This window comes from Streptomyces sp. TBY4, from assembly GCF_024213195.1.
Taxonomy (GTDB): Bacteria; Actinomycetota; Actinomycetes; order Streptomycetales; family Streptomycetaceae; genus Streptomyces.
Map to the genome: position 1 here is coordinate 228,671 of NZ_JANAVF010000008.1, position 56,539 is coordinate 285,209.

A 56,539-nucleotide genomic window follows, 5' to 3' on the forward strand; every position below is an offset into this window, starting at 1 on the left:
TGAAATCGCCGCTGCGCGGCATCACCTACACCCCCGCCGCCCGCACCGCGGTCACCGCCTTGCGGGCTGCTACCAGGACCGGGTCCCAGACCGGGGAGAACGGTGGGGCGTAGCCCAGGTCCAGGGTGACGAGCTGGTCCACCGTCATGCCGGCCGTCAGGGCCACCGCGGCGGCGTCCACCCGCTTCGCGGAGCCCGCGCCGCCGACGATCTGGACGCCCAGGAGGCGGCCCGTGCGGCGTTCCGCCAGCATCTTCACCGTCATCTCCGCCGCGTCCGGGTAGTAGCCCGCCGTGTTCGTCGAGCTGATGGTGGCGGTGACGAAGCGGAGGCCGACGGCGAGGGCGTCGCGCTCGCGCAGGCCCGTCCGGGCGATCTCCAGGTCGCAGACCTTGCTCACGGCCGTGCCGACCACGCCCGGGAAGGTCGCGTAGCCGCCGCCGACGCCCGAACCGATGACCTGGCCGTGCTTGTTCGCGTGCGTGCCCAGCGCAATGTGCCGCATCCGGCCCGACACCAGGTCCAGGACCTCCACGCAGTCGCCGCCCGACCAGATGTTCTCGTGGCCGCGCACCCGCATGGAGAGGTCGGTCAGCAGACCGCCCGACTCGCCCAGCGGCAGGCCCGCCGCGCGGGCCAGGGCCGTGCGCGGCTCGACGCCGATGCCGAGGACGACCACGTCCGCCGGGTACTCCTCCCCGGCCGCCGTGGTCACCGCGCGGGCCCGGCCCTCCCCGTCGGTGAGGATCTGCGTGACCTCGGCGCGGGCGACCGTACGGATCCCCATGCGGTTCATCGCGCTGTGCACCAGGCCGCCCATGTCCGGGTCCAGCGTGGACATCGGCTGCTCGCCCCGGTGCAGCACGGTGACCTCGAAGCCCCGCCCGAGCAGCGCTTCCGCCATCTCCACGCCGATGTACCCGGCGCCCACGACCACCGCCCGGCGGCCCGCCGTCCGTTCCAGATCGGCCATCAGCCGCTGCCCGTCGTCCAGCGTCTGCACCCCGTGCACCCCGTGCGCGCCGATGCCGGGCAGCCGGGGGCGGACCGGACGGGCGCCCGTGGCGAGGACGAGCTTGTCGTACTCCGTCCAGTACTCGGAACCGGAGTCCAGATCGCGGGCGCGCACCCGCTGTCCCGCGAGGTCCAGCTCCACGACCTCCGTCCGCGTCCGCAGGTCGATGTCCCGTGCGCGGTGCTCCTCGGGCGTGCGGGCGATCAGCTGCTCCGGGCCGTCGACCAGGCCGCCGATCCAGTACGGGATCCCGCACGCGGAGTACGAGGTGAAGTGCCCGCGCTCGAAGGCGGTGATCTCCAGCTCCGCCGGGCCCCTGAGCCGCCGGGCCTGTGACGCGGCGGACATGCCCGCCGCGTCACCACCCACCACCACCAGCCGTTCCGTGCCGTTCGCCATGCGCCCGTACCGTCCTTCCCCGCCGCGTCCGTGCCTGCGGGCTCCACGCTACGGGCGCACGAGTGGTCAGTCCTGGACCGGTGGCGGCGTCGCGGCCGGACGGTCCGCGTCCGCCGGAGCGGCCGCCGTGTGCGCCGGCCACTTCGGCCCGCCCTGTGCGGGAAGCCGCCCGGACGCGCCGGGCTTCTCCTTCGCCGGCCGCCACTTGCGGTACTGGCGGAAGGCGAGCAGCAGGAAGCCGACGGTGAGCAGGAACGGCGAGGCCGCGGCGAGCGCCATCAGGACGTAGAGGAGCACGGCGGCGAAGGCCTTCCAGCCCCCCGCCAGGGCGTCGAGGAAGCCCGGATCCGGCTTCTTCGCCTCCTTGGCCGGCGGCTTCCCCGGCTCCGAGAACGTCAGCGTGATCGTGCCGAGCGAGGTCTGGTCCTTGAGCGCCGTCTGCTGGGCGAGCAGCGACTCCAGATCGGCCTGGCGCTTGCTGAGCTCGGACTCCAGCGTGACCACCTCGGACAGCCCCGAGGCCTTCTCCATCATCTCGCGCACCCGCGCCACGCTCGCCTGCTGGGACTTGACCCGGCTGTCGACGTCCGCGACCTTCTGGGTCACGTCCTGCGCCTCCACCTTGCGGTTGAGGAGCTTTCCGCTGCCCTCCATCGCGGCCAGCACCGCGTCGAAGCGCTCGCCGGGCACCCGCAGGGTCACCGTCGAGGTCATCGCCCCGTCGTCTCCGCGCGCCGTGGACTCGTTGCCCACGTACCCGCCCGCGTTCTCCGCCGCCGTCCGGGCCCCGGCCGTCGCCTTCTGGACGTCCGCCGTCTCCACGCCCAGCGAGGCCGTCCGGATGATCTGCGTCCGCGCGGCGGGAGCCGGCGGCTGGTTCTTCTCGGAGCCCGGGGCCGGCGCCCCCGACGCGGCCGCCTCCGGGGCCGCCGCCCCGCCCTGCCCGGGGGCCGCCTCCGGCGCCTTCGCGTCCGCCGCGACCCCCGCCTTGTCGGCCATGGTGTCGGCGCCGGAGCCGCAGCCGGTGAGGACGAGGGCTCCGGTCAGGGAGAGCGCGGCCAGGGCCGTCGCCGAACGCCGCCCGTACCGTCCGTAACGTCTGTGCTGGGTCTGCATCGTGAGGTACCCCCGGAAATCTCGGCATCGTCGGATGGGCTCGTGCCTGTGCTTCGACGTTCTGACGTCCGGGGTCCGGTCCCGGGTTTCGTACGCACGGTCCCGAGCTGATGCCGAAGCGGTCACGGTCAGGCCTCGGCGAACGGCCGGTGAGCGGTCTGAGACGATGTGTCCATGCACGAAGCGGACACGCGTACGGACCGGCCGGGCCCCGCCGGCCACGTCGTCGTCATCGGCGGCGGGATCGCGGGCCTCGCGGCGGCCCACCGGCTGCTCGCCGAGGGCCTGCGCGTCACCCTCCTGGAGGCCGGCCCGCGCCTCGGCGGCAAGCTGCGCTCCGGCGAACTGGCCGGCCTGCGCGTGGACCTCGGCGCCGAATCCGTCCTCGCACGCCGCCCCGAAGCACTCGAACTGGCCCGCGCCGTCGGCCTCGGCGAGGCCCTGCAGCCGCCCGCCACCGCCACCGCCCGCCTGTGGACCCGCGGCGCGCTGCGCCCCCTGCCGGGCGGTCACGTCATGGGCGTGCCCGGCGACCTGGCCCCGCTCGCCGCCTCCGGAGTGCTTTCCGCCGAGGGCCTGGCCCGCGCCGGGGCCGAGGACGGGCTGGAGCGCGAGGAGATCGGCGAGGACGTGGCGCTCGGCGAGTACGTCGCCGCCCGCCTGGGCCACGAGGTCGTCGACCGGCTCGTGGAACCGCTGCTCGGCGGGGTCTACGCCGGCAACGCCTACCGCATCTCCATGCGGGCGGCCGTCCCCCAGCTCTTCGAGGCCGCCCGCACCCACGCCTCCCTCGGCGAGGGCGTACGGGACCTGCAGGCCCGGGCGGCCCGCGCCGGGCAGACCGGGCCCGTCTTCTCCGGCATCGACGGCGGCATCGGCCGGCTCCCGCTCGCCGTCGCCGAAGCCTGCCGCGCGGCCGGGGCCCTGATCCTCCTCGACGCGCCCGCGCGCGAGCTGACCCGTACCGCCACCGGCTGGCGCGTGGTAGCCGCCGTCCCCGGCGGGGCCGAGACCATCGAGGCCGACGCCGTGGTCCTCGCCGTCCAGGCCGGACCTGCCGCCCGCCTGCTCGACCGGATCGCGCCCGCGGCCGCCACCGAGCTGCGCGGGGTCGAGTACGCCTCCATGGCCCTGGTCACGATGGCCCTGCGCCGCTCCGACCTGCCCGCCGGGATCGCCGACGGCGGCGCGAGCGGGTTCCTCGTACCGCCCGTGGACGGCCGGACGATCAAGGCCTCGACCTTCTCCAGCAACAAGTGGGCCTGGGCCGGGACCGATCCCGACCTCTTCCTGCTGCGCACCTCCGTCGGCCGGCACGGCGACGAGGGCGACCTCAAGCGTTCGGACGAGGAACTGGTCGAGGTCTCCCTCACCGACCTCGGCGCGGCCGTGGGCCTCGGCCCCGCCGCCCGCCCGGTGGCCTCCACCGTCACCCGCTGGGACGGCGGCCTGCCCCAGTACCCCGTCGGCCACCTCGGCCGGGTGGCCCGGATCCGCTCCGCCGTCGCGGCGCTGCCGGGCCTCGCGGTGTGCGGAGCCGTGTACGACGGGGTCGGCATTCCGGCCTGCATCGCGAGCGCGGGCAAGGCCGCCGACGTGGTGATCGCCACGTTGGGGACCGCTGGGGCACCCCTGGCACCGACCACTGATCAGCACACGGGACAATAGACACATGACTGCACCAGAGAAGATTCCCAACGCGGGGAAGAAGGCGAAGGACCTCAACGAGGTCATCCGCTACACCCTGTGGTCCGTCTTCAAGCTGAAGGACGTGCTCCCCGAGAACCGCGCCGGCTTCGCCGACGAGGTCCAGGAGCTGTTCGACCAGCTGGCCGCCAAGGACATCACCGTCCGCGGCACCTATGACGTCTCCGGCCTGCGCGCCGACGCGGACATCATGATCTGGTGGCACGCGGAGACCTCCGACGAGCTGCAGACCGCGTACAACCTGTTCCGCCGCACCAAGCTGGGCCGCGCGCTGGAGCCGGTCTGGTCGAACATGGCCCTGCACCGCCCGGCCGAGTTCAACAAGTCCCACATCCCGGCCTTCCTGGCCGACGAGACGCCGCGCGACTACGTCAGCGTCTACCCCTTCGTGCGCAGCTACGACTGGTACCTGCTGCCCGACGAGGACCGTCGCCGCATGCTCAAGGACCACGGCCTGATGGCCCGCGGCTACCCCGACGTGCGCGCCAACACCGTCGCCTCCTTCTCGCTCGGCGACTACGAGTGGCTGCTGGCCTTCGAGGCCGACGAGCTGTACCGCATCGTCGACCTCATGCGTCACCTGCGCGCCTCCGAGGCCCGCATGCACGTCCGCGAAGAGGTGCCCTTCTACACCGGGCGCCGCAAGTCCGTCGCCGATCTGGTGGCCGGACTCGCCTGAGACCTCCCCTGGGGGGAAGGACCGGAGGCACGCTGACCGCGTCCTCCGGGGATCGGGAGGCCCTGCCCCCGAATCGACGCAGCCGGAGATCCCGCCCGGAAGTTCAGACGACTGGCGGCAGCAGTGCCCTGGGGTGCCCCTGGGCCACCGCTGCCCGGTCGTCCAGCGACACCGGTGCGGGCTCCGGATGCGGCGCACACGTGACACGCCGCCCCGGGGTGTCACCCGTCAGCAAGTACCGCTCCATGTGGGCATCCACGCAGCCATTGCGTCCGCCGACCACCCCGTGGGTGCCGGCCCCCGCCTCCGTCACCAGCCCGGCCCGCGGCCCGAGCCGCCGCTGGAGCTCCAGCGCACCCCCGTACGGGGTGGCGCCGTCGAGCTCGGCCGCGACGATCAGCGTGCGGGGGAGCGGGGCGCCCGGCCGTGCCCCCACGTCCACCGGCCGCTGCCGCTCGCGCACCGGCCAGAAGGCGCAGGGCAGGTTCAGGAAGGCGTTGGCCCAGGTCTCGAAGGGGGCCGTGCGGGCCAGCTCGGTGTTGTCGCGGTCCCAGGTCTCCCAGTCGGCGGGCCACGGGGCGTCGTTGCACAGGGTCGCCGTGTAGACGGCCGTGGCGTTCTCGCCCTCCACGGCCGCCGCCGGGTCCGGGGCGGCGAGCTCCACGAGCGGGCGCGGATCACCGCGCAGGAACGCCGCCAGGGCCGCCGCGCGGTCCGGCCAGACCTCGTCGTAGTACGCGGCCCGCAGGTACGCGGAGTGCAGCTGCCCGGTGCCGACCCTCCCGCCCGCCGGTTCGCGGGCGAGCGCCGCCCGCACCCGCTCGTAACTGGCCCGCACCGCTTCGGCGGTGGAGCCGAGCCCGTACGCGGCGTGGTGGCGGGCCGTCCAGGCGAGGAAGTCCGCCCAGCGGCGCTCGAAGCCGGGGGCCTGGGCGAGGTTGTTGCGGTACCAGACCTTGCGGGGGTCGGGGTCGACGGCCGAGTCGAAGACCATCCGGCGGACGTGCCCCGGGTAGAGGGTGGCGTACACCGCGCCGAGATAGGTGCCGTACGAGGCCCCCATGAAGGTCAGCCCGCTCTCGCCGAGGGCTGCGCGCAGTACGTGCAGGTCGCGGACGTTGTTCAGGGTGGTGTACGAGCCGAGGGTCGCCCCGGCCCGCTCCGCGCACCCGCGGGCGTAGGCCCGGGCGGCGGCGATCCGCCCCTCCTTGGCGGCGGCGTCCGGCCGTGCGCCGGCGGCCTCGGTCGGGGCCTCGGCGTACCGCGCGGGGTCCTGGCAGGACAGCGGGTGCCCCGAGCGGCCCACCCCGCGCGGGGCGTAGCCGACCAGGTCGTAGGCGGCCCCGATGCGGCGCCACTCGGGCAGGCCGGCGACGACCGGGAAGAACAGGCCGTTCCCGCCCGGCCCGCCGGGGTTGTAGACGAGCGCGCCCTGCCGCCGGACCCCGCCCGCGCCGGAGGCGGCGACGCGGCTGACGAGGATCTCCGTCCGCGCCCCGAAGGGCCGGGCATAGTCGACCGGGACCCGGAGCGTGCCGCAGCGCACCTCCGGTCCGAGCCCCTCGGCGACGGGACACGGCCCGAACTCCAGCCCGTCCCGGGCCCCCTGACGGGCCGCGAGTTCGGCCCCGGCGGCTTCGGCGGCTCCGGCGGCTCCGGCGGCCGCCCGGGCGACCGCCACCCGGGGCGGCTCCGGGGGAGCGGCCGCGGCGCCGGAGGTCATCGGCAGGGAGGCGGCCAGCGCGAGGGCGGCCAGCGTGGCCGTGGCGGGTACCCGGGTCATGCGCATGGCGGGCCTCTCATCTCATCGGACCGTCCGATGAGATCCGGCGGGCGGCCCCCTGTACAGGACCACCGGCCGGTGTCGCGCTCAATGCCCCCGTTGCCGCGGGATCCGCCCCCGCCTGCCGTAGGCGAGCGCCGCCCGCAGCTCGGGATCCGCGACCGCGCGCAGCCCCCGCAGGGCCACCGCGGTGAGCGAACCCCGCACGCCCCGCTCCCGGCCCAGCTGCACGAGGAGCCGCCGGCCGTCGGGGGAGGCCCACCCGGACTGTGCGTGCCCCTCGACGCGGGCGATCGCCAGGCAGCCCAGCGCGAGGATCAGCGGCAGCGCGAACCAGCACAGGATCATCCCGGTCGTGGTCCCCGGATCGGGCACGCACAGGGCGGCCACCGCCATGCCGAGGACCAGCAGGGTCGCCTGACGGACCGCCCGGATCCCCGCGGATATCTCCTGCTGGGCCCCGTCGCGCAGCGCGAGCCCGGCTTCTCCGAGCCGCTCCGCGAGGGCCCGTACGGCCGGGTCCCGGGCCGCGACCGCCCGTACGGAGGTCACCGGCTCCTGCCCGTCCGGCCCGAAGGCGCCGAGCACGGAGCACTCGTGTGGATCGCGCCCCACCGGATCGACCACCGTGGCCCAGCCGGTGTGGGCGAGCAGCAGCCGGCGCTGGCGCTGCATCGACAGCAGCGTCAGCTCGGCCACCCGCTCCGGGCCGCCGGCGAGGTAGGCGGCCTCGTACAGGTTCAGCTCGTCGTGCCGGCGGCGCGCGGCGGTGCCCGCAGGCGGGTCCGCCAGTTCGCCGGCGGCCTTCAGGAGGCGGGTGCACGCGAACAGCAGCCCTGCCCAGGCAAGGAGGAGGAACAGGACCCAGAACATGACCGATTTCTACAAGATGTGGAACCGGTCGGTACAGGCTTCTGTACAGGTGTGAGCAGCTCGTGACGGGGTCGTGATGGATGGTCAGGAACTGCTGCCGCAACTGGAACTGGACGAACTGCTACAACTCGACCCGCTGGAGGAGCTGGAGCAGCTCGACCCGCCGGAGCTGCCGGAACAGCTCGACCCGCCGCCCCCTCCACCACCGCAGCCGCCCCCGCCGCCCGCACCGCAGCTGCTTCCGGAGGACCCGCAGCCGGTCCCGCCGCCCCCGCCGCCGTCGGAACCCGCGCACCAGAGGACCGGAATGACCTCGGCCGCGGATCCGGAGCCGCCGGAGCGCGTACGGGACTGGGCCGCGGCCAGCCGGGTCCCGCGGGCCGCCGGCACCAACTGCTCGCGCAGGTAGGGGTCCCGCAGGCCGCGCAGCCCGAACAGCGAGGTCTGGACGTACGGGCTCTGGTCGGCCCCGTAGTGGGCACGGACGGCGCGCAGCGCCTCGGCCCCCGCCGGGGTGATCCGCCGCCGGGCGCGGGAGGCGGCGACGGTGCCCACGGCGATCCCGGCCAGCAGCACGGGCAGCACCTCGGCGACGAATGGCACGCCGTTCCCCTCGTGGAGCACGAAGTCGGCCACGGTCAGCGGCAGCGAGAGGACCAGCAGCACCCCGCACACCACGGCCTGGGCCGTTCCGTGGACGCGCAGGCGGCGCTGCCGGGCGCCGGGGGTGGTGATCAGCCCGCGGGCGGCCAGCGCGTCGCCGGTCTCCTGCACGGCCGGGTCCCGCATGGCGGCGTAGCGGATCTGGTAGAGCCACCCGGAGGGGGCGCCCTGGCAGGCCTGGAGCACGGCCCGCTGGGCGGGGTCGCCGCCCCGCACCCCGGGCCGGACCTGGACGATGCCGGGCCCGCCGACCAGCATCCGGCCGTCGCAGAGCAGCGAGACGAGCGCGGCGTCCACCACCGCGCCGGGCCCGCCGGCCATGAAGGCGGCCTCGGACAGGTCGTGCAGCCGCGGGGCGGGCCCGAGGCCGGCCGGCCGGGACTGCCGCAGGCCGCGCAGGAGCAGGACGCCGGAGGCGATGACGCCGATCCACACGGCCACGGCGAGGAGGTCGAAGAAGTTCACGCCGCCCTCCCCACCAGGGCGCGGGCCCAGCGCACGGCCCGGCCCGGCGGCCGCGCCCCGGCCCGGTCCCGCCACCAGAGCGTGAGCCGGCGCCGGGCGGCGGGGTCGGCGGGCAGGTCCCGGACCAGCAGGTGCTCGGCGAAGTCCAGGGCGTCGCGCCGGTATCCGGCGGTCATCGGCCGGTGCCGGGCGTAGCGCAGGAAGGCCTCCCGGTACGGGTCCTCCCCGCCCAGGATCCCGGGCAGCTCGGGCGCCAGCCTGGCCACCACCCCGGCCCGCTTGGCCGCGAGCGCCCGCGCCTGTACGCGGACCCGCTGCCGGTCGAACCCCTCGGGCACGGGAGTCCCGGCAACGAGCGCCGACAACAAGGCAGCCTGCCCGATCCCCACCCGAGTCCGCACACCACCGAGCCCGCCCACCTCAGCCCGGCCGGCGTTCGAGGCGTGGGTCGGGGCGGCCCCCACTCCAGCCCCGCCGGCGTTTGAGGCGCGGGTCCGGGCAGCGCCCGGGGAACGGTGGAAGGGCGGGTAGGGGACAGCCCCCGCAGGGCCGCCCAGCACCCCGCGGATCGCGGCGAGCTCACCCGCCAGCTCGGCCTCCGCCGGAAAGTCGTCGTCCCGCTCCAGGAGCACCCCGGGCGGGTCCACCCTGGAGCGGAGCTCCGCGAGGATGTCCAGCACCGCATCCGGCACCGGATGCGCATGCGTGTCGTGCCACACCCCACCCCGCTCCACGCCCCCGGCGACGTGCACGTACGCCAGCGCCTCCAGCGGGATGCCCTCCAGCACGGCGACGGGGTCCTCCCCCCGGTTGACCCGGTTGGTGTGCAGGTTGGCCACGTCGATCAGCAGCCGCACCCCGGTCCGCTCCACGAGCTCGGTCAGGAACTGCGCCTCGGTGAGCTCCTCCCCGGGCCACGACACCAGCGCCGCGATGTTCTCCAGCGCGAGCGGCACCGGCAGCGCGTCCTGCGCGATCCGTACGTTCTCGCAGAGCACGTCCAGCGCGTCCCGGGTCCGCGCCACGGGCAGCAGGTGCCCGGCTTCCAGCACCGGTCCCGGCGCCACCGAGGAGGTCCGTACGAAGGCGATGTGCTCGGTGACCAGCGGAGCCCCCAGGGCCACCGCCCGCTCCCCGAGCGCGGCCAGCTTCGCCGGGTCCGGCCGGTCGGCGCCGCCGATGCCCAGCGAGACTCCGTGCGGCACCACGCGGACCCCGCGGTCGAGCAGCCGCACGAGGGACTCCGGCAGGTGGCCGGGGCAGATGTTCTCCGCCACCACCTCGACCCAGTCCAGGCCCGGCAGGCCTTCGACCGCCCCCGCGATCTCCGGCCGCCAGCCGATGCCCACCCCCAGGTGTGCCATGGGCTTCATGTCCCCCTCGCCCCCTCTCATCGGTCGTCCTGCCGATGTCATGGCCCCGACGGAGCCGGGCCAACCCGCCCAGGGGGACGTTCAGAGCAACATTTGAGGTTCCGGGCCGCGCGACCCCGTTACAGCCGGGCCCGCAGCGCCGGATGGTCCGCGACCACCGTGCACGAACCGGGTGCGATCTCCGTGAACCCCGCGTCCCGCACCACCGGCAGCCCGCTCCCGGACAGCTCCGCCCACCGCTCGCGCGGGGCCGTCCGTACGGCCAGCCGGAAGCCGGACTCCCGCCACGCGGCCCGCTCCGGGCCGGTCAGCTCCCACCACGCGAGCTGCGCCGCGTGCCCGGCCTGGGCCATCGCCTTGCCCGCCGACATGTCCAGGCCGGGGTTGAGCCAGAGGACCGGCAGGCCGGCCTCCGCCGGTGCGACCGGCTCCGGGTCGTCCAGGTCGGTGCCCGACACCTGGAGCTTGGCGAGCTCCTTGGGCCAGCCGTCGAGGGGGACCGGCGGGAAGACCCGTACCTCCGAGTCCGCGCCGTGCACCGTGAGGCCCGGCAGGGTCCCGGCCTTGCGCCACTCCGCCCCGCGCGCCCGGCGCACCACCTTGCGGATCCGCGCGTCCTGCCAGTCCCGCACCGCGGCCGCCCACTCGCCCTCGCCGGCCGACCGCTCGTCGGTGAGCAGGACGAGCACCGCGCGGGCGGCCGTCTCGAGGGCGTCGGTCCGGGCCGGAGGCTCCGCCTTCTCGATCCGCACGACCAGCGGGAGGACGTACTGCGGTGCGTCGTCGCGGGCGATCCGCTCCTGCCGGAAGGGACTGTCGGACCCGACGGCGGGGGCAGCGGGTACAAGGGTGTCGTGGTGCGTGTCCTCGGTGCTCATCCGGCCAAGGATGCCAGCCCCCGCCCCCGGGCCGGTGCCCGAGGGGCCGCGGGCCCGGGTGAGTAGGCTCGTACCCATGGACCAGACGGAGCAGCACGCGACCGAATCCTCGTACTGCCCCGCCCCCGCGGCCCCGGCCGGGCGGGTGGCCGGGCCGCCCTTCGCGGACTGCGTGGAGTGCGGGAAGCCCACCGAGTACGGGGTCGCCACGCCCGGTGTGGTGCTGTGCCCGGTGTGCGAGTGGCAGGACGCGCAGCGTACGGCCTGCTCGGGCTGAGCCTGCCGGGCCCGCAGGGTCCGCGGGGCCCGGGCTACTTTCCGATGAGGTCGGAGACCTTGACGAAGCGGTAGCCGCGCTTGCGCAGCTCCGGGACGATCTTCCGGATGGCCTCCTCGGTGACCGGGGCGGCGCTGCGCGTGCAGTGCATGACCACGACCGAGCCGGGCTTCACCCCGGCCAGGACCTGCGCGGCCACCGCGTCGGGATCCTTCGCGAAGGCGTCCCCGCTGACCACGTCCCACTGGACGGCCGTGACCTTGGACGTGGAGATGGCCCGCAGGGCCTGGTCGTCGTAGCAGCCGCCCGGGAAGCGGAAGTACGGGACGGTGTTGACCGCGCCCGCCTTGCGGAAGGCGTCGAAGGCCCGGTCCACATCGGCCCGGGCGGCGGCCTCGTCGAGGGTGGGGAGCCCGTAGCAGGGGGACTTGAAGGCGTGGTGGCTGTACGAGTGGTTCGCGATCTCGAAGTTCGGGTCGGTGCCGATGGACTTCGCCTGGTCCGGGTACTCCTCGGCCCAGCGGCCCGTCATGAAGACCGTCGAGGGCACCTTGAGGGTGCGCAGGGTGGAGATCAGCTGCGGGTTGTCGAAGCGCTCGCCGCCCGCCGCGCGCGGTCCCTGATCGGAGGTCATGTCGGCGTCGAAGGTCAGCGCCACCGTCTTGTCGGTCTGCTGCTTCGCGCGCTCGAAGACGGGGGTCAGGCCGTTCGGGCCGGGCGCCATCGTCGGCGCCCTGCCGGGGGCCCCGGGCTGCGGTTCGGCCGCCGGCGGACTGCTCTGGGAGCCGGCCGGCGGGGCCGCGGAGCCCGCGGTGGAAGGGGAGGCGGAGGGGGCCGCGGAGGCTCCCATCCGGGCCTGGCCGCCGGCGTCCGACGTACCGGTGCCGCCCCCGCACGCGGCGAGGGCGGCACTGAGAGCTGCTACGGCCGCGACGGCGGCCGTCCTGCGCACTGAGATGATCACATACGCAAAATATATGATTATGTGGCGAGCAGGCGGGTGCGGCACTCCTCCACGTCGAAGTCACCCTTCGGGTACTGCGGCGCGATGCCCTCCAGATGCTCCAGCAGCAGTTTGCTGATCGCCCAGTTGCGGTACCACTTGCGGTCCGAGGGGACCACGTACCAGGGCGCGACGTCCGTGGAGCAGCGCTCGAGCGCCAGCTCGTACGCCTGCTGGTACGCGGGCCACACTGAGCGCTCCTCGATGTCGCCGACGTTGAACTTCCAGTGCTTGTCCGGGTTGTCGAGCCGCTCCAGGAGCCGCTTGCGCTGCTCCTCGTAGCCGATGTGGAGGAAGACCTTCACCACGGTGACGCCGTCGTCGGCGAGGGACTTCTCGAACCGGTTGATCTGCGCGTAGCGGCGGCCCAGCTGACTGCGCGGCACCAGGTCGCGGACGCGGGCGATGAGGACGTCCTCGTAGTGCGAACGGTCGAAGATGCCGATCTCGCCCGGCTGGGGGAGCGCCTTCATGACCCGCCAGAGGAAGGGGTGGTTCTGCTCCTCCGGGGTGGGCGCCTTGAAGGCCTTGATCCGGCAGCCGGAGGGGTTGAACAGGCCGATCACGTGCTTGACCGTGCCGCCCTTGCCGCTGGTGTCCATGCCCTGGAGCACCAGCAGGACCCGGCGGCGGTCGCCCGCGGTGCTGGCGGCGTAGAGCCGTTCCTGGAGGGAGCCGAGCCGTTCGGCCATGTGGGCCGTGGCCGCCACGCCGGCCGCCTTGTCGGCCGGACCGCCCGGGGTGGCCGCGGGATGGAAGGCTCCGAGATCGACGCGCTCGCCGGAGGGGACGCGGAGCAGGGGGCCCAGGGGGGTGTCGTACCCGTGGACGTGACCGTGGCTCCCGGACTTGCGGGCGCCGCCCCGGGAGCCCTTGGAGTTCTCGGCGGAGATGCGGAGCAGCTCGCGCAGGGAGAGGGGCTTGGACTTCACCTTCCCGCCTGCGGCGGGGGCCTCGGCCTTCTTCTCGCCCTTGGCGGGCGGGGCCGACTGCGCGGCCGCGTCGGGGCCGCCGCCCGGCTCCCCGGCCTGCGCCGCCTTGCCCGCCTTCGGCGTCGCCTCCCGGGCGCCCGGCTTCGAGGCCTTGGCCGGCTTCCCGGAGTCCGCCGCCTTGGAGGCCTTGGAGGCCTTGGCGGTGGTCCCCGCCTTGCCCGCCTTCGGCGACCCGGCGGCCTTCTCGGCCGTGGAAGCCTCGTCCGCCTTCGCACCCTTGGAGGCCTTGCCGGGCTTCTCCGTCTTCCCGACCTTGGGGGACTTCCCCGCCTTGGCGGCGTCGGCGGACTTGGCCGACTTCGCCGCCTCCGCGCCCTTGGGAGACTTCGAGGCCTTCGCGGCCCCCGCACCCTTGGCCGGGTTCCCGTCCTCCGTGCCCTTGGCGGCCTTGGTCGCCGCCGCGGGCTTGGTGCCCTTCCCGGACTTCGCCGTCTCCGTCGGCTCGGCCGAGCCCGTCGGCTTCCCGCTGTCCTTCTTGGCCACCGCTACCTACCTCGATCCGTCGACTCCCTACGATCCTCCACCACAACGCCGTGGGCCGCGACGTGACGAAAGACCAGGCGGGGCGGGCCGGAAGGCGGTGAGGGCGGGCCGTAAGACGGTACGGGTCACTGCCAAGGACCCGTCACCGCGAAGGTGGTGCCGGGGGCGTACGCGTTCACGTACATGGTCCGGGCGTCCGGGGAGAAGGTGACCCCGGCGAACTCGCTCCACTCCGGCGCCCCCGGCTTCCCGGTGTCGGCGGCGTTGCGGGCCATCGGGTAGACCTCGCCGCCGGGGGTCACGCCGAAGACGTACTGCGCGCCGCCGCCGTCCTCGCACACCATCAGTCCGCCGTCGGGGGCCAGGCAGATGTTGTCGGGGGAGTCGCCGGGCAGCTCGACGTCGGCGGAGGGGCCGAAGACCACGTCCAGCCGGAGCCGCGCGCGCAGCGGGTCGTAGAACCACACCTGGCCGTGGTGGTCGGCGGGGGAGCCCTCGCGGGTGCGGGAGTAGCTGGAGACGAAGTGGACGCCGCCGTCGCCCCAGTAGCAGCCCTCCAGCTTCTGGGCGTGGGTGATCCCGCCGGGGCCGAAGTCCTGGAGCCGGATCGGGGTCCCGGACGCGGACGGGTCCGGTACGGGGACCCACTCCACCGGGAACTCGGCCCCGGGCTCGTCCACGACCGCCAGGTTCGCCAGTCCGGGGACCCGCAGGGCCTCCAGCTCGCCGCCCGCGCGCAGGGAGCCGAGGCCGCCGAGGGGGCGGGCCGGCAGGAACCGGTAGAAGAGCCCGAAGGGTTCGGTGAAGGCGTCCTCCGTCTCGTAGACCACACCGCGGTACGGGTCCACGGCGACGGCCTCGTGCGCGAAGCGGCCCATCGCGGTGAGCGGGACGGCGCCGGAGCGGAGGGGGTCGGCGGGGTCCACCTCGAAGACGTAGCCGTGGTCGCGGGCGTAGCCGGCGGTGCCCGCCCGGTCCTCGGTCTCCTCGCAGGACAGCCAGGTGTTCCAGGGAGTACGGCCGCCCGCGCAGTTGACGGCGGTGCCGGCGAGGGCGACGCGCTCGGCGGTGACCCGGCCGTCCGGGTCCAGTTCGAGGAGGGTGCAGCCGCCGAGGGCCTCCGGGTCGTAGGTGAGTCCCTCCACGGGAGGGACCCGCCGGGAGGCGGTGGTGCGGTTCTCGTGGTTGCGCACCAGGCGGACGCGGCCCAGCCCGGCGTCGAAGGCGGCCATGCCGTCGAAGTTGCCCGGGACGGTGCCCTCGCCCGAGCGCAGGGGATCGCCGGCGCGCGAGAGGACGCGGTACGTGAACCCGGCGGGCAGGTCGAGCAGTCCGGCGGGGTCGGGCACGAGGGGGCCGTGGCCGCGGGCGGGCGCGGAGGCGGTGGCGGCGCCGGTGAACAGCGCGCCCAGGGCTCCGCCGAAGGAGACGGCCGCGGCCGCGATCAGACTGCGTCGGCTGAGGTTCATCGGCAACTCCGGGGCGGGGGCGGATATCGACGGGGCCGTGGTATCACGCCACCCCGTCGCCCTTGCCGCGCCGCGCGCAGGCGGGCTCCGCCGGGGGGAGTCCGCCTGCGCGGAGCCGTGCCCCTCCCCGCCCTTCCCCCGTTCCCCGGGGCTCCGCCCCGGACCCCGCGCCTCAAACGCCGGCGGGGCTGGATCGGGGCGGAGCGCAGGCGCTAGGCCAGCTTCGCGCTGAGGGTGATGGTCGTACCCGTCAGGGCCTGGCTGACCGGGCAGTTCTGCTTGGCGTCCTCGGCCGCGGCGACGAACGCGTCGTTGTCCAGGCCCGGCACCTCGCCCTCGACGGTCAGGTGGATCCCGGTGATGCCCTTGCCCGGCACGAAGGTGACGGCGGCCGAGGTGGTCAGCTTGACCGGCGGGTTGCCGGCCTTCGCGAGACCGTTCGAGAAGGCCATGTTGAAGCAGCTCGAATGCGCGGCGGCGATGAGCTCCTCCGGGCTGGTCCGCCCGTTCGCCTCCTCGTCGGTCCGCGCGGGCCAGGAGACGGGGTAGCTGCCGAGGCCGGACGAGTCGAGCGTGACGACGCCCTTGCCTTCGAACAGGTCGCCTTCCCAGACGGCGTGTGCATTGCGGGTGGCAGCCATGGTGGATCCCTTCGCAGAAGTGGAAACGGCCGGTCCGCGGAACGGACCGGCGTCCCCAAACCTACTGGGATACCAGGGGCTTCGCGTCGCGTGCCAGTGCGGTGAGCCGTGAGATGGCCCGGAAGTACTTCTTGCGGTAGCCGCCGTTCAGCATCTCGTCACTGAACAGCCGGTCGAAGGGGGCGCCCGCCGCCACGACCGGGACCTCCCGGTCGTACAGCCGGTCGGCCAGGACCACCAGCCGCAGCGCCGTCGACTGGTCCGGGACCGGGCCGACATCGGTGAGGCAGACGGCGGATATCCCGTCGGTCAGGGCCCCGTACCGGCTGGGGTGGACCCGCGCCAGGTGCTCCAGCAGCCCGGGGAAGTCGTCGAGGCTCGCGCCCTCGGTGGCGTACGCGGCCTTCGCGACCTGCTCGTCGGAGAACGGCGCGGGAGCCTCGGGCAGGCCGCGGTGGCGGTAGTCCTGGCCGTCGATGCGCAGCGGACGGAAGTGCGCGGAGAGCCCCTGGATCTCCCGCAGGAAGTCGGCGGCGGCGAAGCGGCCCTCACCGAGCTTGCCGGGCAGGGTGTTGGAGGTCGCGGCCAGTGCAACGCCCTGCTCGACCAGGCGGCTGAGCAGGGAGGAGACGAGGACGGTGTCGCCCGGGTCGTCGAGCTCGAACTCGTCGATGCACAGCAGGCGGTGCCCGCCGAGGGTCTGCACGGTCTGCTGGAAGCCGAGCGCGCCGACGAGGTTGGTCAGCTCCACGAAGGTGCCGAAGGCCTTCAGCGCCGGCTCGGCCGGGGTGGCGTGCCAGAGGGAGGCGAGCAGGTGGGTCTTGCCGACGCCGTAGCCGCCGTCGAGGTAGACCCCGCGCGGGCCGGCCGGGGCCGCCTTCGGGGCCCGCGAGAACCACCGCTTCTTGCCCGAGCCGCTCGCGTGCGCCCCGCCGAGGCCCGCGGCGAAACCGCTCAGCACGGTGACGGCCTCGGACTGGCTGGGCTCGCCCGGGTCCGGGTCGTAGGTGTCGAAGCGCACCGCGTCGAACCGGGGCGGCGGCACCATCTCGGCCACGAGCCGTTCGGCGGGCACCCGCGGCTCGCGGGCGCACAGGGACTGCGGTCCCGCGTCGGCTATCGGGGGCCGCCCGGAGGCTGACGCTGAGGGCGAGAGTGATGTTGACACAGCTCTTAACTCTACGGGGCGTGGCACACTGCACCGATGCGACGCCTGTTCCCTGTGACCGATCAGACATCAGCGGACCTGACCGACCGAGCATGGTCGCTGGACGAACTTGCCGAGGCGTACGAGTACCCCGATTGCGGCCCGGACGGCCACTGGCTGCGGGCCAACATGGTCTCCTCCCTGGACGGCGCGGCCCAGCACGACGGGCGCTCCCAGCCCATCTCCAACGAGACCGACATGCGGATCTTCGGCACCCTGCGGGCCCTGGCCGATGTGGTGGTCGTCGGCGCGGAAACGGTTCGCCAGGAGGGCTACCGCCCGGCGCGGGCCCGGGAGGCCTTCGCCGCCCGCCGCGCGGCGGCGGGCCAGGGGCCCGCGGCCGTCATCGCCGTGGTCTCCGCGAGCCTGGACCTGGACTTCTCGCTGCCGCTGTTCACCTCCCCGCTGGTGCCCACCCTGCTGCTCACCGGCGCCGCCGCCCCCGCCGACCGGGTCGCCGAGGCCACCAAGGCCGGGACTCAGGTGGTGGTGGCCGGCGACGGGGCGGGCGTGGACCCGCTCCGCGCCGTACGGGAACTCGCGGACCGGGGGCTGCGCCGCCAGCTCACCGAGGGCGGGCCCCGGCTGCTGGGCCAGTTCGTGGCGGCGGACGCGCTGGACGAGCTGTGCCTGACGATCTCGCCCATGCTCACGGCGGGTGACGCCCAGCGGATCTCCGGCGGCCCCTCCGTCACGGTTCCGCACCGGCTCGCACCGGCCTGCCTGCTGGAAGAGGCCGGGTTCCTCTTCACGCGTTACCGTCGGATCTGAAGAGAGGCGGAATTTGTCGTTCCGCTTAGCTTCCGCTGGGCACATAACTGGGCAGGTATAACCGCACAGGCCCCGTGCGACAGCGGGGCAGGATGGTTTCCGCAGGGGCCGGCCGGCCGGCCTCGGCCCACGAAGGAGAGGGCGTCCGTGTTCACGAGCGTATTGATGATCGAGCAGCCGCTGACCCCCGTCGACGTGGACTTCGTCACGACCCTCCACGGAGACGAGCAGGTCTCCTTCATCGTCCTCATGCAGCCCCGCGGCGACCGGGACCGGCTGCTGCGCGCCATCGACGACGTAGCGCTCGGTGAGCTTCCCGAGGCCATTCGCGAGGGCGACGAACCCGAGGGCGAGGCCGCCCGCGGCCCGGCCGAACAGGCGATCGAGCACTCCCTCGCGTCGCTGCGGGCCAAGGGAGCCAAGGCCGTCGGGCAGATCGTCGAGGAGCATCCCCTCGACAAGCTGAAGGCGGTGGTGGACGAGACCAACGCCGACGAGGTGATCGTGCTGACCGCCCCGCACTACGTCGAGGAGTTCTTCCACCGGGACTGGGCCTCGCGGGCGCGCCACAAGGTCGGCGTTCCGGTGCTCAAGCTCTTCGCCCACAAGGAATAGGGTGGAGGCGGTCGGCTCGCGCATCCGCATCGCGCATCCGGCTGCCGTACGTACGCACTCGATCCTGGAGCTACCTGCATGAAGCCCGGCCTGCCGACCGCCATGGAACGGCCCCACTTCATCGGCATCGGCGGCGCCGGCATGTCCGGCATCGCGAAGATCCTGGCCCAGCGCGGCGCCCAGGTGGCCGGCAGCGACGCCCGTGACTCCGAGACCGCCCAGGCGCTGCGCGCCCACGGCGCCACGGTCCACATCGGGCACGCCGCCGGTCACCTCGCCGACGACGCCACCTGCGTGGTCGTCTCCAGCGCGATCCGCGCCGACAACCCGGAGCTGGCCCGTGCCGCCGAGCTCGGCATCCCCGTCGTGCACCGCTCCGACGCCCTGGCCGGGCTGATGGACGGCCTGCGGCCGATCGCCGTCGCCGGCACCCACGGCAAGACCACCACCACCTCGATGCTGGCCGTCTCCCTCTCGGCGCTGGGTCTGGACCCCTCGTACGCCATCGGCGGCGACCTGGACGCCCCCGGCTCCAACGCCCACCACGGCGAGGGCGACATCTTCGTGGCCGAGGCGGACGAGAGCGACCGCAGCTTCCACAAGTACACGCCCGAGGTCGCCATCGTCCTCAATGCGGAGCTCGACCACCACGCGAACTACGCGTCGATGGACGAGATCTACGAGTCCTTCGAGACCTTCGTCGGCAAGGTCGTCCCGAGCGGCACCATCGTCGTCTGCGCCGACCAGCCGGGTGCCGCGGAGCTCATCCGCCGCATCGGCGCCACGCCGGGTCCCCGGCTCGTCACCTACGGGGAGTCCGCAGGCGGAGACATCCGCATCACCAAGATCACCCCGCGCGGCATGACCAGCGAGGTCACCGTCGTCCTGGACGGCCGCCCGCTGACCTTCACCGTCTCCGTGCCCGGCCGCCACTACGCCCTCAACGCCGTCGCAGCCCTCGCGGCCGGCGTGGCCATGGGCATCCCCGCGCACAACCTGGCCTCCGCCCTCGGCAAGTACACCGGGGTCAAGCGCCGCCTCCAGCTCAAGGGCGAGGCCGCCGGGGTCCAGGTCATCGACTCCTACGCGCACCACCCGACCGAGATGACCGCCGACCTGGAAGCCATCCGGGGTGCCGCAGGGGACTCCCGCATCCTGGTCGTCTTCCAGCCGCACCTCTTCTCCCGCACCCAGGAACTCGGCAAGGAGATGGGCCAGGCCCTCGCCCTCGCCGACGCCTCCGTCGTCCTCGACATCTACCCCGCCCGCGAGGACCCGGTCCCCGGGATCACCAGCGAGATCATCATCGACGCGGCGCGCGCCGCCGGGGCCGACGTCACGCCCGAGCACTCCAAGGAAGCCGTCGCCGACGTCATCGCGGGAATGGCCAAGCCCGGCGATCTCGTTCTCACCATGGGTGCGGGCGATGTCACGGACCTGGGGCCGGCCATCCTGGCCCGTCTGTCGAACTGACGGCTCTGGGAAGAGCGGAAAAGCGGGAGAGTGGTCATGTCGTACGAGGTCGAGAAGACGGACGAGCAGTGGCAGGCGGAGCTGACCCCGGCCGAGTACCAGGTCCTGCGCCTGGCCGGAACCGAGCCCGCCTTCCGCGGTGAGTACACGGACACCAAGACCGAGGGCGTCTACAGCTGCCGCGGCTGCGGCTCCGAACTCTTCCGCTCCACGGAGAAGTTCGAGTCGCACTGCGGCTGGCCGTCCTTCTACGACCCGAAGGACTCCGACGCGGTCGAGCTGAAGGCGGACGTCAGCCACGGCATGGTCCGCACCGAGGTCCTGTGCGCGAAGTGCGGCTCCCACCTGGGCCACGTCTTCGAGGGCGAGGGCTACCCGACCCCCACGGACCAGCGGTACTGCATCAACAGCATCTCCCTGCGGCTCACCCCCGCCGGGGGCTGACGACCAGATGGTCTCCCGGCGCCCGAGGGGCGCCGGGAGGACCACCCACAGGGGTGCGCCCCGGTCAGGCCGAGAACTCGAAGCGGCGGGGCTCCTCGAGCACCTGCAGCGCTTCGGGCCGGCGATCCTTGACCCCCACGTAGATCGGTTCGCGTCCCGAAGTGACCTTCTGGACCCACCCCTGCGACTGCAGGGCGCTGACCACCGTGGGCACACGGCCGCGCAGCGCGGGGTCGAGGCCCCGGGACAGCCCGCTCTCCTTGCGGCCCGCTCCGCGCTGGGAGTAGATCTTCTTGAGGATCGTGAGCGCGATCTTCGTGTCCATCGACAGGTTCAACTGCATGATCCCGGCGGTGGTCTGCGACTGCGCCGAGAACCCCTCGAACTCGCAGTCGACGAACTTGTCGGCGATCCCCTTGGGCAGGCTGGCCGCCCCGTCCATCAGGCCGATCAGGCAGGATCGGAACTCGGGGCAGGCCTCGTCCGATTCGAGCGAGGACATGTCCAGACGCTGGATGACCGAGGCGCTGAAGCTGATCCCGGACAGCACGCTGTTCGCACTGGAGGGTGTGAGCGATTCGACCATCACGCCGTCCACGATGAAGTGCTGGCGGCCCTTGTCCGGAGCGAGACTGTCGGCGACGCGCAGCGTGTCCAGGGTGATGGCGTCGTAGTGGTGATCGTTCTGCCGCCGCTTCGCCGTCGCGATGACGGCTCGGGCGGAGATGCCGCGCGCTTCGAGCGACTGTGCGGCGACGCTGACTCCCAGGTCGCTCACAGCCACCACCCAGGATGCGTTCTGGGAGAGCGTGTGTCCCTCATGAGGGCGATCCAGGTAGCCGGCCAAGTCCTCGCCGTAGGCCGTGTCCGCGAGGTCCCGGTCGACGAAGACGCGCTGCTCCTCGTCCGTGCCCGCCCCGTGCGAGGCGGAGTGGGCGAGGCCCGGCAACCGGAGCAGGAGCGTGGTGCCCTCTTCGTCGGGCTCCTGCCGGTTCACCTCCCGGAACGCCCGTTTGAGCATTTCCATGTCGATGGGCCCGGTCTCGTGCCCGGTGGAACGGGCGAGCGTCGCCACTCTGGAGAGGGTCTGCCGGATCGTCTCGGGGCGGACGGCGGTGAACATCTTGGCCTCGCGCTTGCAGATCAGGTCGAACAGCCTGCGCCAGGCGGTGGCCTGGTCTATGGCGGAGTCCGCCTCGATGTCCGTCAGTGCCCCGTCGGCCAGCAGATAGCTGATGAGCAGGGGGCGCGCCGGGAGCCACTCGGGAACGTTGCCGGAGGCCCCGGCCTTGGCCAGGTAGCTGCTGACCTGCTCGGCCGTGAAGTCGTGGATCGTCTGGACCGAGCAGTCGTCGCCGATGCCCAGGACATCGATCAGTTCGTCCAGGGAAGCGAAGAAGTTGGCCCTCCCGCACACGGCGATCCCGGTCTCCGTGGGGGTCTGCTCGATGAGCGCCCGCACTCCGGAGAGCGCCTGGTACCGAACGGCCTTGACGTCCGCCGCGTTCCCCATCCAACGTGTCGGAACGATCTCGTCGAATCCGTCCAGGAGCAGGACGCAGGCCCCGGCCCGCCACGCGGAAGTCAGGGCGCGCTCGCTGTTGAAGCCGATCTCCTCGGAGTGCCGGCGCAGGATCTCGGCGGGGGTCTTCAACCCCGCGCAGTCGCGGAGGTTGATGTGCACCGGGAAGGGAGCCAGCTTGCTCGACTTGAAGTGCGACTTCCGCACCTCGCTGTAGAGCTGCTTGAGGGCATGGCTCTTGCCGATCCCGAATTCTCCGATGATGAGCTGGCGCGCCCCGCCCGACAGCGACTTGGCGAGTTCCTTGACGCCCGACCGCTGCTCCTCCTGGTCGGCGAAGATCGTGCCGACGTTGACCGAGGAGGTCGAGCTCTTAGGCACGTAGGCGAGGCTTCCGAACGGCGCCAGGTCCCGGCACTTGATGTAGCTCTCGGAGTCGCACAGCCGTCGGGAGAGCGTGGCGAAGCTGATGGCGTGGATCGGGAACCTGGCGATCTCCGCCTGCCGCTTCACGGCACCCTTCTGCTCGGCCGTTGGCTCGTCGCGCGTGACGAACCAACCGGTGACGCTCTTGTAGGCGTGCTCCGGCATGGCGTGCAGATCGATCAGGACCTCGCGCACCTTCTCGGCGTCGTACTCGGCTTTGGCCTTGTCGCGCCGCACGGTGAACTCATAGACGTGGAGCGCTTCGTCGCTGGCGAACGCGCTGTCGACCTCCCGGCCCTTGTGCATGATGGGCCCCTGGATCCCCATCGGGTCGTGGATCGCCTGGGCGGCACTCAGCGCCCTCTTCTCGAACTCGGGCCCTGTTTCGTCCTCGTACACGCACACTCTCCTCGCGCAACCACCTGACGTTGAGTGAGTATGGACCCCGCGTGTACCCCATTTCCACCCAAACAGCGAGGGTGAGAAGCAAAATTGATGGTCGGTCAGCAATCCCGTGCCTCACCCCCGCAGGTCGCCGAGGTGGTCCGGGAGGGTTCGGGGTGGGGTCCAGCCCTGGGTGCGGGAGCGGGTCAGGTCCAGGACCACCGGGTGGGCGAGCTGGTCCACCGCGTAGCGGCTCAGGAGGGGTTCGTCCGTGGACAGGGCTTCCGCGAGGCGGGCCGCCGCTCCCGCCAGGGCCGTCGGGAGGTGGCGCACGCGGGCGCGGACGCCGTGGGCGTGCAGGACCTCGGCGACGGCGGTGTCGCGGCGGTAGGGGCGGGCGTCGGCGATGTTGTACGCGCCCGGGGGCCAGGCGGGAGCCGCCAGACAGGCGTCGGCCAGGTTCTCCACCGCCGTCAGGCTGAGCGGGACGTCCGGGCCCGGCAGGAACAGGGTCCCGGCGCGGACCCGGGAGAGCAGCCTGGGCAGGAGCTGGGTGTCGCCGGGGCCGTACACGGCGCGCGGGCGCAGCACCACGGCGCCCGCGGCCAGCGCCAGGGCCTCGCCTGCGGCCTTCGTACGGCCGTAGGCGTTCAGGTGCCCGGTGCGCGGGTGGTCCTCGCGGACGAGCGTGCGGTCGAGGCGGGGATCGTAGACGCTGGCACTGCTCACCCAGACCACCGGGCGGGCCCCCGCCGCGTGCAGCAGCCGTTCGGTGCCCGTCACGTTGACCGCGTGCATGACCGCCTCGGCGGGGGAGCCCGGCGCCGGATCGCCGACCGCCGCCGCGCAGTGCACCACGAGGTCCGTGCCCGAGAGGTCCGGCTCCCCGAGGGACGCGTCCCAGAAGCGGTGTTCCCCGAGCGGGCCGGGCCTGCGGCCCACGCACACCACCCGCGCCCCGGCCGCCGCAGCGGCGCGGGCCACGTGCCCGCCGCAGAAGCCGCTCGCGCCCGTGACGGCGATCCGGATCCCGGCCGCGTCGGACGGCCTACGGGATGTCATGCCGCCGCCCGTACGACCAGCGAACGCCACCCGGGCAGGGCGGCCCGGCGGTCCACCCGGGCCCGGGTCACGACCGGCCGGTGCGGAGCCAGCGCAGCCAGTACGCCCTCCAGCTGCTCCCGCGCCAGGCGGGCTCCGGGGCAGGCGTGCGCCCCGGCGCCGAAGACCAGGCGGGCGACGCCCGGTTCGGCGGGGCTGCGCCCGTCGGGGTCCCGCAGGTGGGCTCCGGCCGCGTGCCGGGCCACCAGGAGCAGCCGGTCCCCGGCCCGGACCGGGCAGCCCCCGACCGCGCCGTCGGCCGCGGCCACCCGGGGCAGGAGCGGCGAGGCCGCCGTCACGCGCAGGAGTTCACCGGCCAGCGCGGGACGCAGCGCCGGGTCCGCCGCCTGGTCCCACAGGCCGGCGTCGGCGCACCAGGCAACGGCCCGGGGCAGCGCCGCGACGGTGGTGTTGACGGCCGCGACCGCCAGCATCGCGGCCCGGGCGTCCGCCCCCGGACCCAGGAGCCCGCGCAGCCGCTCGGCGGCGCGGACCGCAGCCGCCCCGGCGCCGGGGCGGGGCGGGCCGGGGAGGTGGCTGCGCACGGAGGTGGCCGCGGCCTCGGCGGCGGCCTCCGCGAGGGCGAGGGGGGAAGCGCAGGCGCCGGCCCCGGGGCGCAGCAGCGCGCACACCACCGCGCCGGCCAGCTCCCGGGCCAGCGGGACCAGGTCCACCGTGCCCCCGAGCGCCAGCGGCGCGAGCCGCCGCAGGAGCAACGGGCGCCACACCGAGCGCAGTTCCCGGGTCCCGGCCGCGCCGAGCAGCCCGGCCACCTCCCGGCGGCCGTCCCGGTGGCCGGAGCCCTCCTGGTCGAAGAGCACCCCCTCCACCCGGGCGGCCCGGGCCGCGCCGCCCGTGGTGCCGGGGGCCGTGCGGTCCAGCGGCAGCCTGGTCAGCGCCTCCCGGTAGGCCGCCGTGCCGTGGACGAGCAGCGTGCCGTGCCCGAGCCGGCGCACGGGCCGCCCCCGGGTGGTGGCGAGCAGCGCGAACAGGAGCGGGTGGGCGCGCAGGTAGACCCGCCGGTCCCGGCGGCGGGCCTTCGCACCTGCCTTCGTACGGGCCTTCGCGCCGTCCTTCGTGCGGATCGTCGGGTCGGTGGTCATCGGACGTGTGCCTCCGCGGTGTCGGCGGGCCGGTAGCGCCGGTCCCAGTACCAGAGCAGGGTCCGGCGCGCTCCCCAACTCCGCAGCCTGCGCAAGCTGTTCTCCACCACGAGGCGCTCCGTGCGCACGATCCGGTCGCTGTGCTCGCGGGCCCGGTTCAGCAGTTCCACGTCCTCGGACCGCTCGTGCAGCGGCACCCGCAGGGCCCCGCCGCAGCGCAGGTAGAGGCCGGCGGTGATGCCGAGGTTGTGGCCGTGGCACAGGACGTACGGGGTGCGGTAGCGGGGGTGCCGGTGGGCGGGCCGGTAGCGGCCGTAGAGCGAGGTGAGCCGGATCACCGCCGGCAGCAGACGGGCTTCGAGGAGGCCGGGCCCCTCGTCGCGCCGCGGCACGCTGCGGCCGCACAGCATCTCGGCGCCCCGGCCGAACTCCGCCTTCGCGACGGCCGTCCAGTCCGGGGCGGGCAGGCAGTCGGCGTCGGTGCGCAGCAGGTGCGTGGCGCCGGCGGCGATGGCGTACCGGAACCCCGTGTCGGCGGCGGTCCCGGCACCGGGCCGCTCCTCCGTGAGCAGCTCGACGGGGAAGGGCGCCGCGCGCGCGAAGTCCCGTACGGCTCGGGCCGTTCCGTCGGTGGAGGCGTTGTCCACGACCGCGAGCGTGAATCCGGTGTCGTGCTGGGCGGCGAGCGCGGCCAGGGTGGCCCCGATGGCCGCCGCCTCGTTGTACGCGGGCACGATCACCCATAGATTCGTCAACTCCGCTCTCCTTTCGTCTGGTGGGTGGTGGCGCCGGCCCAGGACGCGGCGCGGAGCAGCACGCGGGCGCACAGGCTGCCCCAGACGACGAGCCCGATCAGCGGCCCGGCCCGATGGTAGAGGTCGCCGTGCAGTTCGGCGGTGGCGGCGAGGTACGGGCCGGCGGCGAGGGCGAGCAGCCGGCAGGCCAGCGCGGCGGCCAGCGCCGGCCCGGCGAAGGCGGCTGCCCGGGGCCGGCCGGGGGCCCGGCGCGGGGCGAGCCACAGGATGGCGGAGAACAGCGCCCACAGCGCGGGGACCGTCAGGGCGGGACCGCAGGCCGTCACCACGACGGCGACGAGCGCACCCGCGAGGCAGAGCGCGGCGGCCCCCGCGACGTCCTGGGCCGCGTCGCGCACCGGGTTGCCGCTGCCCGCGTTCTGCCCGCACATGGCGCGGATGCCCGTACGCAGCGCCCGGGTCATCCGGACGACCGCCCAGCCGAGGGCGACCACGAGCAGCGGCCGCCAGTGCGGGGCGACGACGGGCAGCCGACCGGTCACCGGAGCCGCGGCGGCGGGCAGCAGCCCCGCGGCCAGACCGTCGACGGCCCGGCGCACCCCGCTCCCGTCCGACCCGGCCCGACCGGCCAGCGAGCCGACCAGCAGCACCGCCGGGGCCGTCCCGACGAGCAGGGCGTACGTGAGCGAGCCCGCGAGCGCGTCGCCGTTGGCCCGGGTGTAGCGGCGGTGGGAGGCCATGACCCGCCCCCACACCCCCGGCCCACCGGACTTCCCCTCCCGGCGCCGCGGGCGTGCGCCCAGGCCCCACCCCCGCCCGATCCCGGCCGTCACGTGCTGCCCCGCCCTGACCGGAGGCCCGGCCCGGAACGCCCGCCCCGCCCCGCACGGAGGCCCGGGCCTGCGCGGAGGTGCCGCCTCGCGGGGAGGCGCAGGCGGAGGCGGTGCGGGAGCGTTGCCGTGTGCGGCACTGTTGCCGGGGGCCGGCCCCCGGACCCCTGCGCCTCAAACGCCGCCGAGGCTGCCCACGGCAGCGGCCGGAATCCAGCCCCTCCGGCGTCTGAGGAGCAGGCTCCGGGGCGGAGCCCCAGGGGCAGTTCGGCCCGTCGGGCGTTTGAGGTGCGGGGTCCGGGGCGGAGCCCGGGGGGCAGTTCAGCCCGTCCGGCGTTTGATGACCGGGTCCGGGCGGAGCCCGGGGAACGGGCGAAGGGCGGGGCGGGGAGCAGGCCCCGCGCAGCGGAGCCCGTCATCGCGGAGCGCCCTTCCGGAGGGGGCCGGGCCCGGGGGCGGGTCGTGATCCGGAGGCCAGGCGGGCGGCCGCCAGGGCTGCCGTCGCCGCGCGGTCCGGCTTGCGGGACCGCCCCGCCAGCGGGATCCGCGCGAACAGCACCGCGTCGGGCACCGCCGCGCCCATCCGCCGCAGCGGACCATCCAGCGCGGCCCGTAGCGTCCCCTCGCTCGCGCCCCGGCAGGGTTGGACGACCGCCACGAGCCGCTCGTCGCCGTCGTCTGCGGGGACCGCAACGAGCAGCGCCAGCTCCACCCCCGGTACGTGCAGGGACGGTTCGTACAGGCCCGGGTAGATGTTCTCGGCGCGGCGCAGCACCATGTCCTTGGCCCTGCCCTCCAGCACGATCCGCCCCGAGCCGTCCAGGTGCCCCCGGTCGCCCGTGCGCACCCAGGGATCGGGCTCCTCGCCGAGGTAGCGGTGCCGGGCCCCGGGGCCGGTCAGCAGCAGCTGCCCGTCCGCGTCGGCGGCGGCGCGCACCCCGGGCAGCGGGGCGCCGGCCAGGTCGCCGGGACCCTCGTGGGCGGCCTTCTCGCGGGACTCCACCGCGGCGGCCGGGAACAGCTCGGTGAGCGCGTACACCCCCCAGGCCTCATCGGCCCCCGACTCCCGTACGCGCCCCAGCAGTTCCGCGCTCGCCGGAGCCGATCCGGTCCACACCCGGCCCCGGAAGCGGCCGCCCGCGCGCAGCGCGTCCCGGAGCTGCGGCGGGGTGAGGTAGGTGTCCCGCGGCGCCAGCCGGGCCAGCTGGCGGGCCAGCACCCGGGGGGAACGGGCCGGGAGGGCCACGGGGGCGCCGCGCACGAGGGCGGGGACGAGCACGAAGAAGGTGCCGCCGAGCACGGGACCGGCTGTGGCGGCCGCAGCATCGCCCGGACCGCCGGAGAACAGCGCCGCCACCGTCTCCATCCCGGCGGCCAGGCTCGCCCGGGTGTGCACCACCGCCCGGGGCCGCGCGGTGGTCCCGGAGGTGAACACGATGACCGCGTCGGCATCCCCGCCACCCGTGAACCGCGCGGGAACCCCGCCCCGCCCCGCATGCCGGTCCAGGCCGGGCGCGCACCCCGGCAGCCGCCGCCCGACCGTGGCCACCGGCGCGCCCCACCCGGCCAGTTCGGGCAGTTCCAGCCCGGCCGCCCGCCGGGCCAGCGGCCGTGCCCAGCCGGCCACCGCCTGCGCGGCGGCGTCGGCCAGCACCAGGGCGGGCCGCGCCGAAGCCAGCCGGGCGCGCAGCACGTCGGGTCCGGCCCCCGGGTCGAGGACGGCCCCGCGCAGGCCGAGGCGCCACAGGGCGAGCAGGACGGCGAGCGCGCGCGGCCCGGGGCGGACGGCCACCCCGACGGTGTCCCCGGGGCGCAGCCCGCGCGCGTGCAGTGCTGCGGTGAACGCGTCGGCCAGTTCGGCGAGTTCCCCGCGCGTGGCGGCGGTCCGGGTGGCTCCCGTACGGGTGGCGGTCAGGACGGCGGGCCGCTCGGGGCGGGTGCGCAGTGCGTGGTCGAGGCGGTCCAGCATCAGCGGGGGTCGTCCGTTCCGTGCGGGCCGCTGCCGCGGCCGAGGTACCAGCGGGCCGTCCCGGCGATCCCGTAGGCCCGCAGTCGGCGGGTGGAGTTCTCCACGACCATCGCCCGGCAGCGCGTGATCCGGTCGGTGTGGCGGCGCACCGCGTTGAGGAAGAGCCGGTCGGTGGGGGAGGGGCGCCGGGGCATCCCGCCGACGGCCAGGTACAGCTCGGCGGTGATGGCCATGTTGTTCCCGGCGTGCATCCGGTACGGAGCGCGGTAGCCGCGGCGCCGCGCGTGGGCGGGCCGCAGCCGGCCGAAGACCCCGGCGAGCCGTACGAGGACCCCGAACCCGGCCCGGCCCAGCGGTCCGTGCTCGTCGCGGCGGGCGACGATCCGCCCGCACACCAGCCCGGGGCTGCGGACCAGCGCCGCCCGGGCCGCGCCCGTCCACCCCGGGTGGGGCAGGCAGTCGGCGTCGGTGCGGGCGAGCAGGGTTGCACCGCGCCCGATGGCGTACCGGAAGCCGGTGTCCACGGCGGAGCCGACTCCCTTCTCCGGTTCCTCGATGACCTCCACGGCGAAGGGGGCGTCCGTCGCGAACTCCCGTGCCACGGCGGCGGTCCGGTCGGCCGAGGCGTTGTCGACGACCAACAGGGTGAAGTTCCGGTCCCGTTGGCGGGCCAGCGCGGCGAGGGTCCCGGCGATCCGGGCCTCCTCCTCGTGCGCGGGGACCACCACCCACAGCGGGCCGGGCGTGCTCACGACTTCTCCCAGACCATCGTCATGATGCTGATCCCGCCGCCGAGTCCGACGAACAACACCCGCTCACCGGGCGCCAGTTCGCCGAAGATCCGGTCCAGCTGCACCCCGATCGTCGCGCTCGCGATGTTGCCCAGCTCGGGGACGGTCACCACCAGCTTCCCGGCCGGCACCCCGGTCAGCTCGGCGAACCGCTCCAGGTAGGGCACCGTCACCTGGTGCACCAGCACCTTCGAGAAGTCCTCCCAGCCCATGCCCGTGCGGTGCAGGGTCCGGTCGATGACGGCGGTGCCCACCTTCTCGAAGACCCCGCGCAGTTCGTGACCGTCGCCGCAGAAGTAGGTGTACGCGTCCCCGCGCGGGTGGCGCGAACCACCGCCCGGGATGCCCCCGACCTCCCAGTGCTCGGAGTGGGTCTCGGTGTCCACGTCGAGGATCCCGCCGCGCTCCACCGGTTCCACGATCACGGCGGCCCCGGCGTCGCCGAAGGTGTAACCGGCGAAGCCGGCGCGGAACTCGGCGAAGTCGGCGGGCGCCGTCCGCACCGCCCGGCTCGGGGTCTCCCCGGTGACCACCAGGGCCCGCCGGGCCCGGCCGGCGAGGATCATGGCGCGGGCGAGGTCGATGCCGTTGACGAAGCTGTTGCACGCGTTGGTGACGTCCAGGGCGTGGGCCTTCGTGCCGAGTTCGGCCTGCACGATGTGTGCGGTGGCGGGTTCGGCGACGTCGCGGGAGGCGGAGGCGAAGAGCAGCAGGTCGATGTCGGCGGGGCCGAGCCCGGCGGCGTCCAGCACCCGGCGGGCCGCTCCCACCGCGAGCGTGGAGGCGTACACCCCGTCGCCCGCGATCCGGCGGGTGCGGATGCCGGTGGCCTGGGTCAGCAGCCGGGGAGGCAGGGTGAGTCCGGACCGGCCGGCGATCTCGCGCTGGAGCCGGTCGGAGCTGAGGACGTCCGCGGGCAGCATGCCGGCGACGGCGGTGATCCCGGCGCGGAGCCGCGGCCGCGGCTGCGGACCGGGCGGCTGCGGACCGGGCGGGCGCGGTACGGATGGCTGATTCGGCATGTCTCCACGATGACGCGCGCTCCGGGCCCGGTCCTGAGTACGGATGCTCATCCCGCCCGCCGGCCCGGTGAGTACCCCGAGCCTCCCTGCGCCGACCGGATCAGCCGGTTCCCGACAGAAGTGGCGCGTGGGGCACGAACCGTCTGACGAGGTATTCCGTTCTCCAGGTGTACGGCCCACTGTCATTCAAGCAACGCCGGCCGGTACCCCGGGGCCGCTGTTCTTGGGGCGCCCGTCCACGTCCCCCCGCACCCGTCTCACCCGCAGAGGTCGTTCTCCATGACTGAATTCAATCGGCGCAGGTTCCTGCAGATCGCCGGTGGTGCCGCAGCCGTCACGATGCTGAACGAGAGCATCGCGAGAGCCGCCGCCATCTCGGCCCAGGGCAGTACCGGAACGATCCAGGACATCGAGCACATCGTCGTCCTCATGCAGGAGAACCGTTCCTTCGACCACTACTTCGGCGCGATGAAGGGGGTCCGGGGGTTCGGCGACCCGAGGCCGGTCATCCAGGACAACGGCAAGTCGGTCTTCCACCAGTCCAACGGCACGAAGGACATCCTGCCCTTCCACCCGGAGGTCGAGGACCTGGGGATGCAGTTCCTCACGGGCCTGAACCACGACTGGGCCGGCGGCCAGAAGGCCTACAACAACGGCAAGTACGACAAGTGGGTGCCGGCCAAGACGGCCACCACCATGTCGTACATGAACCGGAACGACATCCCGTTCCACTACGCCCTCGCCGACGCCTTCACGGTCTGCGACGCCTACCACTGCTCCTTCATCGGCGCCACCGACCCCAACCGCTACTACATGTGGACGGGTTACACGGGCAACGACGGGGTGGGCGGCGGCCCGGTCATGGGCAACCAGGAAGCCGGCTACGGCTGGAAGACCTACCCCGAGCGCCTGGAGGCGGCCGGCGTCTCCTGGAAGGTCTACCAGGACATCGGCGACGGCCTGAACGCCGCCGGATCCTGGGGCTGGATCAACGACGCCTTCCGCGGCAACTACGGCGACAACTCGCTGCTCTACTTCAACACCTACCGCAACGCCCAGCCCGGCAGCCCCCTGTACGAGAAGGCCCGCACCGGCACCAACGTCAAGGCGGGCGGCGGCTACTTCGACCAGCTGCGTGCGGACGTGGTGAACGGCACCCTCCCCGCGGTCTCCTGGATCGCCGCCCCCGAGGCCTTCAGCGAGCACTCCAACTGGCCGACGAACTTCGGCGCCTGGTACATCTCGCAGGTCCTGGACTCGCTGACGGCGAACCCGGCGGTCTGGGCGAAGACGGCGCTGTTCATCACCTACGACGAGAACGACGGCTTCTTCGACCACGTCGTCCCGCCGTACCCGCCGGCCTCCTCGGCGTGGGGCCTGTCCACGGCGAGCGTCACCGGCGACCTCTACACCGGCGGCGTCTCCGGCTACGCGGCCGGCCCGTACGGCCTCGGCCCGCGCGTCCCGATGATCGTGGTCTCCCCGTGGAGCAAGGGCGGTTACGTCTGCTCCGAGACCTTCGACCACACCTCGGTGATCCGCTTCATGGAGAAGCGCTTCGGCGTCCAGGAGCCCAACATCTCCCCGTGGCGCCGGGCGGTCTGCGGAGACCTGACCTCCGCCTTCGACTTCACCCGGGCGGACGCCGCGCCCGCCGCGCTGCCGTCCACGGCGGCCTACGTCCCGGCGGACAAGGACCGGCACCCCTCGTACTACCCGACGGTGCCGGCGACCGGCACCCTGCCCAAGCAGGAGGCCGGGAGCAAGCCGACCCGCGCCCTGGGCTACGCCCCGTACGTGGACGGCAAGGCCACGGTCTCCACGGGCAAGTTCACCCTGACCTTCTCCTCCGGCCCCTCCCTCGGCGCCCACTTCCACAGCACCTCGGGCAACCGTACGGACGGCCCCTGGCCCTACACGGTCGAGGCGGGCAAGACCCTGTCGGACACCTGGAGCACCAGCGCCTCCACCGGCAACCAGATCAACCTCACGGTCTGGGGCCCGAACGGCTTCCTGCGCACCTGGAAGGGCCCGGCGAAGAAGGCCGGCCCCGAGGTCACGGCCCGCCACTCCGCGTCCACCGGCAACCTGGTCCTGTCCCTGACCAACGGGGGCACGGCGGCCGTCAACCTGACCGTCACCAACGCCTACGGCGGCACGGCCCAGGTCCTGCGCGTCGCGGCGGGCGGCACCGTCGCGCACACCGTCTCCCTGTCCGGCACGGCCCGCTGGTACGACGTCACGGTCGTCTCCGACGCGGACGCCACCTTCCTGCGCCGCTTCGCCGGCCACGTGGAAACGGGCGCGGCGGGCGTCTCCGACCCGGCGATCAAGACCGTCTGACCGTTCCCGTACGGGTGAACCCGCCGCTCTGACCGCCCGCGAAGTTAACGCTTGCGTTAACTTCGCGGGCGTGGCTCAATGGGAAGTAATCCTCGTGGGCGAGGTGGCGGAGTGGTTCGAGGCGCTGGCCGAGACCGACTGGAGCAGCGCCGAACAGGTGGAGGACGCGGTCGACGCGCTCGCGATGTTCGGGCCCACGCTCGGGCGACCCCTCGTCGATCGCATCAAGGGTGCGGAACAGCACCACATGAAGGAACTGCGTCCGGGGTCCTCGGGCGGCAGTGAGATCCGGATCCTGTTCGCGTTCGACCCGGTGCGCCGCGCGGTGCTGCTCGTCGCCGGGGACAAGGCCGGAAACTGGCAGCGGTGGTACGACGTCAACGTGCCCCTCGCGGAGAAGCGGTACCAGGCCCACATCGCGGAACTGGACACCAGGGAGTACGAATGAACGCTGTCGGTTGGGAGGAGACCAAGCGGCAGGTGCGCGAGCGCCGGGCCGCTGCCGGGCTGCCGGTGCGGTCCCCGGCGGAGAAGCAGGCGGCCATGGACCGGCTCATGGCGGAGGTGCGGGCCTATCGGCTGGCAGAGATCCGTCAGGAGCAGGCGCTGACCCAGAAGGACGTGGCCGACACCATGGGCGTCTCGGCCCCGCGGGTCTCCGCGATCGAGAACGGTGAGACGGACCGTACGGAGGTTGCGACCCTGAGGTCGTACGTCGAGGCGCTCGGCGGACGGCTGCGGGTGGTGGCCGACTTCGGGGACACCGAGTACACCGTCGCCTGACCACGGAGTGCTGACTGCACGGTGTGATGGTAGGCGCGGTGGGCAGAACGTACGGCGGCAATTCTTTCCGCCCCGTCACCGAGGGAGAACGCATGGCCATCGCCCACCGCAGGACCGGCACCGGCCCCGTCCGCGTCATCGTGCTGCACGACTGGTTCGGCACCTCCGCCAACTGGGGCTCCGTACTGGACTACCTGGACCCGCGGGAGTTCTCGTACGCCTTCCTCGACTACCGCGGCTACGGCGACCGCCGGGACGTCCCCGGTCGCTACACGCTCCCCGAGATCGCCGACGACGTCCTCGCGCTCGCCGACGAGCTCGGCTGGGACACCTTCTCCCTCCTCGGCCACTCCATGGGCGGCAAGGCCATGCAGCAGGTCCTCGTGCGCGCCCCCGAGCGGGTCGAGAAGCTGATCGGCATCAACCCGGTCCCCGCCGCCCCCTACGAGATGGACGAAGCCACCCACGACCTCTTCTACGGGGCCGCCGGCAGCGAGGAGAACCGCCGCGCCATCCTCGACATCGTCACCGGCCGCCGCGCGAGCCCGTACTGGCTGGACCGGATGGTCGCGCACTCGCTCGCCGTGTCCCGGCCGGAGGCCTTCGCCGCGTACCTCGCCGGCTGGCAGCCGCTCGACCTGTCCGCCGCCGTGAAGGGCAGCACCGTCCCGGTGCTGGTCCTCGTCGGCGAGTACGACCTCGCGCTCACCGCCGAGGTCATGCGGGCCACCTGGCAGGTCTCCTACCCGAACTGCCGCGTCCAGCCGCTGCCCGGCACCGGCCACTACCCGCCGCACGAGGCCCCGGTGGCCCTCGCCACCGAGGTGGAGGCCTTCCTGCGCGCCTAGGCCGTGGTTCAGTGCGGGCTCAGCCGTCCCACCAGCCACTCCAGGGCCGGCGGCACCTCGCGCGTCCAGGTCTCGTAGTTGTGGCCGCCGCTCGCCAGGATGATCGACGAAGCCCGCGCGGGCGCCCGTACCGCGTCGATGAACTCCAGCGTCTGCGGGTACTGGTGCTCGCCCGTGCGGCTGCTCGCCACCAGCAGGGACACCGGCGGCTGGGGCAGGTTCCGCAGCCGCCACGGCAGGTCGTTCTGCCGTCGGCGGTCCGCGTCCCCGCCGAACAGGTCGCCGGTGTCCGCGTCCCGCGACGCCTCGTACGGGGCCGACAGCGCGGCCGCGGCCCGGTAGGCGTCCGGTACGCGCAGGGCCAGCTTCAGCGCGCAGTAGCCGCCCACCGAATTGCCCATCACGCCCCACCCCCGGGCGTCCCGGGCGAGGCCGTAGTGCACGGAGACCGCCGCCCGCAGGTCCCGCGCGAAGAAGGTCTCCGCCTGCGGCCCGCCCGGCACGTCCACGCACTGCGTGTCCCGGGGCGGCGCCACCGTCGGGGTCATCAGGACCAGCACCGACGGCCGCATCCGCCCCGCCCGCACCGCCTCCAGCGCGTGCTGCGGGTACCGCAGCCGGTCGACCAGCACCCCCGGGGTGCTCGGGAACCCGCTCAGCGCCAGCACCACCGGGAACTCCGCCCGCCGCCCGGCCGAGGCGTGCACGTACTGCGGCGGCAGGTACACGTACCCCTGGCCAGACAGCCCGCTGCGGGCCCCGCGCACGGTCACCGACTCGATCCGGCCGATCACCGCGGGGTCGTCGGAGCCGGCGTGCCGCCACGAGTGGGTGCCCCGCACCAGCACCGCCCCCTGCTCCGAGGCGCCCGCGCCCGCCGCCACCGGGTCCTCGCGGCGCAGGGACAGCAGGTCCCGCCAGGACCCGTAGAAGCCGTACGAGGAGTTCACCGCGAGCAGCAGGGCCGACCCGGCCGTCAAGGTGATCGCGAGCTGGACCCCGGCCCGCCCCAGCACCGGCAGCACCCCGCGCCCCGCGAGCCGGGGCCACAGCCACACCGCGGCCCCGAACACCGCGGCCGCCACGAGGACGGCCAGGAACAGCGCCGGGGCACCCCCGATGTCCCATTTCATACGGTTGATCCTGCCAGGACTCGGGCGGGCGGACCCGGCCGGCCGTGACGCACCGCTCCCGCGGGGGAACGAAAAAACCCGTGGGGGCTACGAGGAAAACTCGTAACCCCCACGGGATCAACAGGGTGAGTGACGGGACTTGAACCCGCGGCCACCTGGACCACAACCAGGTGCTCTACCAACTGAGCTACACCCACCACGAAGGGCGGCGGACCGCCCGTTCGATGTGCAAGCACAGCATAGCTGATCAGCGGGGGTGTCCCGCGACGCCTTTTCCGGAGGCCCGGCGGCAGCCCGGGCCACGGTCCGCCCGCCGCGCAGGCAACCCCGCGCCCCGGATCATCATCCCTACCCGTATGGGATCGAACCGACTGACCGGGCTGGACGCCGCCCGCGGCATCGCCGTCCTCGGCATGTTCGCCGTGCACGTCGGGCCGCCGCCCGCCCCCGAAGGCCCCGGCTGGCTGCTCGTCGCCGCCGACGGCCGGGCCCCCGCCGTCTTCACCCTGATAGCCGGGTTCTCCCTCGCGCTCGCCCGCTCCCGCGCCGCCGGCCCGCCGCCCCTGCGCGCCACCCTGACCCGGTGCGCGATCCTCGGCGCCCTCGGCCTCGGCCTCGCCGCGCTCTCGCCCGGCATCCTCGTGATCCTGGCCTTCTACGCCGTCTACTTCCTGGCCGCCGAACCCTTCACCCGGCTGCGCACCCGCACCCTGGCCGCCGTCGCCAGCGCCTCGGTGGCGCTGGGCCCGGTCCTCTCCTACCTCCTGGGCCCGCCCCTCGGGCTGCGCACCGCGGGGCGGGGCGCCACCCCGGTCCCCGCCGACCTCACCAGCTGGCAGGGGGCCGGGGGCGTGCTGCGGGACCTGCTGCTCTCCGGGGCCTACCCGCTGCTCACCTACTTCCCGTACATCCTGGCCGGCATGGCCCTCGGCCGCCTCGCCGACCTGCACAGCGGGCGGTCCCTGCGGATGCTGACCGGCTTCGGGGCGGCGGCCGCCGTCGCCGGCTACGGGGCCTCCTGGCTCGCGCTGGGACCCGGCGGGCGGCGCGGGCCGCTGCTGGAAGCCGTCGTGCGGGAGCACCCCTGGGCGCTGGCCGAGCCCGACCCGGTCGCCGCCGTGCTGGGGCAGCAGTTCGGCGCCGTCCCCAGCACCTCCTGGGACTGGCTGCTGCTGGCCGGCCCCTACAGCCAGACCCCGCTGGAGACCCTCGGCAACACCGGGGTCGGGGCCGCGCTCATAGGCCTGCTCGCCCTGGCCGCCCGCGTCCGCCCGGCGGCGGGGGTGCTGCGGCCGCTGGCCGCGGTCGGGGCGATGGCCCTCACGGTGTACGTGGTGCACGCGCTCGCGCTGGCGGTGTTCCTCCGGGGGTGGACCGGGTGGGAGGTCCTCGCCGGCTTCTCGGCGGTGGCGATGGCCGGCTGCCTGGCCTGGGCCCACTTCCTGCGCGGCACGGAGCTGCGGCGCGGCCCCCTGGAGTGGGCGCTGCGCGCGGTCACCCCGGCGTGACGCGGGGCCCCGGGTGATCGGCGCGGCCCCTGCCGTCGGGGGGTGGGGCGCGGGAGGATCGGAGGCATGGACCATGACTCCGATCCCTTCACCGCCGCCGACTACGCCGCAAGGATGGCCGCCGCCACGCAGGCCGCCGCCGACGCCGGGCTGGCCGGCCTGCTGGTCGCCCCCGGGCCCGACCTGGCCCACCTCACCGGGTACCGGCCCGTCGACACCGAGCGGCTGACCCTGCTCGTCCTCGCCGCCGGGCAGGACCCCGTCCTCGTCGTGCCCTCCCTGGAGGCCCCCGACGCCGAGAAGGCTCCCGGCGCGGGCGCGCTGACCCTGCGGGACTGGGCCGACGGGAAGAACCCGTACGCCGTGGCCGCCCCGCTGCTGGACGTGACCGGCCGCTTCGGGGTCAGCGACAACGCCTGGGCGCTGCACCTGCTGGGACTGCAACGGGAGTTGCCGACCACCACGTACGCCTCGCTGAGCGATGCGCTGCCGATGCTGCGCGCGGTCAAGGACGAGCGCGAGCTGGCCCGGCTCGCGGCGGCCGGCGAGGCGGCGGACGCCGCGTACGCCCAGATCCTGCACGTCCCCTTCGCCGGCCGCCGGGAGAGCGAGGTCGCCGCCGATCTGGACGCGCTGCTGCGCGTGCACGGCCACTCCCAGGTGGACTTCACCGTCGTCGGCTCCGGCCCCAACGGCGCCAACCCGCACCACGAAGCCGGCGACCGGGTCATCCGGCACGGGGACATGGTGGTCCTCGACTTCGGCGGCCTCAAGGGCGGCTACGGATCCGACATCTCCCGTACCGTCCACGTCGGCGCGCCCACGGAGGAGGAGCAGCGCGTCCACGACATCGTCCGCGAGGCCCAGTTGGCGGGGGTGGCGGCGGCCCGGCCGGGGGCCGCCTGCCAGGACGTGGACCGGGCGGCGCGCGCGGTGATCACCGAGTTCGGCTACGGCGAGCGGTTCATCCACCGCACGGGCCACGGCATCGGAGTCACCACGCACGAGCCGCCGTACATGGTGGAGGGGGAGGAGCAGCCCCTCGTCCCCGGCATGTGCTTCTCCGTGGAGCCGGGGATCTACCTCCCGGGCCGGTTCGGGGTCCGGATCGAGGACATCATCACGGTCACCGAGAACGGCTGCCGCAGCTTCAACAACGCCCCACGGGAGCTGGCCGTCGTGGAGTAGCGGAGGCCGCCTCCTCGCCGGGGCTCAGTCCCCGGCGAGGACCAGCCGGTAGCCGTAGTCCATGCTCTCCCGCTCCAGCAGGCCGGCGTGGCGCCGCTGCCACACCCCCGACCGCAGGTCCTCGCGCAGCCGGGCGACCGCCGGTTCCAGGAGTGCGGGAGGCAGGGTCGCCAAGGTGGACATGGAGGCCCGTACGAGGGGGTCGAGGTAGGACTCGGGCCGGCGCCAGTAGGCGGCCCGGAAGCCGTCGGTGAAATCGTGCGGGATGGGGAAGGGCAGCACGGTGTGCGCGTCCAGGGCTTCGGTCACCTCGGACAGCGGGGTGAAGCGGGCGAGGTCGAACTCCCGTACTTCCGGCAGGTATTCCTCGATGAGCCACAGCTCCGGCCGGTGGTCCGGGTCCCAGGTGAAGACGGCCTGGCGCCGCGAGACCCGGCGCAGCTCCGCGAGCCCGCGGGCGGGATCCGGCCAGTGGTGGACGGTCAGTACGGCCATCGCCGCGTCGAACTCCCCGTCCTCGAAAGGAAGTTCCTCCGCGACTCCCTTGATCTTCCGGGTGCCCGGATGCTGGTCGAGCATGACCTGGGAGGGATCCACCGCCGTCACCTCCCGGTCGTCGGGCTCGTACGACCCGGCGCCCGCACCGACGTTGACGACGGTACGGGCGTCCCCGAGGGCGCGGCCGATCGCCGCGGCCAGCCGGGGATCGGGGCGGCGGGCCCGCCGGTAGCCCGCCCCGATGCTGTCGTACTTCGCGGAGGTCCCGTCGGCGCCGGCTGATTCGATCTTCATGGAGCGGATCCCACCAGACGCCCCCGCACCTCTGCCACCGGGTTTACGGGCCTCAAGGCCCCAGCACCACCGCCGACTCGGCCGGTACGTGGACCCGCCCGTCGGCATCCGGATGCTCGACGGGGAGCCAGGCGGCCAGCACCCGGACCCCGTTGCGGCCGAGCGCGACGGTGACCGGGTCCCGGGAGAGGTTCACCACCACGCGGACGTCGCCCCGGCGGAACGTCAGCCAGCGGCGCTCCTCGTCGTGGGCGATCCGCAGCGCCGCCAGATCGGGATCGCGCAGGTCGGAGTGGGTCCGGCGGAGCCCGATCAGGGTGCGGTACCAGTCCAGCAGGCGGGCGTGCGACTCCCGGTCCGGCTCGGCCCAGTCCAGGCAGGAGCGGTCCCGGGTGGCCGGGTCCTGGGGGTCGGGGATCTCCTCCGCCTTCCAGCCGTGCGCCGCGAACTCCCGCCGCCGGCCCGTCCGTACGGCCTCGGCGATCTCCTCGTCGGGATGGTCGGTGAAGTACTGCCACGGGGTGCCGGCGCCCCACTCCTCGCCCATGAACAGCATCGGCACGAACGGTCCGGCCAGCGCCACCGTCGCCGCGCACGCCAGCAGCCCGGGGGACAGGGAGGCCGCGAGCCGGTCGCCCAGCGCGCGGTTGCCGATCTGGTCGTGGGTCTGGGTGTAGCCGAGGAAGCGGTGCGCCGGGGTGCGGCCGCGGTCCACCGGGCGGCCGTGGTGCCGGCCCCGGAAGGAGGACCAGGTCCCGTCGTGGAAGAAGGCCCGGGTCATGGTCTTGGCGAGGGCCCCGATCGGGGCTTCGGCGAAGTCCGCGTAGTACGCCTGGGACTCACCGGTCAGTGCGCAGTGCAGGGCGTGGTGGAAGTCGTCGTTCCACTGCGCGTGCAGGCCCAGGCCCCCGGCGGCGCGCGGGCTGGTGGTGCGCGGATCGCAGCGGTCGGACTCCGCGATCAGGAACAGCGGCCGGCCCGTCTCGGCGGCCAGCTCGTCCACCGCCGCGGACAGCTCCTCCAGGAAGGTCAGCGCCCGCCCGTCGGCGAGCGCGTGCACCGCGTCCAGCCGCAGCCCGTCGATCCGGTAGTCGCGCAGCCAGGCCAGCGCGCTGCCCAGGAAGTACGCGCGCACCTCGTCGGAGCCGGGCGCGTCCAGGTTCACCGCCGCGCCCCAGGGGGTGTGGTGGGTCTCGGTGAAGTACGGCCCGAAGACGGGGAGGTGGTTGCCGGAGGGGCCGAGGTGGTTGTGGACCACGTCGAGCACCACGCCGAGCCCGGCGGCGTGCGCGGCCTCCACGAACCGGATCAGCCCGGCGGGGCCCCCGTACGGCTCGTGGACCGCCCAGGGCGCGACCCCGTCGTACCCCCAGCCGTGCCGCCCGGGGAAGGGGCAGACCGGCATCAGCTCGACGTGGGTGATGCCGAGGGCGGTGAGGTGGCCGAGGCGGGCGGCGGCCGCGTCGAAGGTGCCCTCGGGGGTGAAGGTGCCGATGTGCAGCTCGTACAGGACGGCGTCCTGGAGCGCCACCCGGGGCGACGGCGCCGGCTCGCCGGGGGAGAGGGCGGCGAAGTCGACCACGGCCGAGAGCCCGTCGGGGCCTTCCGGCAGCCGCCGGCCGCGCGGATCGGGCCGTACGGGGCGCACGTGGTCCGGGTGCTCCGCAGGGTGACCGGGGTCTCCGGGGTGCACCGGGTCGCGCGGATCGTCCTCGGGGCGGGGAGCCCCGGGCCCGCCGCCCAGCTGGAACCCGTAGTGGGATCCGTCATGCGCCCCGGCCTCCACGACCCACCAGCCGGCGCGCTCCGGATCGCGCTCCATCGCGTACGCGGCCCCGTCGAGCCACAGCGCGACCCGGTCTGTCAGCGGTGCCCACACCTCGAACTGCACGGACGGTCCCCTCGTCTGGCGGCGCTACCCCAACCTGCGTGTCCGGGCCATCATCCCCGGCCGGTCGCGGGAGTTCTGGACACTCTGCCCCCGACAGGCCGACAATCACCTGGTGACGTCGAGTTTCGAGTTCCCTTCCTTCCCCGCCCCGCGGCTCTCCGACGCGGAGCGCGACCGTGCCCTGGGCCAGCTCAGGGAGGGCGCCGCCGTCGGCAAGCTGTCGCACGACACCTTCCTGCGCCGCATGGAACTGGCCCTCGTCGCCCGCCGGTCCGAGGACCTCGCCGTCCTCACCGCGGACCTGGAGGGCCGGGAGGCCGGGGAGGGCCCGTGGACCCGCCGGCTGTTCGGCTGGGTGGGGCGGGTCTCGGCCGTGTCCGTCGGGGTGCGGCGGGCCTGGGCCGCGGAGAAGCTGCCCACGCTGCTGCTCCCGCATCCGAGCGCCGGACCGCTGCGGATCGGCCGCGACCCGGGCAACGGGCTGCGGCTGAGCCACGAGACGGTCTCGCGGGCCCACGCGGAACTGGGCATCCGGGACGGGGTCTGGGTGGTGCGGGACCTCGGCTCGACGAACGGGACCACGGTCAACGGGCGCCGGGTGACGGGCTCGGCGGTGGTGCGGGACGGGGACCAGATCGGCTTCGGGCGGATGACCTTCAGGCTGTCGGGCGGCTGAGACCCGGGGCGGGCGGCTGAGACCCGGGGCGGGGCGGCGTTTCGGCCGGGGCCCGGGGCGGGACCCGGTGGACGCCTGGTGGGAGGCCGTGCGGAGGATGGCACCCATGGAACACACGTCTGCCGCCCCCGTCGTACGGCCCGCGCGCCCCGGGGACCTGCCCCGGCTGGTCGAACTCATGCGCGAGCACATGGTCTACGAGCGCTCCGCGCCCCGCCCGGCCGGCCTCGCCGACCGGCTCGGCGCACAGCTGTTCGCCGACGGGGCCCGGCTCCGGGTGCTGCTGGCCGAGACCCCGCACGGCGAGGTCGCCGGGTACGCCGCCTGCTCGGCCGAGTTCTCCTTCTGGGAGGCCCGCCACTACCTCCACATGGACTGCCTCTACCTGGCCGAGGAGGCTCGCGGCCACGGCCTCGGCGCCGCCCTGATGGACGGGGTGGCCGCGCTCGCCCGCGAGCTGGGCCTCGGCCACGTCGAGTGGCAGACGCCCGACTGGAACGAGGGCGCGATCCGCTTCTACGACCGGCTCGGGGCCACCGGCAAGCCGAAGCTCCGGTACGCCCTGCCGGTGGAGTAGGCCGGGCCCGGGGTCTCCAGGCGCCCCCGGCCCCTACCGGCCCGCCTCGACGAGCCGGTCGTAGGCCGCCAGGACGACCCTGGACTGGTGCTCCACCTGCGTGGCCACCGGGACCCAGCGGGCCTGGAAGCGGTCCGCGAACTCCTCGCACCACCCCGTGACGAGCCGGTCCACGGCCGGCGCCGTCGGATGCCCCTGCGCGCGCAGCACCCGCAGCAGCATCGCCGCGGCGCGCAGCGAGAGCCGCCGCCCGAAGGCGTCGATGCTCCCGATGTACGCCGCCGTCGCCTCGGCGGGAGCCCCGGGGCCCGTCCACTCTGCGGTGATCCGGGGGATCAGCGCGAGCGTCCAGTCCACCGCGCGCAGCAGGGCCGCGCCGGCGGGATCCGTACCGGCCGGGTCCGTACCGCCGGCCGCGCCTTCGCGCAGGGCCGCCACCCGCGCGGCGTCGGCGGTGAGCCGGCCGGCCAGGATCCGCAGGGCGGCGCGGGGGTCGGGGTGCGGGGCCGGGTCGTCCACCAGGTCCGATGCCCACATGGGGACTTCGACGATCGCCGTCGTGCCGTCGTGGCGGTGGGCGTGGTACCAGGTGCTGAGCCGGGTGTCCTCGGGATGGAACGGCCCGTCGTCCGTGGTCCCGGGCTCGGGCATCACGAAGATCCCCGCCCCCGGCGAGGGCCAGCCCGAGGCGTCGGAGGCGCTGGTCTCCACCGGAATGTGCAGCTCGGCGGCCGATTTGCCGAAGGGCTCGGCGAGACCGGGTATGTCCCGGGTCAGCTGCACCCAGGAGCCGCCCAGATCGGTGCCGTGCAGGGAGACCTGGAGGGCGGGCCGGAGCTCGTCGATGAGCCGGGTCAGGGCGAGGGTCTCGGGCGGCAGGCGGTCCGGGGGCAGTAAAGAGGGCGCCCACTCGGGCTGTTCGGGGCCGGGCGGGCGGAAGAAGTTCCGGTGGTAGTCGAGCAGGGAGTACGGGCGCGGCGTGCGGTGCAGGGCCGCGCCGTCGGGGTCGGCGCAGAGCAGGAAGTGCCAGGTGGTTCCGGCGGCGGGAACGGAGGCCGGGGCGAGGGCCGTTCCGGCGCCGGTACGCGGTGCCGGGCCTCCGGCTTCGGCGTCGCCGGTCCCTGTGGCTTCACGGATGAGCCCGCGCGCGAGCGCGAGGGCGGTGGCACCGCCCACGGGCTCGTTGGCGTGGGCCCCGGCGACGACGAGCACGTCCGCCGCGCCCGGGGCAGCGGCCCCGGCCGTCCCCGCGGGGCCTACGGAGAGCAGCCAGAGGGGCTCCCCGGCCCGGGACGCGCCGATCTGGCGGAGCCGGGCCAGGGAGGGGTGTTCATCCGCCAGGGCGCGCGCGGCCAGGGCCAGTTCGTGGGGGGTGGGGTAGCACATGTCACGGATCAGGGTCACAGACGGTCCATTCCCGCTGCGCGAGCGGCCTAGTGCCGTGACCGGCAAGGTTTACGGGGACGGCACGTGTCGGGTACGACAGCCGACCGGCCCCGGAAGGTGTACGGGAAGGAGGGCCGGTCGGCCCGGTCACTCCGGGACGGCGTCCTCCCTGAGCAGGACCGCCACCGGCGAGCCGCCGCCGAGGAGCGCGGAGAGCGGTGCCCCGCCCTCGTACGGGGCTTCGTGCCCGGCCTGCTCGGTCTGCCCGGCCTCGATCAGCGCCAGCCGCCGCCAGCGCCCGGGCGGCAGGGGCAGGGCCGTGTCGCGCCAGCCGCCGGCCCCGGCCAGCCGGTGCGACAGACGGGTGGCCACCGCCACCAGGCCGGCCGAGCGGGCGAAGGCCACGCAGTGCTCCGCCGCCGGGCCCCGGGCGCAGAGCGGTGCGTAGCCGGTGAACAGTCCGGGGCGGTCGCGCCGCAGCCGCAGCAGGGCGGCGGTGAGGGCGAGCTTCTCCTCGGCCGTCCCCGACGGCGCGGCCCCCGCGTCGAGCCGGGCCAGGGCCTCCCGGGGGAGGACGGCGGGGCGCCGGTTGTCCGGGTCGACCAGGGCCCGGTACTCCGTCTCGGAGCCCTGGTAGACCTCCGGGACCCCGGGCATGGCCAGGTGCAGCAGCGCCGCGCCGAGCAGGTTGGCGCGGGCCGCCTCCGCCAGGGGCCGCGAGGGCGTCGGGGCGGTCGTCAGGACGTAGTCCGGGACCGTGGCCTCGTACTCCCGGTTCTGTTCGGTCCAGGTGGTGTGCAGGGCGGCTTCGCGGACGGACTTCAGCAGGGCCTGCCACAGCCGGTCGAGGCGCACCATGTTGTTGCCGCCGGCTCCGAGTCCGAAGGCCGTCTGCCAGGCCACCCAGGCGAGCTGGGGATCCGCCCCGGCCGGATCCGGTACCGCGTCGGGGTCCTGGGAGAGCGCCGAGATCCGGGCCCTGACGTCCGCGCTGCGCTTGGTGTCGTGCGTGGTCAGCACCGTCCCGGACCCGGGCCACAGCCGCGCCCGGTCGGCGCAGTACGCGTGGAACTCCGCCACCGTGACCGCCGGAGCCCCCGGGTCCCCGCCCACCTCCGTGGCCGACAGCAGCGGGGCGTAGCGGTAGAAGGCCTTGTCCTCCAGGGACTTGGCGCGCAGGGCCGCCGAGGTCTGGGCGAAGCGGGCCGCGAAGGCCGGTTCCCGCAGCAGCAGTTCGCGTACGCCGGCCACCGGGGCCGCCCCGGCCCGTGCGGCGGCCCGCTCCAGCGCCTCGGGCGCCAGGTCCGGATCGCCGGGGTAAGGGCGGTAGACGGGGTAGGCGATCAGCAACTCCCTTACCGCTTCGCTGAGTTCCGGACCGGCCAGCCGCTCCAGGGCGGCCAGCTCCGCGGCCAGGTCCCCGGTCAGGACCTCCCGGGCGCCCGCCTCGGCGGTCCGCTCCCACGGGGGCTGTCCGGTCGCCTCCCGGAACCGGGCGTCGAGGCGCGCGGCCCCGGCCGGGTCGGTCAGCACCCCGTCCACCCGGTACAGGGCGTCGTACCCGGTGGTCCCGGCCACCGGCCAGCCAGGAGCGAGCCGTTCCCCGCGGGCCAGGATCTTCTCGACCACCACCCAGCACTCCCCGCCGGCCGCTTCCCGCAGCCGCCGCAGGTAGCCCGCGGGGTCGGCCAGACCGTCCACGTGGTCGATCCGCAGCCCCGCGACGACCCCGTCCCGGACCAGCTCCAGCACCTTGGCGTGGGTGGCGGCGAAGACCTCGGGATCCTCGACGCGCACCCCGATCAGCTCCGAAATGGTGAAGAAGCGGCGGTAGTTGAGCCCGGTGCGGGCCTCCCGCCAGTGCGCGGGCCGGTACCACTGGGCGGCGAGCAGCTCCGCCGGTTCCAGCCCGGCGGTGCCCTCCCGGAGCGGGAACTCCAGCCCCCCGACGCGCAGTACGGCCCGGCCCTCCCGGCGCCCGGTACCGGCCCCGACCTCCCCGACCTCGATGGAGCCGGGATCCAGCGGCTCCGTCAGCACGGGCAGCAGCAGCTGTCCCCCGCCCGCCTCCCAGTCGATGTCGAACCAGCGTGCGTACGGCGAGCCGGGCCCCTCCCGGGCCACTTCCCACAGGGGCCGGTTGAGGCGGAGCGGCGCCGGCAGCGCCATGTGGTTCGGCACGATGTCGAGCACCAGTGCGAGCCCGTGCGCCCGGGCCTCCGCAGCCAGGGCCCGCAGCCCGGCCTCCCCGCCCAGCTCCTCCCGGACCCGGGTGTGGTCGGTGACGTCGTACCCGTGGGAGGAGCCGGGCACCGCCTCCAGTACGGGGGACAGGTGCAGGTGCGACACGCCGAGCGAGGCGAAGTAGGGTACGGAGGCCCGCGCGTGGTCGAAGGTGAACTCGGGGCGCAGCTGGAGGCGGTAGGTCGACGCCGGGGTGACGGCCGGTGGTCCATCGGGTTCCGGCCGGCTGAACTCGGGACGGGTGCGACCGGTGCGCGGGGGCAGGCTCATGAGAACGTACGTACCCAGGATGCGGGATTCCGTGCCATGACCCAATGCATCCGGGTGACTGCACCGGGTTAACGTTGCTCAAGTGTTTGGAACCGTCAACACCTATCGAAGAGTCATCGCCCTGACCGGGCCCCTACTCCCGCTCGTATCCTTCCTCGCCCGACTGCCCGTCGCGATGTCGCAGTTCGGCAGCGTCCTCCTGGTCGCCGAGACCAGCGGCTCCCTCGCCACCGCGGGCATAGTCGGCGGCACCCTCTCCGCCGGACAGGTGGTCTTCGGGCCCGTCCTGGGCCGGCTCGCCGACCGTCACGGACAGCGCTCCGTCGTCCTCACGGCCGCCGCGGTCAACGCGGCGGCGACCGCCGCCCTCGTGGCCGGGGCGCTCTCCGACCTCGCCACCGTCCCGCTCGCCGCGATCGGCTTCGTCACCGGGGCCTCCGTCCCGCTGATCGGACCGCTCGCCCGTACCCGCTCCGTGGCCCTGGCCCACCGCGCCAAGTCCGACGAGAGCGTCGTGGGCGCCATCCACTCCCTCGAAGGCACCCTGGACGAGGTCTCCTTCGTCTTCGGGCCCGCCCTCGTGGGCCTGGCCACCCTCGCCCTGCACCCGGCCGTCGCCCTCGGCGGCGCGGCCGCCCTCGTCGCCGTCTTCGGCACCCTCTACGCACTGCACCCGACCGCCGCCGTCACGGCCGGAGTGCCCGCGGGAGAACGCCGGGCGAAGGACCGCACCCGGGTCCGCCCGCCGCGCGTGGTCCTCGCGGTGCGCGGCTCCCTCGCCCTCCAGGGCGCCATGTTCGGTGCCTGTCAGGCCGGAATCGCCGCCCTCACGGCACAGTTGGGCGTCCCCGGTCAGGCCGGCATCGTGTACGCGGCCATGGGCGTCGTCAGCGCCGCCGTCGGGCTCTCGCTCGGCGCGCTGCCCGCCCGCTTCGGACTGCGGATGCGCTGGCGGTGGGCCACGGCCGCAGCGCTCGTACTCTCCGTACCGCTGCTCTTCACCGAGACACTGTGGCCGCTGTACGCGGTCGTCACCGTGCTCGGAGCCGCCTACGCCCCGCACCTGATCACCGCCTTCGCGATCACCGAGCGTGCGGTGAGCCCGGGCCGGCTCGCCGAGTCGATGGCCTTCGCCGCCAGCTCGCTCGTCGCCGGGCAGGCCGCCTCGCTCGCCGTGTCCGGGCGGCTCGCCGAGTGGTACGGACCCTCCGCCGCCTTCGCGGTGGCCGTGGGTGCAGCCGCCCTGTGCCTGGTCCTGGCCCTGGTCACCCGGGTGCCCTCGACCCGTGCGCACGCGCCGGTGGTCGCCGGCGGGAGCTCCCGCGCGGACGCCCTCCTGGAAGGCACCGCCTACGCGGGGAGCTGAGCCGGGCGCCTACGCCGGGCGCTGAAGCACCACCAGACACCGTCCTGTCAGTGTCACCCGGTCCCCGGCCGCGTACTGCGGCCCGGTACCGGGTGCCAGCACCTCCGGCCGCGCCGTGTCCACGACGAGGCGCCACTGCGCCCCGTGCCCGGCCGGGACCGTGAAGTCCTGAGCCTCGGCTCCCGCGTTGAACATCAGCAGGAACGAGTCGTCGGTGATCCGCTCCCCGCGGGTGCCCGGCTCGGAGATGGCCTCCCCGTTCAGGAACACCGCCAGCGCCCGCGCGTGCTGCGCCTGCCAGTCGCGGGCCCGCATCTCCTCTCCGTGCGGGGTGAACCAGGCGATGTCCGAGAGCTCGTCGTGCGTCCCCTCCACCGGCCGGCCGTGGAAGAAGCGGCGCCGCCGGAACACCGGGTGCTCCCGCCGCAGCCACACCATCCGCCGGGTGAACTCCAGCAGTGCGGGCGCCGGTTTGCCCGGATCGGGCCAGTTCACCCACGACAGCTCGTTGTCCTGGCAGTAGGCGTTGTTGTTGCCGCCCTGACTGCGGGCGAACTCGTCGCCGTGACTGATCATCGGCACGCCCTGGGACAGCATCAGCGTGGCGATGAAGTTGCGCATCTGGCGCTCGCGCAGCTCCCCGATCTCCGGATCCTCCGTGGGCCCCTCCGCCCCGCAGTTCCAGGAGCGGTTGTGGGTCTCGCCGTCCCGATTGCCCTCGCGGTTGGCCTCGTTGTGCTTCTCGTTGTACGAGACCAGGTCGTTGAGGGTGAAGCCGTCGTGGCAGGTGGTGAAGTTGATCGAGGCCAGCGGACGCCGGCCGTCGTCCTGGTAGAGGTCGGAGGAGCCCGTCAGCCGGCCCGCGAACTCCGCGAGCGTGCGCGGCTGCCCGCGCCACAAGTCCCGTACGGTGTCCCGGTACTTGCCGTTCCACTCGGTCCACAGCGGCGGGAAGTTGCCCACCTGGTAGCCGCCCTCGCCCAGGTCCCACGGCTCCGCGATCAGCTTGACCTGGCTGACCACCGGATCCTGCTGGACCAGGTCGAAGAACGAGGACAGCCGGTCCACCTCGTGGAACTGGCGGGCCAGGGTGGCCGCCAGGTCGAAGCGGAAGCCGTCCACGTGCATCTCGGTGACCCAGTAGCGCAGCGAGTCCATGATCAGCTGGAGCACGTGCGGGGAGCGCATGAGCAGCGAGTTCCCGGTGCCCGTGGTGTCCATGTAGTGCCGGGGATCGTCCGCGAGCCGGTAGTACGAGGCGTTGTCCAGCCCCCGGAAGGACAGCGTCGGCCCCAGGTGGTTCCCCTCGGCGGTGTGGTTGTAGACCACGTCGAGGATCACCTCGATGCCGGCCTCGTGCAGGGCCCGCACGGCCGACTTGAACTCCAGCACCTGCTGGCCCCGGTCGCCCGAGGCGTAGCCGTTGTGCGGGGCGAAGAAGCCGATGGTGTTGTAGCCCCAGTAGTTGCTGAGCCCGTCGTCCACCAGGCGGTGGTCGTTGACGAACTGATGGACCGGCATCAGCTCCAGCGCGGTCACCCCCAGCTTGGTGAGGTGCCCGATCACCGCCGGGTGCGCGAGCGCCCCGTACGTGCCGCGCAGCTCCTCGGGGAGGTCCGGATGTCGCATGGTCAGGCCCTTCACGTGGGCCTCGTAGAGCACGGTGTGGTGGTACTCGTGGCGCGGCGGCCGGTCGTTGGCCCAGTCGAAGTACGGGTTGACCACGACCGAACTCATGCTCTTGGGCGCGGAGTCCAGGTCGTTGCGGGAGTCGGGCCGGCCGAAGTGGTAGCCGTACACCTCCTCGCCCCAGTCGACGCTGCCCGCGACCGCCCGCGCGTACGGGTCCAGCAGCAGCTTCGCCGCGTTGCAGCGCCGGCCGCGCTCGGGCTCGTAGGGGCCGTGCACCCGGAAGCCGTAGCGCTGGCCGGGCATGATGCCCGGCAGGTAGGCGTGCCGGACGAAGGCGTCGGTCTCGCGCAGTTCGACCGCGGTCTCCGAACCGTCGTCGTGCAGCAGGCACAGCTCGATGCGTCGGGCGGCCTCCGAATAGACCGCGAAATTGGTGCCGGCGCCGTCGTACGTGGCACCGAGCGGATACGCCTGTCCCGGCCAGACCTGCATAGAAAACGACTCTTCCCCTCTGTGTCGGGCTGATCCGGCGTGGACCACGTCACTGGCAGATCTTCCCCGAAAGAGGGCTCCCACGCGGGGACTTGCGAGGGTCCTACCGGGTGACCCGGAGAGCTGATAAGAGGGTCGGCGGACCATGGGAAGATCGCATCAACCGCAGAGCGGATAATGAGCCAACGGACGGATCGCGTACGGGCCATGAGCCCGCGTCGGACCGCATGAGCCCGCATCGGGCTGCAGGGGGCCGCACGCGCGGAGTACCCTTCCGTGATCACTGGAGACGGGCGTCCAGACGCAGGAGGCGGTGCACGGGTGAGCTCGGGAGGTCTGGAGCTGCCCCCTGGTGACGGCGGTCACGAGGGCGGCCCGGCGGACGCCGCGGCCGGGGCGTCCGGCGGCATCCCCGCCGGAGCCGTGTCGCTGGCCCGGCCGGAGGCCGGCGGGACCGGGAAGGCGCAGGCGGGAGCCGGCGCCGAGCTGGACTGGGGCGCGGACGCCTGGAGCGAGGTCCGGACCAGGGCCCAGCGCGCCGGCCGTGCGTACATCTGGCTGAACCTGATCGAACAGCGGCTGCGCTCCGTGGTCGGAGCGGTGCTCCGGCCCGTCTACGAGCCCGTGCACGGCGGGGACGACTGGGTGGTGGCGGCCGCGGGCCCGGCCGGCCAGGAATGGGTGCAGCGCGCGGTCGCCGTGCGCGAGGTCAGCCGCCGCAAGGGCTACCTGCTGGACTCCGCCGACGACAACGTGCTGAGCTTCCTCACCCTGCCGCAGCTGCGCGAGCTGATGGTCCAGCACTGGCCCTGCTTCGAGCCCTACTTCGACGACCGGCGCGAGATCGAGCAGGCGCTGGACGAGCTGGAGGTCACCCGCAACGTCGTCTCCCGCAACCGGGCCCTGTCCCGGGCGGTCCTGGAACAGGCCGAGCGGGCCTCGGCCCGGCTGCTGGAGGTACTGGGCGGCGGCGCGGGCTCCCCTGCGGCCGACCGGCTGCCCATCGACGCCGTCGAGGACCTGGTCGGCGACCGGTACGCGGACGTCATCTCCGTCCACCCCGACCGGGTGCGGCTGCAGCGCCAGCTCCCGGCGGAGGACCTCTTCGGCGGCGCGCGGCGGCTCGACGCCATCGGCATCGGGCTCAACCTGCTGGTCCAGAACTTCTCGGGCCGAAGGCTCGTACGCCTCGCGGAGGCCGGCTGCCGGGTGCGGCTGCTGTTCCTGAACCCGGCGAGCAGCGCGGTCAAACGGCGCGAGCGGGAGCTCGGCCTGCGCAAGGGCGAGCTGAGCCGCTCGGTGGAGATGAACATCCTGCACGTGCGGCGGGTGCGGGCGGGCCTGCGCGACCCCTCGCGCTTCGAGATCCACGTCTTCGACGAGACCCCGCGCTTCACCGCGTACCTGGTGGAGGGCGAGTCCTCGGGCATCGCGGTGGTCCAGTCGTACCTGCGCCGGGCCCGCGGCATGGAGGCGCCGGTCCTGGTCCTGCGGGGCGGGCGGGCCTCGCGCGACGCGGAGCACGGCCTGTTCCCGACCTACCGCGAGGAATTCGAGTCGATCTGGCAGGACTCCCGGCCGGTGTCCTGAGCGGGTCCGGACGGTGTTCCGGCGGGCTCCCGGCGGGTTCACGACGGGGTTCACGATGGGTTCCCGGCCGCCCCGGCTCCGGGGCTGTCAGTGGCCCGTGTCAGGCTGAAAGCCGTTGACGTAGAGGGACCGGTACGGGGGGCACGTGATGGGGGACTGGGCGGGGGACTGGATGGGGGACTGGCACGGCGGGCCGATGGTGGCCTTCGACCTGGAGACCACGGGCACCGACACCGAGTCCGACCGGATCGTGACGGCGGCCGTCGTGGCGCTCGGCCCGGACGGGCAGGTGGCCCGGGAGCGGACCTGGCTGGTGGACCCGGGCGTGCCCATCCCGGAGCAGGCCTCGGCCATCCACGGCATCTCCACGGAGCACGCCCGGGCGCGGGGCATGGCGGCGGCCCCGGCGATCGAGGAGATCACCGGGACGCTCGTGGAGGCACTGAGCTCGGGCACCCCGCTGGTGGTGATGAACGCGCGGTACGACCTGACCCTGCTGGACCGCGAGTGCCGCCGCCACGGGATCCGTCCGCTGGGCGAGCGCTGGCCGGAGCGGTCCGCGCCGCCCGTCATCGACCCGCTGGTGCTGGACAAGCACGCGGACCGGTACCGCAAGGGCAGGCGCACCCTCCAGGCCCTCTGCGAGCACTACGGCGTGAGCCTGGAAGCGGCGCACGACGCCGGCGCGGACGCGCTGGCGGCGGCCCGCGCCGCGCGGCGGATGGGGGCCGTGCACGCGGCGATAGGGACGGTCGCCCTGCCCGACCTGCACGCGCTCCAGGTCCGCGCGGCGGCCGAGCAGGCGGCCTCCCTGCAGAGCTACCTGCGGCGCACCTCGGACCCCGAGGCGATAGTCGAGCGGGCCTGGCCCGTCGTGCCGTACCGGGTCTGACGGCGGGCCAGGCTCAGGCCTGACGGCAGGGCCTACCGGAGCAGCCAGTCCCTGGTGAGCTCCAGCACCTCGTCGCGGCTGCGGCCGCCGTGGTCGGCGGCGATGAAATGGCCGCCGATCCGCAGCGAGTAGACGATCATGCAGCGGACCTCGACCTCGGCCTCGTCGGGGCAGAACGCGCCGAACAGCGAGCGCAGGTAGTCCATGCGGCGGTTGTCCACGCGCCGCAGCCGCTCCACGACGGACGCGTCGCGCCGGGCCCAGTCGCGGATCGCGAGCTCGGCCGCCACGCCCTGCGCCGGCCCGTCGGCGACCGAGACGATCGCGAACAGCCGCTTCAGCCTGGCCCTGGCGTCGCCGCCCCCGCCCTCGACCTGATCGATCACCGCCTCGGCGGCCTCGCGCTCCCAGGTGTCGAGCATCTCGGCGAGCAGTGCGTCGCGGTTGCCGAAGTGCCCGTAGAAGCCGCCCTTGGTGACGCCGAGCGCCTGAGCGAGCGACTCGATCCGGACCGCCTCGGGCCCTCCGGCGGCGAGCGCCCGCAGGCCCTCCTCGATCCAGCCGCGCCGCGGCGTGCGGGTCGCGCCCACGATGTCTCCCCATCCCGTACGAGCCCGATCTATACGGTGGCGTATAGATCGGCTAGCCTTCTTCTATACGGCATCGTATAGATAGGGGCCTGCTGATGAGACTCCCCAGAACAGCGCACACCGACCGCCCCTGGCGGATCCACGAGGTCGCCGGCGACTTCCACCTCGAGGACGTGTGGGAGCTGCCCACGCCAGGAGGCCCCGACGACCTTGATCGGCTCGTGCGCCAGTTCGCGAGCGGCGAAGGCGACCCCGTCCCCTCCTTCCTGGGCCGCGCGCTCTTCGCGATCCGGTGGAAGCTCGGAGCCCTCTTCGGCTGGGACGACCCCGCCGATGGCGTCGGCGGCCGGGTGGCGACCCTGCGCGACCGGCTGCCGGCGGACCTGCGCGAGGGCCCCCGGGGACCCGACCTCGGCTCGGTCCCGTTCAGCTCCGTCTACCAGACGCACGACGAGTGGGCGGCGGAGACGGCCAACCGGACCGTGCACGGAGTGATGCACATCAGCTGGGTCCCCGACGCGGACGGAGCCGGCGGCTACCACGGGCAGATGGCCGTCCTGGTCAAGCCCAACGGCTTCCTCGGCGCCGTCTACATGGCGGGCATCAAGCCCTTCCGGTACCTCGGGGTCTACCCGGCGATGATCCGCGGCATCGGCCGCGCATGGCAGACCCGTCAGGCCTCCGGCGCGTCCTGACCCGGGGCACCTCGTTCCCGTCGCGGTCGGCGCAGGGACGGGCCGGGGGAAGGCGCGCGGCGCGGCTCAGAAGGGGTGCCAGCGGACTTCCGGGTCGCCCTCGCGCAGGGAGGCCACGCGGCGGCGGAACTCGGCCAGGGCCTTGGGGTTGGCCGGGGCGTGCTGGGAGACCCAGGCGCAGCTGGCCGTTTCGCGGGCGCCGCGCAGGACCGCGCAGCCCTCCCAGTCGCGGACGTCCCAGCCGTACGCCGCCGTGAACTCCTCGTACGAGGCGCCGGGCAGTCCGTACCGGTCCCGGGAGAGGGCCATCACCACCAGGTCGTGCTCGCGCAGGTCGGCGGAGACCGTCTCCAGGTCGACCAGCACCGGTCCGTCCGGACCCACGTGGACGTTGCGGGGCAGCGCGTCGCCGTGGATCGGGCCCGGCGCGAGGTGCGGGGTGAGGGCGGCGACCTGGGCGGCGTACCCGTCGCGGCGGGCGCGCAGGTAGGCCGCGTCCGCGGGGTCGATGGCCCCGCCCGCCAGCCGCAGCCAGCGCTCTACCCCGCCCAGCAGATCGCGCGGGGGCAGTACGAAGGGGGGCGCGGGCAGGGCGTGGATCTGCCGCAGCAGCGCCGCGAGGTCCTGCGGGCCGGCCGGGCGGACCGCGTCGGGGAGCCGGTGCCACAGCGTCACGGGGTGGCCGTCCACCAGTCGCGGCTCGGGCTCGGCCGCGCGGACCGCGGGGATCCCGGACTCCGCGAGCCAGCCCGCCACCGCGAGCTCCAGCCGGGCGCGCGGCAGCAGCGCGGCCTCCCGGCCGACCTTGGCGACCAGGCCTTCGGCGCCGAGCGCGAAGACGGCGTTCTCGCCCAGGGCCAGCAGCTCGGGCGGTCCGGCCCGGCCGGTGAGGCCCGCCGCCTTCAGCGCTTCCCTGGCCCGTGCCTCGTCCATGCCGTTCTCCGCCGTCCCTACGCGTCCGCCGCCCCGGCCGCCCGGGGTTCCTTGATCGGCCAAGTATCGGCCAAGTCTCGCATTCCGGGCCGGTTCCGGTCCGGTTCCGGGTCGCTTCCCTCCCCTCCCGCTCCTCCGCCTCCAGGTTTTTCGGCTTTCTAGTTGCACGAGACGTCTCGTCTCGTTATCTTCGTGTCATGACCTCAGCCGCGAAGCCCGCCCACATCGCCATGTTCTCCATCGCCGCCGCCGGCCACGTGAACCCCAGCATCGAAGTGATCCGCGAACTGGTCGCCCGGGGTCACCGCGTCAGCTACGCCATCCCCGCCGCCTACGCGGACAAGATCGCCGAGACCGGCGCCACCCCGGTGATCTGGAACTCCACCCTCCCCACCGAGGACGACCCCGAGGCGTGGGGCAGCGAGCTCATCGACAACATCGAGCCCTTCCTCACCGACGCCGTCCAGGCGCTCCCGCAGCTCGCGGCCGCCTTCGAGGGCGAGGAACCGGACCTCGTCCTCCACGACATCACCGCCTACGCGGCCCCCGTCCTCGCCCACCGCTGGGGCGTCCCCGCCGTCTCCCTCTCCCCGAACCTGGTCGCCTGGAACGGCTACGAGGAGGAGGTCGCCGAGCCGATGTTCGCCGAACTGCGCGCCTCCGAGCGCGGGAAGGCGTACTACGTCCGCTTCCGGGCCTGGCTCGACGAGAACGGCATCGACGAGGACAGCGACCGGTTTGTCGGCCGCCCCCGCCGCAGCGTCGTCCTCATCCCGCGCGCCCTCCAGCCGAACACCGACCGGGTCGACGAGTCCGTGTACACCTTCGTCGGCGCCTGCCAGGGCGACCGCAGCGCCACCCAGGGCACCTGGACCCGCCCCGCGGACGCCGCCGGGAAGAAGGTCCTCCTGGTCTCCCTCGGCTCCACCTTCACCAAGCAGCCCGCCTTCTACCGCGCCTGCGCGGAGGCCTTCGGCGACCTGCCCGACTGGCACGTGGTGCTCCAGATCGGCAAGTTCACCGACGAGGCCGAGCTCGGCGAGCTCCCCGCCAACGTCGAGGTCCACCGCTGGGTTCCGCAGCTGGACATCCTGCGCCAGGCCGACGCCTTCATCACCCACGCCGGCGCCGGCGGCAGCCAGGAGGGGCTGGCCACCGGAACCCCGATGGTCGCCGTCCCGCAGGCCGTCGACCAGTTCGGCAACGCCGACATGCTGGCCGGCCTGGGTGTCGCCCGGCACGTCCCGATGGACCGGGCCGACGCCGCGACCCTGCGCGAGGCCGTCCTCTCCCTGGTCGCCGACCCGGAAGTGGCCGCGCGCGCCGAGCAGATCCGGGCGCAGATGGCCACCGAGGGAGGCACCCGCCAGGCGGCGGACCTGATCGAGGAGGAACTGTCGGTGGGGCTGCCTATCGTGGGGGCATGACCACTCGGAAGTACGCGGCGCTGCTGCGCGGCATCAACGTCGGCGGGAACAAGAAGGTCCCGATGGCCGAACTCCGCAAGGTCCTGCACGACCTCGGACACGAGGACGCGCAGACCTACCTGCAGAGCGGAAACGCCGTCTTCAGCAGCGCGACGGAGAAGACCCCGGAAGCCCTCGCCCGGGAGCTGGAGGCCGCCATCGAGGCCCACTTCGGCTTCCGGGTCCCCTGCCTGGTGGTCGACGGCGCCTACCTGCGCGCCGTCGCCGACGCCTGCCCCTTCCCGGCCGCCGAGCTGGAAGGCAAGCAGCTCCACGCCACCTTCTGCTCCGAGCAGCCCGACGGGTCCCGGTTCGCCTCGATCGACGCGGCCGCGCACCTGCCGGAGGAGTACCGGGTCGGCGACCGCGTCATCTACCTCTACGCCCCGGACGGCCTGGGCCGCTCGAAGCTGGGCGAGGCCCTCGCGAAGCCGGCCGTGGTCAAGGGCCTCGACGTGACCACCCGCAACTGGAACACGGTGGCCAAGCTCGTCGAGCTGACGGCGGTCTGACACGTGGACTTCGCCGAGATCGCCGATCTCGGCGAGCTTGCCGATCCGGCCGGACCGCCGTCCGGGACCGCCCATGACTTCCCGCCGGGGCCGGTGCCCGTCGACTGGCCCGCGGTGGAAGCGCGGGGGGTGAGCACCCGGTCCCCTGGTGAGCTCAGTCCGCCAGTCCGTCCAGCAGGGTCATCTCGTGCGGGGTCAGGTGGACCGTCGCCGCGTCCAGGTTCTCCGCCAGGTGGTCCGGGGAGCCCGTGCCCGGAGTGGGGCACAGGACCGGGGAGTGCTGGAGGAGCCAGGCCAGTGCGATCTGGCCGGTGGACGCGCCGTGTTCGGTGGCGACCGCCGTCAGCGCGGCCGCGCTCTCCCGGGTCAGGGCGCCGTTGCCCAGCGGGTAGTAGGGGAGGAAGGCGATGCCGCGCTCCTCGCACAGGGCGAGGAGCTCCGCCGAGGAGCGGTCCAGGAGGTTGTACGGGTTCTGGACCGAGGCCACCGGGACCACGGACAGG

The 56,539-nt window shown here is 74.1% G+C and carries 49 protein-coding genes, 1 tRNA gene and 1 pseudogene (1 of these 51 only partly in view); 21 read left to right on the forward strand and 30 right to left on the reverse strand.

What is annotated here, in order from left to right:
• Positions 1-25: 25 nt before the first annotated feature.
• On the reverse strand, positions 26-1,414 hold the full coding sequence (locus NLX94_RS21235; RefSeq protein ID WP_254384567.1) for an FAD-dependent oxidoreductase: 1,389 nt from the start codon (positions 1,412-1,414) through the stop codon (positions 26-28).
• Between the two features lie 66 nt (positions 1,415-1,480).
• The gene (locus NLX94_RS21240) at positions 1,481-2,530 is read right to left on the reverse strand and encodes a DUF4349 domain-containing protein (protein WP_254384568.1); all 1,050 of its coding nucleotides are present in this window, start codon (positions 2,528-2,530) and stop codon (positions 1,481-1,483) included.
• 174 nt (positions 2,531-2,704) lie between these two features.
• Between NLX94_RS21240 and hemG the strand changes: the two genes are divergently transcribed.
• On the forward strand, positions 2,705-4,198 hold the full coding sequence (hemG, locus tag NLX94_RS21245; protein WP_254384569.1) for a protoporphyrinogen oxidase: 1,494 nt from the start codon (positions 2,705-2,707) through the stop codon (positions 4,196-4,198).
• Positions 4,199-4,202: 4 nt separating this feature from the next.
• Complete coding sequence (hemQ, locus tag NLX94_RS21250; protein ID WP_254384570.1) at positions 4,203-4,916, forward strand: hydrogen peroxide-dependent heme synthase; 714 nt, start codon at positions 4,203-4,205, stop codon at positions 4,914-4,916.
• Positions 4,917-5,019: 103 nt separating this feature from the next.
• Here hemQ and NLX94_RS21255 read toward each other — a convergent pair whose 3' ends face one another.
• From NLX94_RS21255 to NLX94_RS21275, 5 genes are all read right to left on the reverse strand, one after another.
• Positions 5,020-6,705 carry an alpha/beta hydrolase gene (locus tag NLX94_RS21255; protein WP_254384571.1) on the reverse strand — a complete coding sequence of 562 codons (1,686 nt, stop codon included), beginning with the start codon at positions 6,703-6,705 and terminating at the stop codon, positions 5,020-5,022.
• A gap of 81 nt (positions 6,706-6,786) precedes the next feature.
• Positions 6,787-7,572, reverse strand: coding sequence for a TIGR04222 domain-containing membrane protein (locus tag NLX94_RS21260; protein WP_254384572.1), 786 nt, complete (start codon positions 7,570-7,572; stop codon positions 6,787-6,789).
• Between the two features lie 84 nt (positions 7,573-7,656).
• A complete protein-coding gene (locus tag NLX94_RS39020; protein ID WP_308402479.1) occupies positions 7,657-8,700 on the reverse strand; it encodes a TIGR04222 domain-containing membrane protein in 1,044 nt (347 codons plus the stop codon).
• On the reverse strand, positions 8,697-10,073 hold the full coding sequence (locus NLX94_RS21270; RefSeq protein ID WP_254384573.1) for a DUF692 domain-containing protein: 1,377 nt from the start codon (positions 10,071-10,073) through the stop codon (positions 8,697-8,699). Before NLX94_RS21270 ends, NLX94_RS39020 begins: the two co-directional genes overlap by 4 nt.
• A gap of 119 nt (positions 10,074-10,192) precedes the next feature.
• The gene (locus NLX94_RS21275; protein WP_254384574.1) at positions 10,193-10,951 is read right to left on the reverse strand and encodes an aminoacyl-tRNA hydrolase; all 759 of its coding nucleotides are present in this window, start codon (positions 10,949-10,951) and stop codon (positions 10,193-10,195) included.
• A 76-nt stretch (positions 10,952-11,027) separates the two neighbouring features.
• On the opposite strand from NLX94_RS21275, the gene NLX94_RS21280 reads away from it, so the two are divergent.
• Positions 11,028-11,228, forward strand: coding sequence for a hypothetical protein (locus NLX94_RS21280; protein WP_254384575.1), 201 nt, complete (start codon positions 11,028-11,030; stop codon positions 11,226-11,228).
• Positions 11,229-11,262: 34 nt separating this feature from the next.
• On the opposite strand, the gene NLX94_RS21285 is transcribed toward NLX94_RS21280, so the two are convergent.
• The 5 genes from NLX94_RS21285 to zapE form a co-directional block, all read right to left on the reverse strand.
• Positions 11,263-12,192: a polysaccharide deacetylase family protein gene (locus NLX94_RS21285; protein WP_254384576.1), complete on the reverse strand. Its 930-nt coding sequence runs from the start codon at positions 12,190-12,192 to the stop codon at positions 11,263-11,265.
• A 17-nt stretch (positions 12,193-12,209) separates the two neighbouring features.
• Positions 12,210-13,124 carry a PPK2 family polyphosphate kinase gene (locus NLX94_RS21290; protein WP_374684003.1) on the reverse strand — a complete coding sequence of 305 codons (915 nt, stop codon included), beginning with the start codon at positions 13,122-13,124 and terminating at the stop codon, positions 12,210-12,212.
• Positions 13,125-13,831: 707 nt separating this feature from the next.
• Positions 13,832-15,175 carry an alkaline phosphatase PhoX gene (locus NLX94_RS21295; protein WP_254384577.1) on the reverse strand — a complete coding sequence of 448 codons (1,344 nt, stop codon included), beginning with the start codon at positions 15,173-15,175 and terminating at the stop codon, positions 13,832-13,834.
• A 212-nt stretch (positions 15,176-15,387) separates the two neighbouring features.
• Positions 15,388-15,816, reverse strand: a complete 429-nt coding sequence (locus NLX94_RS21300) for an OsmC family protein (protein WP_254384578.1) — start codon at positions 15,814-15,816, stop codon at positions 15,388-15,390.
• Positions 15,817-15,877: 61 nt separating this feature from the next.
• Positions 15,878-16,984 carry a cell division protein ZapE gene (zapE, locus tag NLX94_RS21305; protein ID WP_254384579.1) on the reverse strand — a complete coding sequence of 369 codons (1,107 nt, stop codon included), beginning with the start codon at positions 16,982-16,984 and terminating at the stop codon, positions 15,878-15,880.
• Between the two features lie 36 nt (positions 16,985-17,020).
• Between zapE and NLX94_RS21310 the strand changes: the two genes are divergently transcribed.
• From NLX94_RS21310 to msrB, 4 genes are all read left to right on the forward strand, one after another.
• The gene (locus tag NLX94_RS21310; protein ID WP_254384580.1) at positions 17,021-17,794 is read left to right on the forward strand and encodes a pyrimidine reductase family protein; all 774 of its coding nucleotides are present in this window, start codon (positions 17,021-17,023) and stop codon (positions 17,792-17,794) included.
• Positions 17,795-17,941: 147 nt separating this feature from the next.
• The gene (locus NLX94_RS21315) at positions 17,942-18,409 is read left to right on the forward strand and encodes an indole-3-glycerol phosphate synthase (protein ID WP_254384581.1); all 468 of its coding nucleotides are present in this window, start codon (positions 17,942-17,944) and stop codon (positions 18,407-18,409) included.
• Positions 18,410-18,487: 78 nt separating this feature from the next.
• Positions 18,488-19,882, forward strand: a complete 1,395-nt coding sequence (murC, locus tag NLX94_RS21320; RefSeq protein WP_254384582.1) for a UDP-N-acetylmuramate--L-alanine ligase — start codon at positions 18,488-18,490, stop codon at positions 19,880-19,882.
• Positions 19,883-19,918: 36 nt separating this feature from the next.
• Positions 19,919-20,326, forward strand: a complete 408-nt coding sequence (msrB, locus tag NLX94_RS21325; protein ID WP_254384583.1) for a peptide-methionine (R)-S-oxide reductase MsrB — start codon at positions 19,919-19,921, stop codon at positions 20,324-20,326.
• Between the two features lie 64 nt (positions 20,327-20,390).
• Here msrB and NLX94_RS21330 read toward each other — a convergent pair whose 3' ends face one another.
• The 8 genes from NLX94_RS21330 to NLX94_RS21365 all read right to left on the reverse strand — a co-directional run bounded on the left by NLX94_RS21330 (position 20,391) and on the right by NLX94_RS21365 (position 30,229).
• On the reverse strand, positions 20,391-22,673 hold the full coding sequence (locus tag NLX94_RS21330; RefSeq protein WP_254384584.1) for an NACHT domain-containing protein: 2,283 nt from the start codon (positions 22,671-22,673) through the stop codon (positions 20,391-20,393).
• Between the two features lie 120 nt (positions 22,674-22,793).
• A complete protein-coding gene (locus NLX94_RS21335) occupies positions 22,794-23,720 on the reverse strand; it encodes an NAD(P)-dependent oxidoreductase (RefSeq protein WP_254384585.1) in 927 nt (308 codons plus the stop codon).
• Positions 23,717-24,862, reverse strand: coding sequence for a cytochrome P450 (locus NLX94_RS21340; protein WP_254384586.1), 1,146 nt, complete (start codon positions 24,860-24,862; stop codon positions 23,717-23,719). Before NLX94_RS21340 ends, NLX94_RS21335 begins: the two co-directional genes overlap by 4 nt.
• Positions 24,859-25,617, reverse strand: a complete 759-nt coding sequence (locus NLX94_RS21345) for a glycosyltransferase family 2 protein (protein ID WP_254384587.1) — start codon at positions 25,615-25,617, stop codon at positions 24,859-24,861. Before NLX94_RS21345 ends, NLX94_RS21340 begins: the two co-directional genes overlap by 4 nt.
• On the reverse strand, positions 25,614-26,357 hold the full coding sequence (locus NLX94_RS21350) for a YhjD/YihY/BrkB family envelope integrity protein (RefSeq protein WP_254384588.1): 744 nt from the start codon (positions 26,355-26,357) through the stop codon (positions 25,614-25,616). The genes NLX94_RS21345 and NLX94_RS21350 overlap by 4 nt, the downstream gene beginning before the upstream one ends.
• Before the next feature lie 505 nt (positions 26,358-26,862).
• The gene (locus NLX94_RS21355) at positions 26,863-28,416 is read right to left on the reverse strand and encodes a class I adenylate-forming enzyme family protein (RefSeq protein ID WP_254384589.1); all 1,554 of its coding nucleotides are present in this window, start codon (positions 28,414-28,416) and stop codon (positions 26,863-26,865) included.
• Complete coding sequence (locus tag NLX94_RS21360; protein WP_254384590.1) at positions 28,416-29,168, reverse strand: glycosyltransferase family A protein; 753 nt, start codon at positions 29,166-29,168, stop codon at positions 28,416-28,418. Before NLX94_RS21360 ends, NLX94_RS21355 begins: the two co-directional genes overlap by 1 nt.
• Positions 29,165-30,229: a 3-oxoacyl-ACP synthase III family protein gene (locus tag NLX94_RS21365; protein WP_254384591.1), complete on the reverse strand. Its 1,065-nt coding sequence runs from the start codon at positions 30,227-30,229 to the stop codon at positions 29,165-29,167. Before NLX94_RS21365 ends, NLX94_RS21360 begins: the two co-directional genes overlap by 4 nt.
• A 279-nt stretch (positions 30,230-30,508) precedes the next feature.
• Here NLX94_RS21365 and NLX94_RS21370 point away from each other — a divergent pair, with 279 nt between their 5' ends.
• The 4 genes from NLX94_RS21370 to NLX94_RS21385 all read left to right on the forward strand — a co-directional run bounded on the left by NLX94_RS21370 (position 30,509) and on the right by NLX94_RS21385 (position 34,203).
• On the forward strand, positions 30,509-32,572 hold the full coding sequence (locus NLX94_RS21370; RefSeq protein WP_254384592.1) for a phosphocholine-specific phospholipase C: 2,064 nt from the start codon (positions 30,509-30,511) through the stop codon (positions 32,570-32,572).
• 70 nt (positions 32,573-32,642) lie between these two features.
• On the forward strand, positions 32,643-33,020 hold the full coding sequence (locus NLX94_RS21375) for a type II toxin-antitoxin system RelE/ParE family toxin (protein WP_254384593.1): 378 nt from the start codon (positions 32,643-32,645) through the stop codon (positions 33,018-33,020).
• Positions 33,017-33,355, forward strand: a complete 339-nt coding sequence (locus tag NLX94_RS21380) for an XRE family transcriptional regulator (protein WP_254384594.1) — start codon at positions 33,017-33,019, stop codon at positions 33,353-33,355. The genes NLX94_RS21375 and NLX94_RS21380 overlap by 4 nt, the downstream gene beginning before the upstream one ends.
• 92 nt (positions 33,356-33,447) lie before the next feature.
• Complete coding sequence (locus NLX94_RS21385; RefSeq protein WP_254384595.1) at positions 33,448-34,203, forward strand: alpha/beta fold hydrolase; 756 nt, start codon at positions 33,448-33,450, stop codon at positions 34,201-34,203.
• Positions 34,204-34,211: 8 nt separating this feature from the next.
• On the opposite strand, the gene NLX94_RS21390 is transcribed toward NLX94_RS21385, so the two are convergent.
• Both NLX94_RS21390 and NLX94_RS21395 read right to left on the reverse strand, forming a co-directional pair.
• Entirely contained in the window at positions 34,212-35,336 is a 1,125-nt protein-coding gene (locus NLX94_RS21390; protein ID WP_254384596.1) for an esterase family protein, read from the reverse strand.
• 124 nt (positions 35,337-35,460) lie between these two features.
• Positions 35,461-35,533 (reverse strand) — tRNA-His (locus tag NLX94_RS21395).
• A gap of 159 nt (positions 35,534-35,692) precedes the next feature.
• On the opposite strand from NLX94_RS21395, the gene NLX94_RS21400 reads away from it, so the two are divergent.
• Both NLX94_RS21400 and NLX94_RS21405 read left to right on the forward strand, forming a co-directional pair.
• Entirely contained in the window at positions 35,693-36,844 is a 1,152-nt protein-coding gene (locus tag NLX94_RS21400) for a DUF418 domain-containing protein (protein ID WP_254384597.1), read from the forward strand.
• Positions 36,845-36,910: 66 nt separating this feature from the next.
• On the forward strand, positions 36,911-38,032 hold the full coding sequence (locus NLX94_RS21405) for an aminopeptidase P family protein (protein WP_254384598.1): 1,122 nt from the start codon (positions 36,911-36,913) through the stop codon (positions 38,030-38,032).
• 24 nt (positions 38,033-38,056) lie between these two features.
• Here the strand turns inward: NLX94_RS21405 and NLX94_RS21410 are convergent, their stop codons facing one another.
• Both NLX94_RS21410 and treZ read right to left on the reverse strand, forming a co-directional pair.
• On the reverse strand, positions 38,057-38,824 hold the full coding sequence (locus NLX94_RS21410) for a class I SAM-dependent methyltransferase (RefSeq protein ID WP_254384599.1): 768 nt from the start codon (positions 38,822-38,824) through the stop codon (positions 38,057-38,059).
• Positions 38,825-38,876: 52 nt separating this feature from the next.
• Positions 38,877-40,715: a malto-oligosyltrehalose trehalohydrolase gene (gene treZ / locus NLX94_RS21415; protein WP_374683997.1), complete on the reverse strand. Its 1,839-nt coding sequence runs from the start codon at positions 40,713-40,715 to the stop codon at positions 38,877-38,879.
• 112 nt (positions 40,716-40,827) lie between these two features.
• Here treZ and NLX94_RS21420 point away from each other — a divergent pair, with 112 nt between their 5' ends.
• Both NLX94_RS21420 and NLX94_RS21425 read left to right on the forward strand, forming a co-directional pair.
• Complete coding sequence (locus tag NLX94_RS21420; protein ID WP_254384600.1) at positions 40,828-41,391, forward strand: DUF1707 and FHA domain-containing protein; 564 nt, start codon at positions 40,828-40,830, stop codon at positions 41,389-41,391.
• Between the two features lie 106 nt (positions 41,392-41,497).
• Positions 41,498-41,968, forward strand: coding sequence for a GNAT family N-acetyltransferase (locus NLX94_RS21425; protein ID WP_254384601.1), 471 nt, complete (start codon positions 41,498-41,500; stop codon positions 41,966-41,968).
• A gap of 33 nt (positions 41,969-42,001) precedes the next feature.
• On the opposite strand, the gene NLX94_RS21430 is transcribed toward NLX94_RS21425, so the two are convergent.
• Entirely contained in the window at positions 42,002-43,372 is a 1,371-nt protein-coding gene (locus tag NLX94_RS21430; RefSeq protein ID WP_254384602.1) for a M14 family zinc carboxypeptidase, read from the reverse strand.
• 129 nt (positions 43,373-43,501) lie between these two features.
• Positions 43,502-45,868, reverse strand: coding sequence for a malto-oligosyltrehalose synthase (treY, locus tag NLX94_RS21435; protein ID WP_254384603.1), 2,367 nt, complete (start codon positions 45,866-45,868; stop codon positions 43,502-43,504).
• 82 nt (positions 45,869-45,950) lie between these two features.
• On the opposite strand from treY, the gene NLX94_RS21440 reads away from it, so the two are divergent.
• Positions 45,951-47,234, forward strand: a complete 1,284-nt coding sequence (locus NLX94_RS21440) for an MFS transporter (protein WP_254384604.1) — start codon at positions 45,951-45,953, stop codon at positions 47,232-47,234.
• Between the two features lie 9 nt (positions 47,235-47,243).
• On the opposite strand, the gene glgX is transcribed toward NLX94_RS21440, so the two are convergent.
• Entirely contained in the window at positions 47,244-49,358 is a 2,115-nt protein-coding gene (gene glgX / locus NLX94_RS21445; protein ID WP_254384605.1) for a glycogen debranching protein GlgX, read from the reverse strand.
• Between the two features lie 321 nt (positions 49,359-49,679).
• Here glgX and NLX94_RS21450 point away from each other — a divergent pair, with 321 nt between their 5' ends.
• Together NLX94_RS21450 and NLX94_RS21455 are read left to right on the forward strand one after the other, a co-directional pair.
• A complete protein-coding gene (locus NLX94_RS21450) occupies positions 49,680-50,948 on the forward strand; it encodes an SAV2148 family HEPN domain-containing protein (protein WP_254384606.1) in 1,269 nt (422 codons plus the stop codon).
• A gap of 148 nt (positions 50,949-51,096) precedes the next feature.
• Positions 51,097-51,840 (forward strand): exonuclease domain-containing protein, encoded by a 744-nt coding sequence (locus NLX94_RS21455; protein WP_254384607.1) that lies wholly within the window; start codon positions 51,097-51,099, stop codon positions 51,838-51,840.
• A gap of 32 nt (positions 51,841-51,872) precedes the next feature.
• Here NLX94_RS21455 and NLX94_RS21460 read toward each other — a convergent pair whose 3' ends face one another.
• A complete protein-coding gene (locus tag NLX94_RS21460) occupies positions 51,873-52,430 on the reverse strand; it encodes a TetR/AcrR family transcriptional regulator (RefSeq protein ID WP_254384608.1) in 558 nt (185 codons plus the stop codon).
• A gap of 95 nt (positions 52,431-52,525) precedes the next feature.
• On the opposite strand from NLX94_RS21460, the gene NLX94_RS21465 reads away from it, so the two are divergent.
• Entirely contained in the window at positions 52,526-53,125 is a 600-nt protein-coding gene (locus tag NLX94_RS21465; RefSeq protein WP_254384609.1) for a DUF2867 domain-containing protein, read from the forward strand.
• A 66-nt stretch (positions 53,126-53,191) separates the two neighbouring features.
• Here the strand turns inward: NLX94_RS21465 and NLX94_RS21470 are convergent, their stop codons facing one another.
• Entirely contained in the window at positions 53,192-54,058 is an 867-nt protein-coding gene (locus tag NLX94_RS21470; protein ID WP_254384610.1) for a phosphotransferase enzyme family protein, read from the reverse strand.
• 162 nt (positions 54,059-54,220) lie between these two features.
• Here NLX94_RS21470 and mgt point away from each other — a divergent pair.
• Both mgt and NLX94_RS21480 read left to right on the forward strand, forming a co-directional pair.
• Positions 54,221-55,485: pseudogene (mgt, locus tag NLX94_RS21475) on the forward strand (macrolide-inactivating glycosyltransferase).
• Positions 55,482-56,036 (forward strand): DUF1697 domain-containing protein, encoded by a 555-nt coding sequence (locus NLX94_RS21480; RefSeq protein WP_254384612.1) that lies wholly within the window; start codon positions 55,482-55,484, stop codon positions 56,034-56,036. Before mgt ends, NLX94_RS21480 begins: the two are co-directional and overlap by 4 nt.
• A gap of 154 nt (positions 56,037-56,190) precedes the next feature.
• Here NLX94_RS21480 and NLX94_RS21485 read toward each other — a convergent pair whose 3' ends face one another.
• On the reverse strand, positions 56,191-56,539 hold the end of the coding sequence (locus tag NLX94_RS21485; RefSeq protein WP_254384613.1) for an aldo/keto reductase. The gene runs 509 nt beyond the window's last position; only the last 349 of its 858 coding nucleotides appear in the window; its start codon lies beyond the right edge, outside the window; the stop codon is at positions 56,191-56,193.

Coding starts and splice junctions, on each gene's coding strand:
- NLX94_RS21370 (WP_254384592.1), top strand. CDS start 30,509: ATGACTGAATTCAATCGGCGCAGGTTCCTGCAGATCGCCGGTGGTGCC.
- NLX94_RS21390 (WP_254384596.1), bottom strand. CDS start 35,336: ATGAAATGGGACATCGGGGGTGCCCCGGCGCTGTTCCTGGCCGTCCTC.
- NLX94_RS21270 (WP_254384573.1), bottom strand. CDS start 10,073: ATGAAGCCCATGGCACACCTGGGGGTGGGCATCGGCTGGCGGCCGGAG.
- NLX94_RS21425 (WP_254384601.1), top strand. CDS start 41,498: ATGGAACACACGTCTGCCGCCCCCGTCGTACGGCCCGCGCGCCCCGGG.
- NLX94_RS21340 (WP_254384586.1), bottom strand. CDS start 24,862: ATGACCACCGACCCGACGATCCGCACGAAGGACGGCGCGAAGGCCCGT.
- NLX94_RS21380 (WP_254384594.1), top strand. CDS start 33,017: ATGAACGCTGTCGGTTGGGAGGAGACCAAGCGGCAGGTGCGCGAGCGC.
- NLX94_RS21295 (WP_254384577.1), bottom strand. CDS start 15,175: ATGAACCTCAGCCGACGCAGTCTGATCGCGGCCGCGGCCGTCTCCTTC.
- murC (WP_254384582.1), top strand. CDS start 18,488: ATGAAGCCCGGCCTGCCGACCGCCATGGAACGGCCCCACTTCATCGGC.
- NLX94_RS21310 (WP_254384580.1), top strand. CDS start 17,021: ATGCGACGCCTGTTCCCTGTGACCGATCAGACATCAGCGGACCTGACC.
- NLX94_RS21465 (WP_254384609.1), top strand. CDS start 52,526: ATGAGACTCCCCAGAACAGCGCACACCGACCGCCCCTGGCGGATCCAC.
- NLX94_RS21400 (WP_254384597.1), top strand. CDS start 35,693: ATGGGATCGAACCGACTGACCGGGCTGGACGCCGCCCGCGGCATCGCC.
- NLX94_RS21280 (WP_254384575.1), top strand. CDS start 11,028: ATGGACCAGACGGAGCAGCACGCGACCGAATCCTCGTACTGCCCCGCC.
- NLX94_RS21385 (WP_254384595.1), top strand. CDS start 33,448: ATGGCCATCGCCCACCGCAGGACCGGCACCGGCCCCGTCCGCGTCATC.
- NLX94_RS21235 (WP_254384567.1), bottom strand. CDS start 1,414: ATGGCGAACGGCACGGAACGGCTGGTGGTGGTGGGTGGTGACGCGGCG.
- NLX94_RS21365 (WP_254384591.1), bottom strand. CDS start 30,229: ATGCCGAATCAGCCATCCGTACCGCGCCCGCCCGGTCCGCAGCCGCCC.
- treY (WP_254384603.1), bottom strand. CDS start 45,868: ATGAGCCTGCCCCCGCGCACCGGTCGCACCCGTCCCGAGTTCAGCCGG.
- NLX94_RS21405 (WP_254384598.1), top strand. CDS start 36,911: ATGGACCATGACTCCGATCCCTTCACCGCCGCCGACTACGCCGCAAGG.
- NLX94_RS21275 (WP_254384574.1), bottom strand. CDS start 10,951: ATGAGCACCGAGGACACGCACCACGACACCCTTGTACCCGCTGCCCCC.
- NLX94_RS21255 (WP_254384571.1), bottom strand. CDS start 6,705: ATGCGCATGACCCGGGTACCCGCCACGGCCACGCTGGCCGCCCTCGCG.
- NLX94_RS21350 (WP_254384588.1), bottom strand. CDS start 26,357: ATGGCCTCCCACCGCCGCTACACCCGGGCCAACGGCGACGCGCTCGCG.
- NLX94_RS21455 (WP_254384607.1), top strand. CDS start 51,097: ATGGGGGACTGGGCGGGGGACTGGATGGGGGACTGGCACGGCGGGCCG.
- NLX94_RS21470 (WP_254384610.1), bottom strand. CDS start 54,058: ATGGACGAGGCACGGGCCAGGGAAGCGCTGAAGGCGGCGGGCCTCACC.
- msrB (WP_254384583.1), top strand. CDS start 19,919: ATGTCGTACGAGGTCGAGAAGACGGACGAGCAGTGGCAGGCGGAGCTG.
- NLX94_RS21355 (WP_254384589.1), bottom strand. CDS start 28,416: ATGCTGGACCGCCTCGACCACGCACTGCGCACCCGCCCCGAGCGGCCC.
- NLX94_RS21410 (WP_254384599.1), bottom strand. CDS start 38,824: ATGAAGATCGAATCAGCCGGCGCCGACGGGACCTCCGCGAAGTACGAC.
- glgX (WP_254384605.1), bottom strand. CDS start 49,358: ATGCAGGTCTGGCCGGGACAGGCGTATCCGCTCGGTGCCACGTACGAC.
- NLX94_RS21300 (WP_254384578.1), bottom strand. CDS start 15,816: ATGGCTGCCACCCGCAATGCACACGCCGTCTGGGAAGGCGACCTGTTC.
- NLX94_RS21335 (WP_254384585.1), bottom strand. CDS start 23,720: ATGACATCCCGTAGGCCGTCCGACGCGGCCGGGATCCGGATCGCCGTC.
- NLX94_RS21260 (WP_254384572.1), bottom strand. CDS start 7,572: ATGTTCTGGGTCCTGTTCCTCCTCCTTGCCTGGGCAGGGCTGCTGTTC.
- hemG (WP_254384569.1), top strand. CDS start 2,705: ATGCACGAAGCGGACACGCGTACGGACCGGCCGGGCCCCGCCGGCCAC.
- hemQ (WP_254384570.1), top strand. CDS start 4,203: ATGACTGCACCAGAGAAGATTCCCAACGCGGGGAAGAAGGCGAAGGAC.
- NLX94_RS21480 (WP_254384612.1), top strand. CDS start 55,482: ATGACCACTCGGAAGTACGCGGCGCTGCTGCGCGGCATCAACGTCGGC.
- NLX94_RS21240 (WP_254384568.1), bottom strand. CDS start 2,530: ATGCAGACCCAGCACAGACGTTACGGACGGTACGGGCGGCGTTCGGCG.